Origin of the sequence: Bacillus cereus group sp. MYBK30-2 (assembly GCF_051915945.1) — a bacterium.
Classification (GTDB): Bacteria; Bacillota; Bacilli; order Bacillales; family Bacillaceae_G; genus Bacillus_A; species Bacillus_A paramycoides.
Map to the genome: position 1 here is coordinate 230,687 of NZ_JBQAFR010000001.1, position 55,246 is coordinate 285,932.

Genomic DNA, 55,246 nt, shown 5'->3' on the forward strand with positions numbered 1-55,246 from the left:
GCCAGAAGTTTAATGGGAAATGTTCGTTCTCATTATAGCCTTCTAATTCATATCCTCTTTCTTTCAGTCCTTTAATAATTCCAGGTACTGCTTTTACTGATTGTGGATGAATATCATGCATAAGGATAACTTCTGTTGGATTTGTAGCATGAGCTAGAACGTTTTCTACGATTTTAGCAGATGCAGCGTCTGCTGGCATTTTGTTGTATTTCCAGTCTAATGAATCAATTGTCCAGTCCCAAACTTTTAAACCATTTTCGACAACTTTGTTGCGAAGGGCTTCATTTAATCCTGGCATTGAGCCGTAAGCAGGACGTGTTAATACTGGTGATTTTCCTAGAACACCAGCGATTAAGCCTTGGTCTTCTTTCATTTCATCAACGTAATGACCTTCTGTGTAAAGCTTCTTGTAGTTATGAGTCATACTGTGCATCCCAACATAGTGGCCTTCAGCATCTTCGCGTTTTACAAGGTCAGGGAAGGCTTTAACGTTTGAACCAATTAGGAAGAATGTTGCTTTTGCATTTTCACTCTTTAACATATCTAAAAGCTCAGCTGTGTATTTTCCAGGACCATCATCAAATGTTAAGTAAGCAACTTTTCTAACTTGCCCGTTATAGTGCTTTGGAGCTTCTTTTGGTGCTAGGGATGTTTGAATTTCACTTACAAGTTGAACAGATTTAGCTTCATCCTCTGTACTGGCTAGAGCGGTATGTGTTGATCCGTAAGCAGCCTCGTATGTAAATAATACCCCGACGCATATAAACAGAGCCCTTTTTACTAAAGTTGTCATCCGAATTCCATTGCGCATAATTTTCCTTCTCTCTATAAAAGTTCTACTCTATTATATTAGCAATTTTAGAGGGGGAAATGCAAAAAAACTTTTTACAAGCGCGAAAAAGTTTGTAAAAAAATATGCAAGATTTCAACGTTTTTGCAGGTTTAATAAAATGAAACAAGAATTGAATGTATGGAACTGCATTTATTACGGTTCATACATGTTTTTAGTTTCGGAGAAGGAGGATAAGTATGAAAAAATTAGCTTGTTTACATGCTCATCATTCAAATATTGAATACATTGACCGAGCGTTTCAATCTTTTGAAATAGAAATACTCCATTTTGTAGATCCGATTTTATCACACATACTAAAAAAAGATTGCGATTTTGAAAGAGAACAAGCACGAAATAAATTGAATGATCTTTTAAAGTATATTGCCGAAAGTGATGTGGATACACTTTTAATAACTTGTACAGATTATATTACGCTATTAGATGAAAATTTCAAAATAGATATACCTATATTGAAAATTGATGAGCCATTCTTTGAAATGCTTTGTCATGTTGAAGGGCCACAAACAATAGTTTTTACGAATGCCAGCACTGTTTTAGGAACGATGGAACGTTTAAAACAATACGCTCAGTGGAAAAATAAATCTATCCATGTAAAAGTAGAAGTGATAGGGGGGATATTTGAGTTAATTATGCAAGGTCGTAAAGAAGAGTATGATACTAAATTAGAAAAGTATTTATATGAAATTATGAAAAGTAGAAACGAAATGCTTTCAGTTGCACAATTATCGATGGTAGATGCTGCTACAAGGATAGAAAATATAATAGGAAGGAACATAATAAATCCGTTGAATGCGTTAGAAGAGTATTATATAGAGAGTGTGAATGAACAACCGTGTGAAAAATAAAGAAGAGAATGTATAATTAGAAATTTCACATACCGTATTTGAAAAATAAATATAGGAAAACAAAAAAATAATGTAGAATATATCGTACATACATATGTGAAGTCAACATAATAAATAAAAGAGGTGGACATATGCAACTTGAAGAAGTAATGCAGCAACTAGAGGAATATGGAACAGAACAAAATCGTAAAACGTTTAAAAATCATGGGGCGAAAGAGCCGTTATTCGGAGTTAGTTTTGCGAATTTGAAATTGTTAAAAAAGAAGATAAAAAAAGATCATGATTTAGCAATCTCATTATGGGAAACAAAAAATATGGATGCAATGACTTTAGCAACGATGATTTTAGAGCCAAAGAAACTAACGTCAGAACAGTTAAATAGATGGGTACAGGAAGTTGATTATTATTGTTTAATGGACGTTCTTATGACGGCTATATGTACGTCACCAATCGCTATAGAAAGAATGGAAGAATGGACGAAATCTGACGATGAATGGACTGGAAGAGCAGGTTGGTCTTTATTAGCGAATATCGCTATGAAAAATAAAACATTAGATGATGAATACTTCTTACCGTATATAGAAGAGATTAAAATTCATATACATAATGAGAAAAATCGAAAAAGAGAAGCGATGAATAGAGCTTTAATTGCGATAGGGGTTCGGAATGAAAGTTTGGAACAAAAGGCAATTGAAATTGCACGTGAGATTGGAAAAGTAGAAGTTGATCACGGTGCAACGTCATGCAAAACACCAGATGCAGAAGCCTATATTAAAAAGACACGAGAAAGAGCTGAAAAAAAGAAAGTAAAATAAGAGAGGGGGAAAGGCTATGAAACCAATTGAAGCGGCACAAAGCATAATTACATCACAATTTCCGAATTGTGATGTTGCTTTACTAGGGGGAAGTGTTGCTAGAGGAGAGGCTACGAAAACATCTGACCTTGATGTTGTAATATTTGATCAAAATTTGTCATCTTGTTATAGAGAATCTTTCTATAGTAATGGCTGGCCTGTTGAAGTATTTGTACATAATTTTGAAACGTACAAAACCTTTTTCAAAAGTGATTGTGAACGCGGGAGACCTTCATTACCTCAATTAGTTTCAGAAGCGTTTGTTTTAAAAGGAAAAGAAAAAATTGTAGCAGAGCTAAAAAGAGAAGCAAATGAACTATTAAATAAAGGTCCTGAAAAATGGACCGAAGAAACGATGAAGCAGAAGCGCTATTTTATTACGGATGCTTTGGATGACTTTATTGGTGCAACAAAGAGAGAAGAAGAGTTGTTCATCGCAAATTTATTAGCTGATTTAGTACATGAATATGTTTTGAGGGTAAATGGCCAATGGCTTGGAAATTCAAAATGGTTCATTAGAGTATTGAAAAGGTACGACGAAGTATATGCAGAGAAATTTGTTGCGGTTTTTGATCGCTTTTATAAAACAGGGGAGAAAAAGGAATTAATCGCTTTTATAGAAAAAACGTTAGAAGAGTATGGGGGAAGAATGTTCGAAGGATTTTCTATAGGGAAATGAGAAGGGGTAGCAAAATGAATTTACCAATTGTTCAATTAAGAGAACTATCACTAGATGATGTAGAAGATAGGTACAGGTGGTCATTAGATACAGAAGTAACAAAGCACCTAGTTGTACCAGATCAATATCCACCGTTCACTCGTGAAGATACGAGAAGGTGGATTGAAACGTGTATAAGTCGAAAAAATGGATATGAACAACGAGCTATTCTAACTGATAAGGGTATACACATCGGATGGGTAGATATTAAAAATTTTGATAAAACGAATAAAAATGCTGAACTAGGGATTGCAATTGGAAATAAAGAATTTTGGGGTAAAGGGTATGGAATGGCAGCTCTATACAGTATGTTACAAATTGGCTTTTCTGAATTCGAATTAGAAAAAGTTTGGCTACGAGTAGACGAAGATAATTTACAAGCTAGAAAGAGTTATGAAAAAGCTGGATTTGTTTGTGAAGGAATAATGAGAAATGATCGATTACGTCATGGTGAATTCATTCATCGCTATCGTTATAGTATGTTAAAAGAAGAATATCAATCTATATGTAATAGCCTATAAAAATATTATGTAAACTAAAGGGGGTAAGGAAATGATTCGATTACTTACTAAAGAAGATGCAGAACAATATTGGGATTTACGTTTACAAGCATTACAAGTAAATCCAGAGGCGTTTATAACAACTTATGAAGAGGCAATCCGTCAGGAAAATCCTATTGACCGAGTTGTAAGTAATTTAACATCTGCTACTAGTTGTACATTCGGTGCTTTTAATAAAGAAAATCAATTAATTGGAGTTGTCACTTTACTAACAGAAGAGAAAGAGGCATATAAGCATAAAGGTCATATCGTTGCGATGTATGTAGATGCACAAAACAGACGGAACGGATTGGCGCGTGAGTTAATTGCAAATGCGATTCAAAGAGCGCGAGATATAAAACTAGAGCAATTAACCTTAGGAGTTGTATCCACAAACGAACCAGCAAAAAAATTGTATGGATTAATGGGCTTTAAAACGTATGCAATTGAAAAAAGAGCTATAAAGATGAATGGTGTGTATAGTGATGATGAAAATATGGTATTGTTTCTTTAAAGACTACATGTATAATAAAGTTTTTGAATATTAATTATATTTATTTTGTTATATAGTATAAGAAGAAACTATATAAGGGGTTTTGTGATGAAAGCTATTGCAATAGGGATATTGGCATCATTTTTCTTTGCCTTTACCTTCGTTTTAAACCGGGCGATGGACTTAGAAGGTGGAAGTTGGATTTGGAGTGCATCATTACGGTATTACTTTATGGTTCCAATGCTATTACTTATTGTTCTGTATAGAGGGAACTTAAAACAACTCTTTCAATATATGAAAAATAATCCGAAAGAATGGTTGTTATGGAGTATCGTTGGATTTGGCCTTTTTTATGCACCGCTTAGTTTCGCTGGTGCGTTTGGACCCGGGTGGCTCGTTGCTTCAACTTGGCAAATTACGATAGTTGCAGGGATATTGTTAACACCATTTTTCGCAGTAGATCCATTACATAAAAAACTTCCGATAAAGGAATTAGTAATGTCAGGCATTATTTTATTCGGTGTTGTTCTTATGCAAGTAGAACACGCTTCTTCTTTAGGAATTTGTGAAACCGTTTTATGTGTAGTTCCTGTACTTATTGCAGCGTTTGCATACCCACTTGGAAATAGAAAGATGATGCAAGTATGTAAGGGTGAATTAGATGTTTTCCAACGAGTTCTCGGTATGACTTTAGCAAGTTTACCATTTTGGTTTTTACTATCTGGATATGAAGTATCTACTAACGGATTACCGTCAAGTAGCCAAGTTATCCAATGTTTTATCGTAGCAATTAGTTCAGGTTTAATTGCGACAGTTTTATTCTTCTTTGCGACTGATCTTGTAAAAGATGATCCACAAAAATTAGCAACAGTTGAAGCGACACAGTCTGGTGAAGTTTTATTTGCATTAGTAGGAGAGCTCCTCTGGTTATCTGCTCCAATTCCATCTTCTTTATCGTGGATTGGAATGAGTCTCGTAATTGTCGGAATGATATTGCATAGTTATGTAGCTGTAGTTGTGAAAAAAGAGGAAAAAATAACTGTGTAAAAAGACTAGCTCTTTCCTATAAAGAGCTAGTCTTTTTTCATGGAAAGGGATGACGATATGATGTTACAACGTGTTAAGCATATAGAAAAAGATCCAATTAAGGAAGTATTAAAGCATGCGACCGGTCCGAGTGAAATAAGTTTAATTAAAGCAGTGTCATTGTATGAAAATAATCATGCAGTGCTATATAAATATGGGAATAAGGCTTGCATTGGTACAGCGTTAATTGATACAAATAGAGCGAGAATGTATCACATAGCTGTTGATGAAAAATATCGTAATCAAGGAATTGCACTTCAAATGATTAAAGAAATAATTAGGAAATATGAGCTAACGTATATCGAGGCTGAGACAGACGAAGAGACAGTCGGATTTTATAAAAAATGTAACTTTAATGTTGAAAGTTTAGGAGAAAAATATCCGGGTGTAGAAAGATTTCATTGTCATTTTGAGAACGCATAGTTTTCAAATAGTATGCGAAATATGTAACTTTGCATATGTAGTTTAATTTGAAAATAATGATATATACAGTATATAATAAAGGTAATTGGAAAAATATAGATAAATAGAAATTAGGTGTATAACACATGAGAATGGATAAAAGCAAATTTGTGAAAATTGCAGCTTCAATAGGAGTGTCATCTTTTCTATTAACAGGATGTGCTGATAATGATGAAGAAAGCGCACAAAAAGAAAGTAGTGCTGTAAAAGTGGATGGCACGAAGCAAGAAAGCGAACAAGAAACATTAAATTGTGATGATAAAGCACCAACAACAGAAAATATAGAAAAAGAAGAATTATGTAGAGAGAATCATTCACCTGCTACATTTAATAATGAGGGTTCACACTTGCCAATACTTCCGTTCGTAGCTGGGTATTTATTAGCAAGTAAGACGTCAAATATGTATAATACGGCGAAACCAAATCTTATGAAGAAACCATATACAAATAATATTATCCCATACCGTGAAAAGGATGAGCGCAGAACTGGTGGCAGTGGTGGTGGATATTATGGAGGCACTAGTAGTAATAATGATTCTTCAAAGAAAGTGGATTTAAATAAGCAACAGCCGAATAATGCGAATAAAGTAACGCCAGATTCAAATACACCAAAGTCATCTACTACACAGACGCCGAAAGTGAATTCTGGTTCCAGTGGAATTGGAAACGCAAAAGCACCAGCTGGATCCTAATTTGAAAGGATAATGGAGAAATGTATACAGAACAAGAACAGGAAGAGTATATGAAAATTTGGTTTTCTCTTGCAGAAGAGGCTGGTAGAAATGGATTTACATGGCCGAGTTTGCTAGAGAATGAAGAATGGAATCAATATATGGCAACTGGTATGTATCGTATGCCAGTACGTACATATACTGCAATTTCAAAAGCGACAGAAGAAATTATGTATGTGTTATATAAAACGTATCAATACATTACAAATACCCCAGAGCAATTTCAAAAGCTTGGTTTTCCAGCAGAAACGTGGGAAATTGCAAGGATGAAACATGCTGGCTTATTTTCATATTTTACAAGATTTGATTTCATTGTAAATCATGATGATATTAAATTAATTGAAGTAAATTGCGATACTCCGACCGGTTATTTAGAACCATCTGTCGCGAATGAAGTATTATGTCGTTATCATGATGTAAATCATCCGAATCATATTGAAGAGCATATTGTGCAAGCTTGGGAACAAATTAAACATGATTATAAAATAAGTCCTGATGAAACGATTTATTTTACTAGCTATGATTGGCATGATGAAGATCATCAAACCGTTCAGTTTTTAAGAAGTTATTGCTTACAACAACAAACGGCTTATGTAGGAATACAAGATATTGTTGTTGCAGATGATGGATTATATACACCGAGCGGAGACCGAATTAAATATTTATACCGACTATATCCAATTGAATATTTAGTGTCGGACGTTGATAAGAATGGAAAAAGAATTGGTCTACAATTTTTAAATCATATCGCACAAGAAAGAGTGCAAATTATTAATCCACCTGCCGCCTTTGTAATGCAAAATAAAGGTGCACTCGCATTAATTTGGCAACTTTACGAAGATGAAGTTTTCTTTGAAAAAGAAGAGCGAGAGATCATTAAGAAATACTTCCTTCCAACGTATTTTACAAATAAACGATTCTTAGAAAGAAAAGAATCATATGTTTCAAAACCATTATTTGGCCGCGAAGGTGGCGGAGTGTCTATTTATGAAAATAATGAACTATTAGCTGAAGATCAAACAGAGTATTATTTTGAGCAACGAAAAATATATCAGCAATACGTAGACATGCCTGACTATACAATTGATACGTGGGATGGACCGTATACTGGTAAACTTCTAATCGGTTCTCATTGTATTAGCGGAAGGGCAGCGGGACTGTTTTTACGAGTAGGCGAAAGAATAACAGGGAATTTATCAATGTTTACTGGGGTTACGATTGAAGGGTAATATGCAGAAAAAAAGGGGAGTACGATGTCGAAAGAAGAAACTGTTAAATTTAATAGTATTGAGGTAGAGAATCTAAAAATTGTCGATCAAAATGGGACAGTTCGTTTACGATTATTTAATAATGAAAGTATTCCTCCAGTATTAATGGATGGAGAAGATATATTACCTGGACATAGGCAAAATGATCCGATTGCTGGAATTATGTTTTATAACAAAGAAGGCGATGAATGTGGCGGACTTATTTACGGCAACGAAACAGATGGAAATGGGAATTACAGTGCAGGGGCTTCTTTAACACTTGACCAGTATAAACAAGATCAAATAGTTCAAATGCATTATAGTGATGAGAACGGAAATAGAGAATATGGATTCAGTGTTTATGATCGTCCAAAGACACCGCTTTCGGAACTAATAAAGCAGCAAGAAGAAATAAAGGAATCAGTGGAAGATACAGAATTACAAGTAACTGAAATGGATAAAATATGGGCTGGAAATACAAAAAGGATGTTTATGGGAAAAAATTCTAAAGGAGAAGTCTCTGTAAGTTTAATGGATAGCAAAGGAAAAGACCGTATTCGCATGGTAGTGGACGAAAATGATATTCCACGTATGGAGTTTTTAGATGCTGAAGGAAAGGTTACGTATACACTTCCGCCAGAATAATAATCTCAGAATATATCTAGTAGCATTTAAATGTAATAAATTGCTGAATAATATATTAAGGAGCTTGACCCTCAATGGCAAGAAAACTATTAACACAAAGGTTCCCGATTTTAATTCCTTTCAGAATTAGACAACGCAGGTTGTTTAAAAAAATACATGACCGTCTTGAAGGGTATAAATTTCCAAAAACATTTGAACAAAACCCATTACCTTACAGAATTTATAAACATAAATCTTTACTTATTAGAAAATTAGGTGATACGGACATACAGCTGCAATACAACAAAATTACTAATCTAAGATTAGCTATAAGCAAAATAAACAAGGTTGTAATTAAACCGGGGGAAACATTTTCATTTTGGCATCTTGTTGGTAATTCTGATGAAAAGGCTGGATATAAAGAAGGAATTATTTTAATGAATGGTGAAGCGATAAAGGGAATAGGCGGTGGTCTTTGTCAGTTAGGGAATCTTCTCTACTGGATGTTTCTTCATTCAGAGTTGGAGACAGTAGAAAGGTATCGTCATAGTTTTGATCCATTCCCTGACTATGGACGGGTGATTCCATTTGGAACAGGCGCTACTTTGATGAATGGGATTATTGATTTAAAATTAAAGAACAATTCAAATATTTCCTATCAAATTAATCTACATATTGACGAGGAATACATTTACGGAGAAATTAGGGCATCACAGTATCCCCCATATTCGTATTCTATTGTTGAAGAGGATCATCGTTTTGTAAAAAAGACAGATGATCAAGTATACAGGAAAAATAAAATTTATAAAAAAATTGTTGATCGTGTCACAGGTAACTTAGTTGGTAAAGAACTAATCATAGAAAATGATTGCCTAGTAAAATATGAAGTAGATGATGAGAAAATAGCAGGTTCTTCATAAATCAAAATCTTCACTCGTTTAAAGATATTTGAAATAGCAATGTAAAACATTTCAAATTAAACTCTTCCAAGGAAAATATATGAGGTCGCATGTAATCAATATGTAGTATTTCGCACATTAAAATAGAAAGAGCCCTATGATAGAACTGTAAAGTCAGCTATTCTAGGGCTTCGTTTATTGTGTTTTGATTTAGGAATGAAACAAGTGGTTTTGTTATTGTACTTCGTTCATTCTACAATAGAGTGGATAATTAAGTTAAAAATTAAGAAAAATATGATAATATATTTATGTATTAGTTTAAATCAAAATGGGGGAACAATCGTGAAAATGAATGAATTAGTGACGAGTACACAATTTCCAAATACAATCGAAACAATTACAAATGATTTGAAAGAACTAGGGATAGAAAAAGGAATGACAGTTATTGTACATTCTTCGTTAAGTTCCATTGGCTGGGTATCTGGCGGAGCAGTTGCGGTAGTAGAGGCATTAATGAAAGTTGTTACGGAAGAGGGAACAATTATTATGCCGACGCAATCTTCGGATTTATCTGATCCGAAACATTGGGCAAGACCACCTGTACCAGAAGACTGGTGGCAAATTATCCGTGATAACGTCCCAGCATTTGACCCACGTATAACACCAACAAGGGCAATGGGAAAAGTAGTTGAATGTTTTCGTACATATCCGAATGTATTGCGGAGCAACCATCCGCTCAGTAGTTTTGCAGCATGGGGGAAACATGCGGAGGAAATTACAGCGAATCATTCACTTTCCATAAGTTTTGGAGAAGAATCGCCATTAAGAAAAATATACGATTTAGATGGATACATATTATTACTTGGTGTCGGGTATGACTCCAATACATCTGTTCATTTATCGGAAGTACGTACAGGAGCACGTGAATTAATAAAAGTAGGAGCTCCTATTATAGAGAACGGTGTAAGAGTATGGAAAGAGTTTGATGAAATGGATTATGATTCTGATACGTTTGTAGAGATCGGAGTGGAGTTCGAACGTAAAGGAACTGTAACGCTTGGGAAGATAGGGAATGCAACGTGCCGCTTTATGAAGCAACGTGATGTAGTTGACTTTGGAACAGAGTGGTTTCGTGCGAAAAATCAGTAAGGGATGGTTATGATGAAGGGGAAAAAGGTATTAATTACGAGCGGTGGCTGTCTAGAAAAATGGGATCAAGTACGAGGACATACTAATTTAGCAAAAGGTACGATTGGAAGAATTCTTGTGGAAGAGCTAATGGCAAAAGGAGCACATGTTATATATTTACATGGCTATTTTGCTGAGAAGCCAGGCGATGTAAATAACCAATTAGAATTGCATCCATTTGAGGGGATTATTGATTTACAAGATAAGATGAAAAGTATTATTACACATGAAAAAATTGATGCAGTTATTATGGCTGCTGCGGGCTCAGATTGGATTGTTGAAAAAATCTGTGATCAAGATGGAACTGTTCTTAATATGAACGGAAAGATTTCAAGTGATATCGCACCAATTATTCATTTTCAAAAAGCACCAAAAATATTAAAACAAATAAAGAACTGGGATCCAGAAACGATACTTGTTGGCTTTAAACTTGAAAGTGATGTGAATGAAGAGGAACTAATCGAAAGAGCGAATAAAAGAATGAACGATGCAAAAGCAAGTGTAATGGTAGCAAACTCACCGCATTCTTTATATTCTCGCGGCGCTGTGCATCATGTTATTGGAGAAAATGGTGATGTAAAGCTATGTAATGGAAAAGACGAAACAGCCAAAGAAATTGTAAGTAGATTAGAACACTTATGCAATCGCATTACAGCTTTGTAAATTTACGATTTTAGAAAGAGATGAAGCCGCATACTATGTAATAAATGTGATTGATAATGCCATTGGATATACATAATGAACAATTGTGAGGAGTGGATCCTATGGAACAATTATTAAAGCAAGCTATTAAATTAAAAAATGAAAAGAAATATGCGCAGTCTAGAGAGATACTAATAGGGTTAACAAACTTTACGAGAGATGCAGAAGTACTTTACCAATGTGCTTGGATACATGATGTAATGGGGCTTGAAACGGAAGCTGTTCCGTATTATGAACAAGCGATTGCGAATGGCCTTGAAGGTGAATCACTTTGTGGTGCTTATATAGGTCTTGGCAGTACGTATCGTTGTATAGGAGAATACGATAAAGCAATTGCCGTATTAGAAGCAGGGCGGAATAAATTTCCAGACAATAACGTGATGAAAGTATTTTTATCAATTGCAAAATACAACGTGAAAGATCATGAAGAGGCGATGAAATTACTGTTAGAAACTGTTGTGAAAGTAGATGAGGTAAAAGAATTTGAACGTGCCATTTTATTTTATAAAGACCATTTAAATGAGGTTTTTAAATAGAGGAGTGAACGTATGAATTTATCCATTTCGCGAAGGAGAAAAGGTATTTGGATCGGGCTCACATCCTTAATTGTGTTGTCAAACTATTTATTGTATGCCCTTCCCCTTGTACCAGCTGCTCCAAAAGAAGTAGTGCTCGGTTCATTATTAGATTTTATGTTCGTAATTCCAGTCATCACATATTTCTTTATTATACGAAAAAGATATTCGTTAAAGTATGTGTTTCCTGTAGTTATTGCTGGATATATATTTGCGAGATTTATTATTCCGAGCGATTATTTACAAGCTTTTTCCTATGTATCTTATATAATAGTCGCAGGAGAAGTAGCTTTTGTAGCCTTTGAATTATTCCTTCTATATAAAATTATAAAAGTTCTTCCTAAAATAATAAGACTATATAAAGAATATAAAAAAGAGTATGCATCATTTTCATATGCGATTGATAAAGCATTTAATTCTACTATGAAAAGAAGTACAGCGGTGAATGTCATTCTTTCAGAGTGTAAATTACTTTATTATGCCTTTTTGTCATGGCGTGAAAAAGTACCAGAAGGTGAATTCGCATACTCTTATCATAAAAAGACTGGTGCAATCGGTGTGTATATCATGATTATTCATGCAACAGTAATTGAAAGTATCGGTTTTCATTACTTACTGCATCAATGGAATCCAGTCGTAGCTTGGATTTTACTCATTTTGAACATATATGCGCTGTTCTATTTTTTAGCTGAAATACAAGCGATGCGTAAAAATCCAATTATCGTTGCGGAAGAAAAAGTGATCATTCAAATTGGATTAGGAAAGAAAATCGTTATACCATTTACACAAATTGATAACATTGCGTTTTATAAAGGAGAACCATTAACGAAAGAAGAAGAGAAAGAGGTTCTTGACGCAACTGTTATGGAATTTATAAAAGAACCTGCAATTTTTGAAATAATGTTAAAAGAGCCGATGAAAGCGCAGTTGTTATACGGATTTTCTAAAACGGTAAGTCGTGTCCATTTAAATGTTGATGATGAGCGGAAATTTTATGATGCGGTTATGGAAAAGTTAAAACATGAGTAAATCCCCAAAATATCATCGTGCATTTGGTGTATTCGGCAATTGAATTAAAAATAATAACATATTAGTAATCGATAAAAATAAAGGGTCATATATGAATCGTGGTTAATAAAATAGTAGTGACTCATTAACTCCTTCCATTATAGAAGGAGTTTTTATGATGCGGAATAGTAAAGGAAATTATATCGACAACAAACAGTAGAGTGAATAACTGTATACTTTCTTAATAAGGGGAGTAAGGGATATAATTAAAAACAGACGTATTAACAGATACAATTCATGTCTTCTTACCTCGAATGATTTTAGAAACGGAGACTATATTTAAACAGAAAGAGATTTTTTCCACATGAAAAATAATGAGAAATAAAAAACTCGCAGCTTACTAGCTTGCGGGTTTTCATCGTAAATAATTAAAAAATATGGTAAAATTAAGAGGTAACTTATGGTACGGTTGGTTGTTCAATTATCACTTCTCCGAGTAGGAGGGGGGTGATAATACGTGAGTGAAATTGCGTTGCTACTGCAGGGTGGACTGTTTCTCGTTGCATTGTTAACGTTTATTGTCGTTTTAATTGACAAGCTCAAAAAATAACAACCCACCTATGCCTATAGAATGTGGGTTGTTGTGTTTGTACGAAACAAATAGGATAAATGAACAATCCAATCTGCTTAGTTACGTGGACTAGTGTGTAGCCGCACACTAGTCTTTTTTATTTATATACAGTTTTTAATTGTTTTATGTGATTGTATTGTTCTTTTCATACTTATTATAACACAGTGTCTTTTCAACAAGAAAGGAGACCGTATGTTCTTATATGGATTAAATAGAAGGTGCAGTTTCTTTAAATAGTCCATCCATATACTGTTTTAAACTTTCTACATAAAACTCTTGTTTGTCAACATTATTCACTCCGACAATTGGTGATGGAAGATCATATCTCTTTTCTGATAAATGAACGACAATATCAAAAATATCAAATAGACGAATGAAACAGAATAGGCCATCTTTATCGCTAAGTAAAATAAAGTAATGGTTATCACTCTTTGTATTTAATGTATTCCATAAAGAGCTTTTGCTTAAGTCACGGACAATACTCTTTTCCTTTAACTCCATGAAATCGGCATTCGATAGAATGGTAGAAATATTAATCGCATCTGGATCTTCAAAGTAGCCGTCAATTGTTTGTACAGCGAAAGTATACGCCATTTTTAATACACTCATTTTATACTTACGATTATCTAAAAGTAATTCACGTTGAATAGAACTTGCTACTTTTGTTGCACGCTCTTCTTTCCAAATTTCATTATGCAGAGAAATATCGTGCTTTTTACATAGTTTCATAATTAATGCATTGGAATAAAGTATTTCATCACTTACTTCGACAACATCCGTCTCAGCAGCTGCCAGCTCCTCACCATGTTCATTCGTATAGAGAGGGGAGTCGATTTGCTTTTTCATTTGCTCAATCTTATATTGACTTAATTTATGCCTAATTAAAGGACGATCAACATTTGTTGTCATATGTTCATGACAGGAATCACAAATTGAGTTTGTGAAATAATATCCACATAATATCTCTGGGATGACATATTGTTCACTAAGTTCTTTCGTATCTTTTCTGCAAATGATGCATTGTGTCATTTTTATCACCTTTACCTGCAAATTTGTCTGTAATCTCATTGTAGTGTATTTAATGATATTTTGGAATATTGTAAAGGAAAATATTATGTAAAATTCATGTTTATTTTGGTACAATGGAGAGAAGTGCTAGTTTAAAGGAGGACGTTTTTTTGAAATCGAAAGTGCACTTTTGGACATTAGAAGTGCTGATGGTTGTAGGAATCATATTTATTTGCACGAAAATATCGTTTCTATTTCAACCGATTGGTATCTTCATATCAACATTATTTTTCCCAATTTTAATCGCGCTATTTTTATACTTCATATTTAACCCTGTGTTAGTTTTCTTGGAGAATAAAAAAGTACCTAGAAGTTTAGCGATTTTACTTCTGTACCTTTTTATCATTACATTAACTGGAGTTGCTATTGGAGTAGTCGTTCCAACCATCTCACAACAGTTAATGGATTTAGTAAAAAATATGCCGACATACATAAAAGAGGGAAAGGTATACATACAAGATTTATCCCATCACAGGCTATTTGAATGGTTATCTACTCAAAACTACGTTTCCATTGAAGCGATTGAAAAAAATGCGATTGAATACTTAAAGGAAATACCAAATACTATTACGTCGAGTGCAACGGCTTTATTTGGTATTATCACGAACGTTGCATTAGTCATATTTACAGTACCGTTCATTTTATTTTATATGTTTAAAGATGGACATGCATTTCCAGGGAAAGCTGTTAGTGTATTACCAGAGTCTTACCGAGAAGAAGGACTTCGTATCATAAAGGAAACGAACGAAACATTATCTGCATATATTCAAGGTCAAGCGCTCGTTTGTTTATTTATCGGTGCTTTTACATTTATCGGTTATTTAATTATCGGTTTACCGTATGCTTTCGTTTTAGGGATTATCGCAGCATTTACAAACATTATTCCAAACTTAGGTCCATTTATCGGAGCAGCACCAGCTGTCATTGTAGGTTTGTTCGTATCTCCAATGCAAGCCGTGTACGTAATTATCATTGTAACAATCGTACAACAGTTTGAAAGTAACATCATATCACCGCGTATTATGAGCTCAAAATTAAACATCCATCCTTTGACAATTATTATCCTTATTTTAGGGGTAGGTAACTTTGCGGGAATTATCGGGATGATTTTAGCGGTACCGGTTTATGCAGTAACTAAAACAGTAGTTTCGAACTTAGTGAGATTGTTTAAGACTAAACGGAGTAAACGGAAATAGAATATGTTGATAAAGATACACCACTTTTGAAGTGGTGTATCTTTATTTATAATTTGTTTTTAAAGAGTGTATTAAATCAATATTATTATATATTTTTTACATATCAAATCGAGCAGAAAACTTGCGTAAAATGAGCTCTATAAACTATGTGGAATCCCTCTGAACTATCCAAATCATTTCTTTACAGCGCGTAATTAACATCATAATCGACTCCTTTCGTTCTAAAATAATTTCATACAATTATAGGTGAGTGTAGTACTTGCTTCTACGATCACGAATTTCATCTATAATCTGTTTATACTGTTGCTCTTGTTTTATTTCATTTTCAGATATCGTCTCTTTTTGAATCGTAATGGTTAAAAAGAAAAGGTGAAACTTCATACATGAATTCCTCCTTTCGAATAGGAATTACAGGTGACTACAGTAATGACTTTGTCGTTCTTTTACGTTGTCCATAGCCTGTTTAATTTGTCGGTCATGAAGCATATCAGACTCAGATAGCTTATTTTTTTGAATGGTAATCGTTAAATAAAATACTCGAAATTTCATTGGATTTTTGCCCCTTTATAATTTATTTAGTAAAGACGATTGTAATAAGAAGACTGACGCTCTTTCACTTCGTCCATAATGTTTTTAATATGTTGTTCACGTAAAATTTCATCTTTAGTAAATTTACGTTTTTGAATAGTGATAGTTAAAAAGAATGCTTTAAATTTCATTAAGATATTGCCCCTTTATAATTTATTTAGTAAAGACGATTGTAATAAGAGGACTGACGCTCTTTCACTTCGTCCATAATGTTTTTGATATGTTGTTCATGTAAAATTTCATCTTTAGTAAATTTACGTTTTTGAATGGTGATAGTTAAAAAGAATGCTTTAAATTTCATTAAGTTAATACCCCTTTAAAATATATTTTTAATACATTTGTGTATAATACGAACTTTTAATGTCCGTTATTTTATCCATAGTTTGTTTTAATTGTTGCTTACGAAAGATTTCAGCTTCAGATATAGTTTTTTTCTGAAGTGCCGCCGTAAAAAAGAAAATATGAAAAGTCATAAACGAATTCCTCCTTTCGAAAAGGAATTACAGGTGATCAAAATAAAGCACTTGGCGCTCCTTTACATCGTTCATAGCTTTTTCAATTTGCGCATTATGAAGAATTTCAGCATTTGAAAGAGTATTTCTTTGAATCGTAATACTTAAAAACAATACGCTAATAGTCATCAAATGTTGCTCCTTTCTTTAAAAAATGATATAAGAGATTAAAAAATCGCACAAAAAAGCCACAGGAAGATACCGTTTTCCTATGGCCGGGCGTGAAAAAGCCACAGGAAAGAATACGACCTCCTGTGGCGAATTTATGAATTAAAAGAAATAATGTACGAGTTTCAATTCTCCATTAGGGTGGTCGAACTTCTATTTAATTGTCCAAAAAACAAAGGTGCAACTAACGCTAAAGTTAATGCATGTAATTGTAATTTCATCATTTCATTCGACCTCCTTTTAGAATATTTTTCTTACGTTAGTAAGTATATACAATAAATGGATAATTGTAAACATAAAAAGTGGAAATTTTTAATTTTGATTAAAATGCGTATATTTTGAAGGGTTTTGAATGGATATATTGTATTACTCGAATTATATATAGAAAGTGGGGGTGTCTAATGAACTATATGAATAAAATAGCGAGTGTTATGCTAACAATTTTTTTATTTGTTACTGCTTGTTCTAGCGGAGGGAGAATAAAAGAAATATCTGATATTGGACCAGCGGATTTTAAGAAATATACGTGGACATACGTTGGAAATAATTCCGATGTGTCTGCGATTGTTAAAACCTTACCTGGTGGTGAAACAGTTCAAAGTATAAGCTTGAAAAATGAGAAGATCGCAGTGGAATACGGTGAGAAAAAGAACGATAACTTAACAGAAGATATGATTGAGACGTATTGGTTTGACGGAAAGGATACGATGAAAAAGAACTTTCTCTTTAATGCTATTTATCTTGCAATTTTAGTACCAAATGCGAAAGGATATGAGTTTCAGCTGGAAACTAAGAATTTTACTCTGAAAAGAGAAGAACTCGTACCTATACTTTATAAAGAATTTAATGATTTTCCGAAAGGTGATCAAATATGGAATAAGGGAATCATAATGAACTTCTTTTACGGTAATCTAGAAAAAATAGTAGCGCTTGTTAATAATAAAGATTTTCGGAAACAATTTTTTGATGAACATCCTGTACGAGAAACTAAGTGAGACGGTGGGGGAAAGATGGAGCTTGTTTATAAAATTTCTTATTTCAGAATGTATGATCATTATTTACCAAAGCTAACACAAGTAATAAAGTGTTTAAACGCGGAAGACTTGTGGAAAAGAGACGGAGAGGCTAATTCAATTGGAGGTATAGTATTACACATTTGCGAACATGTAAAAAGAAATACGATGCGTTACTCGAATCCAAATGTAAATTTTGAAAAGGGGATTGAAGAGTACTTTCCAACGAAGTCATTAAGTGCTGAAATGCTGCTGGAAATTGTAGAAGAAGTATTTCGTGAATGGGAAAACAAGTATATAAAAGCGTGTAAAGGAAGAACCGAAATTGATCTGCATAGCATATTACACCTAGTCGAGCACACAAGTTATCATTTAGGGCAAGTAGTAGACCGAACGAAAACTTTAAAGCGAGAGAGGTTTAACTTTTGTCAAAATGGTATCAATGAAAAGGATTTGAGAACGAAAGTTGAAAATACGAAAATTTTCGAAAGAGAGTCATTCATTATCGAATGATTCTCTTTATTTTATGAAAATTATGGTAAAAAATAAAATGATGTGATATGGTTAATCACATAAGTAATGAACCTATGAACCTAAGGTGGTGAAATTGTGAAACCAACCCTGGAGCAAAATAAATTAATATATATACAAATTGCAGAAACAATCGAAGCTGATATTTTAAAGGACATATTGCTGGAGGAAGAACAAGTTCCATCTACAAATCAATTTGCAAAGATGCTACAAATTAACCCAGCAACTGCGGCGAAAGGGGTAAATCTATTAGTGGATGAGGGCATTTTATTTAAAAAGAGAGGGATTGGAATGTTTGTTGCAAGTGGTGCGAAGGAAGTCGTATTAAAGAAGCGGCAAAATGCTTTTATGACAGAGTATTTACCTAAAGTATGGGAAGAAGCGAAAGTATTAGAAATCTCTAAAGAAGAATTAATGGATATGATTCAAAAAATTACAAAGGGGGCGAAAGAGGAATGATTGCACTTGAAACGAAAAAATTGTCCAAAAAATATAAAAAGAAACTAGCTGTAAATGAAGTAACAATTTCATTGGAAGAGCATAAAATATATGGTTTGCTTGGAAGAAACGGAGCAGGGAAAACGACATTATTAAACATACTCGCAGGGCAGATTATTTCAAGTGGTGGCAGTGTATCTGTATTTGGTGAAAATGTTTTTGAAAATAGTAATGCGATGCAAAATATTTGTTTTGTAAAGGTGAAAGAAGAAGCTCATTTAAGTTATAAAGTAAAAGAGATTTTTGAACTATGTAACATATTTTATAAAAATTGGGATCAGAAGTATGCTGAAGAACTTGCGGGAAAATTTCAGCTTAATACGAAAGAGAAATACCATAAATTATCGCACGGTATGCAAACAGTTGTAGGAATTATTCAAGGACTAGCAAGCAGGGCGCCTATTACTATTTTTGATGAACCAACTACCGGTTTGGACGCGGCACATCGGGAATTATTTTATAGTTTACTTTTGGAAGACTACGGAGAGCATCCTCGAACAATTATTTTATCAACACACTTAGTGGAAGAAGTTGTCCATGTTATTGAAGATGTGATCATATTAAAAGACGGAGCATTAATAGTTCAATCATCAGTAGAGAATTTGTTACAACAAGGCCATACGATTTCAGGTCAAAAAGATAGAGTGGATGAGTTTTTAATTGATAAAAAAGTTGTTAATCGAGAAGTTTATGGAAATAAAGGGATTGCAGTTATATGGGAAGAACTTTCTACTGAAGATTGTCATTCTATTGAAAATACAGGCTTAATAGTTGATGAAATCACATTACAAAAACTATTTATTCATATAACGGGTGGTGAAGTGAAATGACGATGTTAATGAAGCAATTAAAGTTACATATCAATTTTCATTATAAAGCGATTTTAATATTTTGGATTGTGTCGTTACTAATAAAAGGAACAACAAATGCAGTAGATTTAAGGGGAATAAAAGAAGGGTTTTTACAACATATTTTAAATAACCCTTCGATTGCAATTATATTTTTTATAGTAGTAAGCACCTTTATTATACAGGATGATGTATTTCGTTTAGCTGTTTCGTTCGGAGTAACGAGATTACAGTTTTTCATTGGATCAGTTTGCTATATTATATTACAAGCAGCATTATTCTCATTCCTTCAAGTGTTTCTTTTACAGAATACATTGTATAGTACAGTAAATTCCAGTTTAGGAGAAAACTCAGTACAACAGTTCATTGTCCAATTGTTATTGTATGTTACAATATCATGTTTCTTTCAAGTAGCAGTAGTTATTAAACAACGATTTAAGTGGATTGGCCTTATGATTGGTGGAACATTTTTTTTATCAGTAAATAGTGCGCTTTATGGAGAAGTAGGAATACAAAGTTTAATTTCTATAACTAATCTATCTTTAATAAACATCCCATATTTTACTGTCATTTCAATTGGATTAATTATCGTTTATATTATGACTAGTGGTATATTCATTCGTAAAGTGTCATTTGAACAAATGGTTTAAAGCATTATTAGATAAATATTTTAGGAGAGAAGGTAAAGAAAATGGGAGATACTTCTTCACTAATAACAGTCTTTTTATGCGTGGCATTGCTAATTTTTTGGCGTCGTTACCGCTCTATGTATAAGCCGATAAAGGGAACAGGAAAACGTATTTTGTGGCCATTACTATTTTTAACACCGGGTATTTTATTGCTTTTTGGTCCAGTACATCCAGCTATACTACAAGTGGGTATAGCGATATTCATTGGTGCTCTTTTCGCTATACCACTTATAGTTCTAACAAATTATGAGCGAAGAGATGATGGGAATATTTATACGAAAAAAAGTGCAGCTTTTTTAATTACTTTTATTGCGCTGGTTGTTTTGAGATATGGTTCAAGACAATATATTGTTGATCTAGATCAACAAACGATTAGTTTATTATTTTACGTCGTTGCAGTATCGTATATCATTCCGTGGAGAATTGCCTGTTATATAAAATTTAGAAAAGTTTGGCGTGGGAATAGTAATCATGCTATATAAAAATAAAAGCTTCTCATTTGAGAAGTTTTTTATTTTTATATCAAGTGAAATAATTTGTTGAAGTGCAAGGTGCCATGCAATATGATAGATATAAAAAAATTGATGGAAAGTGAAGGAGATAAAAATGCGGACAATTTTACTTTTTCTAAATAACATGCCCATTGATGAAATAGAGAGTATGAGAGAAAAGCATGATCCTTTATTCGGATTAATCCGACCACATATAACAATTGTATTTCCATTTGAAAGTTCGATTTCAAATGATGAACTGAAATCGCATATTTTAAATTTATCCAAAGAAATTCAGCCAATTGAAATTGAGTTTGCTAGCCGAATAAGCAGCGAGAGAGAGTATTTGTTTTTGGAAGTGGAAAGAGGGAAAGAACAAATAGAAGAACTTCATGATAGTTTGTATAGAGGCCCTTTACTACAATTTTTAAGAACGGATATTCCATACATACCACATGTAACAGTCGGAAGAAAAAGTAGCACGGAGTTAGCTGCTGAAATAGCGAAGGAGATTCCTATTTTTCATGAGAGGTTGAACTGTGTAATCGATAGAATTAGTGTGGAACGAATTGGAGAGAATGGGGAATCGATTATTGAGTTTGAAGTGTCTCTATAAAAATAGAAAGCTGGCAAAAGCCAGCTTTTTTAATTTGTAACATAGCGTAAAGCACCAATCGCACCGCTATAACCATCATCTTGTAAAAAGACTGGTATTTTGTTTTGATATTCTGTATAGCTACTTATAATGTTTTGAAGGTGTACGTTATTACATAAGGTAGATCCAATGTAAACGATATGGTCAATGTTTTTCGCTTCGGCGAATTGAAGGCTTAATGCTGTGACAACTTCACCGACAAGTCCTTGAACGGTAGCTAGTATATCTGAGTTACTATAATTTGAGTCTGTGATGGCCGCTTTTCCGAAATTGCTAGCAGTTAAGCTATTATCGATAGGAGAGAGAATACCACCATAAATATCTCCAACTGTAATATCTAGACTTTTTCTTGAACCTATTTTCGTAAGCGGAATTACGTCTTCAAAATGATCTATATTTGTTAATAGTTTTGAAAGGCCCATAATTGTACCGCCGCCAACTCCAGTTCCACCGGCGCGAACGTATTGCTTGTCATGAACGTAGTGAATGGAAGTACCTGTCCCGATATTTGTTAAAACAAAATTGTTAATAGAATGATTTTCTTCTTTTAGGATATAGCGCACACCTGTAAGCGTTGCAACGAATTCATTTAATGTTACTATCTCGTATGAATTTGAAAGCAGTTTTTGTAGTTGTTCACTTTTCCCACCTGTAATACATAATTTCGTAATTAATTTATTATTATTGAGCCAATCTATAATTTTATCTTGTTCATGAGAATAAAATTTTTCAAAAGCTAATTTGTTCATTTCGTTAAAGTAAGCAATCTTTGTTAATGTTCCTCCAACATCGATACCGACAGTACTCTCCATTTTCCTACCCCTAACTATGTAGTCTGTTTAATCAGCTTGGTATATTAATAGCTTTTCAATTGTAACGATTGATTGACCATTTACAGATGCAATTCCTTTACCGAGAATAAAACCTCGTCGGTTACGTGTTAGCTCATAATGTAAGTCAAGTTTATCACCTGGATATGCTTTTTCATGAAATTCAACCCCATCTAATGAGGAGAGAAAACCTAATCCATCAGATTCACTTGTGCTTACAAATGCACTAAGTTGGGCAAGTGCTTCTACAATTAACATATGAGGCATGTAGTTTTGATTTTCATTAATAAACCACTCGTTATGTGTAATTAGCTTGTATCCTGTAGCTGATTGAGATTCCTTAACGCTCGTAATTATATCGATCATTAAAAATGGATAGCGATGGGGAAGAGTATCTTTAATATTCATACCGTACCTCCAGTTAATAATAATACCCCTGCAAAAGTTAAGCAGGGGGAGTTGTAATTAATTATTAACTAATTCATCTACCTTTTCAAGAGAGAAAATACCGCTATTTTTAATGTTTTCAACGACTTGCTGTAAGACGGCTTTATCTTGAACAAGTGCAATACGCACAAATCCTTCACCGTGAGGACCGAATGCATGACCTGGTGTGACAACGACATTTGCACGATCCATTAATGCATAAGCGAATTCTAGAGAAGTCCATCCTTTCGGTATTTCAGCCCAAACGAACATACTGCCAGCTGGTTTATCAACATTCCAACCAAACGTTCGGAACCCATCGACTAAAGTATCTCTACGTTCTTGATAAATTCCGCGGTTTTTCTCACAAAACTCCGCGCCATTTCTTAGTGCTGTAGATGCTGCTTTTTGAATTGGTAAAAACACACCGTAATCTGTATTAGATTTAAATTGCGTAAGCGCTCCGACAATTTCTTCATTTCCAATCATATAACCGATACGGCTACCTGCTAAACTATAACTTTTTGATAAAGAGTTTATTTCTACGCCAACTTCCTTCGCACCAGGTACAGATAAGAAGCTAATTGGTTTTTTGCCATCGAAATAAAATTCAGCATAAGCAAAATCATGTACGACTATAATTTGATGTTTTTTTGCAAACGCGATAACTTCTTTAAAGAAATCTTCATGAGCCATTGCTGGAACAGGGTTCCCTGGGAAGTTTAATATCATCATCTTCGCTTTTTCAGCAATCTCTTCAGGAATATCTTGTAGGTTAGGTAAGAAGTCATTTTCTTTTTTTAACGGCATGTAGTAAGATGTTGCACCGGCCATTTGAATTCCAGTTTCATAGGCAGTATAACCAGGGTCTGGAACTAAAATTATATCTCCAGGGTTTGCGTAAACCATAGGTAAATGTACAAGTCCATCTTGCGAGCCCATTAGTAATAAAACTTCTCGATCAGAATTTAATATAACATTATGAGCATTATTATAATATTCAGTTACAGCTTCGTGGAATTCTTGAATACCTGATAACGTATATCCGTAACTTTCTTTTGCACTTGCTGTATGTACCATTGCTTCTCTTACGAAATCAGCAGGAGGCATGTCAGGATTCCCGATACTTAAATCGATCATTTTATGACCTGCTGCAATTTTCTCTTTTTTATAAGCTCCTAATTCACTAAATATAGAAGATTGGAATGCTTTCATTCTAGTTGCTAATGTGTAAGTCATCAAAACCCCTCCTAAAAACTGTGCTTTCTTTCTACGTTTTTAACTATTCTGAAAACACATGTTTATATTTTATCATTTTTTTAAGAAAATTAAAACGATTGACAAATTAAGAGGAGGGATGTTTGGAATACATGTCATACTTCACAAGTCATTTATTCTTTCAATTTTTTTGAAAGGGATGGCTAAATGATAGACAGGCTAACTCGATAATCTATCACATTTTTTATTCCATATTATTTGGGAAGTTTTGTAATTCTTGTTAATAAAATCTCGCAAGTTTTGAATAAAAAAGAACACGAATACGATGCCTAATATACCGCTAATCCAATAGTATGAGTTACCTGTAGTGTATTTTTCATAAAATGAAAGAGCGTTCCATATGATAAGGGTTACTGAACAAATTGTTGATATAATTAAAGAACTTAAGCTTCTCAAAACAAGCACCTCACAGTGATTTAATTTATTGTATAATTTTACATTCAAATTAAAGAATTTAAAAGAGAAATATATTTCTAGAGGAAGTCGTCTAAAGTGAAATAACGCAGAAAATACATTCTGCGCTTTTGTAGTATTTGGAAGTTGCTGAATTCTAATAGTTAATCATTTAATTTTTTATATGTACACATTTTCTCAGCATTCATAAAGTATACATTTAATTTACTATCGACAACTTTTATAGATTGATCCGATGTAAACGAGTTACCATAATCAATGTGATACACGTTAGAGTTTTTTACAAACGATCCTTTATATAAATCCTCTTTTTTATTCGTTGTATGCATTTCTACTAAGTTTTGAACAATTTTTTCTTTCTTTTCTTCTTTTACAACTGTTTCAAATTTATAATACGTAGGGCATTCACCATTCTTATTATCAACGACTTCCCAAGAACCAAATATGTCATTATTACTACATCCACTTAGTAAAACGACTAGTATAGGGTAAATAAGTAGATACTTTTTCATTTTGTTCTCCTTTCTTATTAGTATTTATAAACGTGCGAATACGATAGGAATATTGTAATGAATAAAGTTTAAATTTTTATAAAGAATTAATAAATTTTACTTGAAAATATTGGTTCTGTTTGAAAAGGCCATGTTATTAAATTAGAGAGAAGATTATGAAAGGGAAGGCATAAAAAAAGACATGGGCCCAGTAAAATGCCAGATCCATGCCCAAGATGTTTATGTTATAAATTCGCAGATTGTGATGATTGTTTTTCAAATTGTTTCTGCTTAGATAGGGAAATAAAAATTATTAACAATGAAATGGCTCCAAAAATTAGAACCATATACTGTAATCCAATCGTATCTAAGAAGAAGCCTGTGCCGAGTAAGACAATTTGGAACATAACTCTTTCAAACATATTACGGAATGAAAAGAGACGCCCATGATAGCTTTTTTCCACTTTCGTTTGGAAAATTGTCGACATAATAGGGAAGAAGCAGCCAACACTAAATCCAAACAAACCAAATGAGGCAAGAGCCATCCATTTTATATCGCTAAAGAACAAGGACAGATGTGCAAAAGCGGTACAAAATGCGAAGAAATATAGTAATTTTTCAGGCTTGAAATGATCAGATATACGTTTAATTACGAATGCACCTAACATAAACGCTACACCTTCAATTGTATATATGAATCCTTTAATTGTTGGATCATGTTGCATTTCGCTAATGTTAATAACCATTAAATTGAATCCAGCTATAAATAAAAGAGGGATAATACTTAATATAAGTGCTTTAAAAGCAATAGGGATTCCTTTTAAAATACGAAATACTTCCATAAAACTATTATCTTTAGCAGATTGTTTGCTTAATGTAGCTGTTTTTTTATCTTCAAATTGTAGGAAGAAAGTTGAGAGGAATAATAAAGCGTATGCTGCCATTGAGAAGGCATACATATACTGTAAACTCATTACAACTAAAAGAATTCCACCTAGTGAAGTACCTGCAATACGAGCGATTGTACCGATATTCATATGTACACCGTTCATTTGTAATAGCTCATGCTCACTAACGATGAGTGGGATTACAGATTGTAATGCAGGGAAATAAAATGCTGCTGAAATTTGAAGTGCAATCATAAAAGCAATCATAAAGGCGATACTTTCATATTGAATAGCGAAAAACATGAAAATAACACTAATAACACGACCAAATCCAGCGTAAAGAAGAACTTTCTTTTTTTCATACTGATCAATTACTCGGCCAGCCATTGGACCAACTAGAACGCCAGCTAACAGTCCGATAAATAATATAATTGATTTCATGAAATCAGAAGGGACATATTTTTGCATAAATTCAAGGTTACCAAGAATACCAAGCCATAAACCGAGACCAGCAATGAACTCCCCAATTAATACGATCCAAACATTTTTATTACGCCACATAATTAAAAACCTCGCAGTCTTTTATAATTTAAAAATCGTATATAAAACCTCCTTATGTATTCGTTATTTTTTAACGTGTTTTTTAGAGTCAGAGTCTATATTACGTGTTTCATTAGTGGATTTCAATCTTTTTGATTTGTAAAAAATTTGCTTTATTAAGTACTGAAATAAGCAATTCACAATGTAAAAAAACTTATGATTAAATACCAATTGATAGTAAAGATAAACATAGAAAAAATAAAAAAAGCAAGAACGTATATACTACGTCTCGCTTTTTTTAAATGCAAAATTAAACAATAAATTCACTTAGCGACACTTATGATCTTGTCCAATAGCTAAACCGCTAAAAGATAAAGGGCCAACAACGTCTGCGCTTGCAGCACTTGTTAGATTTTCTACAGTTAATGAATATTTGTGAGTCCCGCGGCTAACATCTTGATCTATAGCTTGAAATGTTTCAACGTAGAATTGCTCAGAATCTGTAGATTCAATCCCAACTTGTGTGTTGAAAATCTCAGTGTTGTCACGGAAAATTCTAAATAATATTTGTGATATACCCGTTATACCTTCAACTCCAACTGTAGCAATTAATTCTACTCGATTATTACGAGAATCTCTTTTTGAAATTTTTAATTTAATTTTTGCTAGAATTGCTTTTTTTGGAGAATGGGGAATTGTAAAAGTTGTTTCACCAGTTTTATTTATAGGCTGAGTTGCTTGGTAATCAATAATATGAGTCATTTTCGTCACCTCCTCATATACTAAAATGTGAAGGTAACAATGAATTAGCTTGGATATATACAATAAGATTTTAAGAGAATTGAGAAATAATGTTGAATGTAGGTAGATAATATAAAAGCATCAAAAATGAATCACAATTATGTGAGTTATTTCTTGATGCTTTTCATACTTTAGGCAGAATATTCTTCTTTACGTACTTCGAAGAATTCATTACGGCGTAAGTAATTAAAAATTTTCTCCGAAACCTTTTCTTCTTGAGAGACTAAGAAACGATGATCAAAAGCATAGAAAGATTGACCTTTAATTAATTTTACGTAGTATATTTTACACGCCTCCTCTAAGTTAGGATTTTTAATTGCTTTATATTATGATGACCTATCTGGTTGTTAATAATACTTAAAGTTTCAAAGGGTAGAAGTATAAATTTAAAAATACATTGAAATAGCTTACAAACTTGTAATATTCATGTCACCTTTTCCGATAGTTAAAATAAACCAATATCTTCTATACTACAAATAGGTTACAAAAAACAAGGGGGTAGTAAGATGGATGAAGTAATTGGAGAAGTTGTAGCAGGGATTTGTGAATTTGTAGTTGAAGTTACCGCAGATGCTATAGGGAACTTAATGTCGGGAAATGAAGAAGAAAAAGAAACACTATAAAAAGATTTGTCAAAAATTTAAATACTACTAGTGTGTAAAAGCTGATTTCTAATGGGAAATCGGCTTTTATATTTTTACATTACATTAACTTAATTTAAATATTAAACTGTTATGATGTTTGTGAAACCAATAAAGGAGCTGATCAATATGTGTATGCCAAATTCTGGATTTGATGTATCTGTTTCCCGTTTGATTGTAGCGACTAAAGATGAAAAGGAGTATCATTTTATTGTTCGAGAACATCCAATCGCTGGGAAGTTTATCTCGTTATTAGAAAATGGGAAAGAGTATGGTTTATTAGATAAACAAACAGTTAATAAGGATAAATTTCTTAGATTGGAACTTGTTAAGTTAGGACATATAAAGAAAGCAGTGTTTGAAGGTTCAGCAGAATGGATATGGGTTGGTATGAATCAATTTGGAATGTATGCAAGATTGGCAACTAATAATGAAGTTGAAATCTTTGTGGATTTGCAAGAGAATATTCATCATTTAGAAGAATGTGAATGGGCCCTTTTGTAAAGGCGTTTTATGAGGTTGTGGGATAATTTCTCACAGCCTTTTTTATTTTCTCTTAAAAATCTAAGTCATCAATCACTCTAATACTACGATTTGTATACAAGAATTACGTTATGAGTATGTAACAAATATATCTAAAAGAGGATTTGAAAATATGTAAAGAGAACTTATTAATTAAATGAATCGTATATGTAAATAACAATAGAAAGAAGATGATAAAAATGAGTAAAGAAGAGCTTGTGAAACAACAATTTGGTAGTAATGCAGAAAAGTATGTGAAAAGTAAAATTCATGCAAATGGACCGGATTTACAATATGTAGTTCAGCAAGTTGAAACTCGTCATAATACTCGTCTTCTTGATATTGCTACTGGTGGGGGACATGTTGCAAATTTGCTAGCCCCTATGTTTAAAGAGGTAGTCGCTCTTGATTTAACAGAAAAAATGTTAGAAAAAGCAAAAGATTTTATAGAGGGGAACGGGCATGAAAATGTGTCTTTTGTAGCAGGAAATGCAGAGAGTTTACCATTTGCAAATGAATCCTTTGATACAATTACATGTCGAATTGCAGCACATCACTTTGTTGACCCTTTGCAATTTATTTTTGAAGTAAATCGAACATTGGAAGATAATGGGTTATTTATATTAATTGATAATGTTTCACCAGAAAATAATGAATTTGATACATTTTATAACTTTATCGAAAAGAAGCGAGATCCGAGCCATGAACGAGCTTTGAAAAAGACGGAATGGATTACTTTATTAGAAAAACATGGTTTACAAATGCAGTCATGTCTTACTTTTGACAAAAAGTTCGATTTTGACTGGTGGTGCGATATGATGGATGTGCCAGTGCAAAAGCGCGTAAAGTTAACAGAGTGTATGATGAAAACATCAAATGAAATGCAGGAATTCTTTAAAATCCAATTTGAAAATAATAAAATAGAATCGTTTTATACTGAAATGGCACTGTTCGTATGTAAAAAAAGTTCAACATTAAAAAGATAAATTTCTTGCAGTCCTTCCGAAGTACGATATACTTAGTACAGAGAAAATGAGAATTGAGGAATAGTAACAATGATTCGTGTACGTATTGAGGGAACTGAGGAAGAGATGCTTGAATTTTTGGAGAAAATGCCTGACATTCCTGGATTTGAAAAAACACATATGAGAGAACCGAGAAAAGGAAATAATCCAAAATATGATTCAAGCAAAAGTGTACTAGCATATTTATCTTATAAGAAGATTGAAGTCGCCAATAAATAGGCGGCTTTTTTAATTATCTCCGTTTCACCCCCTTGTCTTTTTCGCATAATAATGATAGTAGATTATGCTGGAGAGGGGGGAGGAAATTTAATAAAAAAAATAATTTTTTTCGGAGATTTTGGTATTGATGATGCGGTAGCGTTAATTTATGCGAATTAGACATTATAGGTATCGTTGCAGAGTATGGTAATGTGTCACGGGAAATTGTTACGGAAAATGTTTATTTTTTAGAAAGATACTATGCTACAGAAGTGAAGATAATTGAAGGTGCTAGTAGACCGATGTGACAGCAGAAGAACCTTTATTTTTCACTGAAATTCATGGTGATCACGGTTTAGGTCCAATTATTCCACTGAAAATGAGAATTTGTGACAGAGAAAATTTTTGTGAATTGATTAAATTAATTGAGCCTTGTCCAGAAGATAGTATTATTGTGGCGACGGGACGATTAACAACACTTGCAACATTATTTTTATTGTACCCCAATTTAATGAATCGAGTATGTTCTTATTCTATAATGGGCGGTGCTTTTCTATTTCCGGGTAATGTTACAGCAGTATCGGAAGCTAATTTTTATGGAGATCCCATTGCGGCGAATATCGTTATGAAATATACAAAGAATGCTACTATATACCCTTTAAATGTAACGCAACGAGCTCTTATTACCCCTGAAATGATTGATATTATTAATAAAGAAGGTACAGGGCAGGCGAAACTTATTAAACCAAAGATTGATTTTTATTACGAGAACTTTTACAAAAAAGAATATCCAGGCATTAGAGGGAGTCCGATTCACGATTTACTTCCGTTCATTTCATTTATAACTGATGATATTTTTGAATAAAAAAAATCATCAGTTTGGATTAGTACGACAAATGATGTAACAAGAGGTCAAAGTGTTGCGGTTGATTTTAATTATCAAGCTTTTAAAGACGAATTTATAAGAACAATATTGAAGCCAGATTGTCCTTAGTAAGTTGAGCATACATGTATGATTTTTAACTCACGAATAACTTACGAAAAATGTAACATAACTAATGGTAAGCAATTGTTTCTGATTATAATTTTATTGGTCAAAAATAAAGGAGGTAATTATATGATTTGGTCTTTAATTGTCGGTGGTATTTTAGGATGGTTTGCAAGTTTAATTACAGGAAAAGATGTACCGGGCGGTGTTATTGGAAATATTATTGCGGGTATTGTCGGTTCTTGGCTTGGTACGTTATTACTTGGTAAATTTGGACCTGTTATAGGCGGGTATGCGATTGTTCCGGCCTTAATAGGTGCGATTATTTTAATTTTTATCGTAAGCTTTATATTCCGTGCAATGCGGAAATGAATTCAGGGGGCTGTTTACATTTGTAAGCAGTCCTTTTTATATGTTATGCTACTGTTATACAATCAGGAGGTGTCAGCATTGAAAACATTTACAGTAAATTTTCATCAAGAGGATAATGCAAAGGCAACAACAGTACATAAATTAAGTGAAGAGGACTTCGATAAAGCAACAGAAAAAGGTACTCGTCATCTATTTGATTTAGATACAAACGTTGGTTTCTTCGTATTCTTTGATGCAGAAGATGCAGAAGGAAACGACCAATACTTAATGTTACAATATGAAGGAGATCATGAAGAACCAAGTGCTTGCTACGGATTTGATTTGAAATTGTTCTATCAATTTTTAGCATTATACTTAAATGATCTTGAATTCCAAGGTGAAACAAATGAAGAAGAGGAAGAGTATGGTCCAATTCATCATTTAGCGCACTTACTTTACCATATTGTTGAAGACGGTAAATCTATCGAAGTGTAAAAATACATATTTACAATATAAAACCAGCAGGGAATGATTATACACTTCCTGTTGGTTTTTTGCATTTACAGAATCCTTTTTGGCTACTCATTAAAGCTATAGAAGGAGGATTGTAACAAGTAAGGAGAGAAGGTGTATGCATACAAGGAGATGAATAAGATGATTAACAATACAATTCCAAGTTTTTTTCAGCTTTTTGACAACAATCATATAGGATTGGACGACTTAAACAATTATTATGATAAACACCCAGAAGCATTCGAAGAGTATTTTAAGTTTCACTGTCCGAAAACGGAAGAACGTCTTTCTAATGCGATTGAAAAGTATCCAGTAAAACTAGAAGACATTCTTATCATTTCGGAAACTTTACCATCTATTATTCAAGAAGTAATTGAGCGCTATCGTACTCAATTTGGCTTTGAAGTAAATGTAACATTTCATTTATTTGTTGGTGGATTTGGTTCCAATGCATTTGTGGAAAGGGAAATTATTGGAGATATATTTTTTGCGGCAGAGAAATTATCTTCTGAAAGGGAGCATCTCCGTGTTATCGTTGCTCATGAGATCGGACATATATATCATAATGTGGTGTTACAAGAGAATGGGATGGATTGGACAAAGGCTGAATGGACTGATCCGGCGGTAAGTTTATATCGTGAAGGGGTCGCGACCTATTTATCACAACAAATAGTTAAAGGTTTACGTGAGTCCGTTTACTATTCATATAGTAGTGATGGTGATCCATCGTTACAATGTTATAAAGAAAATGAAGAGCACATTAAGAAACGTTTTTTACAAGATTATGTTAAAGGATGGACAGATGAAAAAGAGAAAGAATGGTTCCGTCTATCAGGAGGGGACCATTTCGGATACAATCGCTTAGGTTATTTTTTAGGCACATCGTATATGGAGTATATCGTGCATACTCTCGGGGAAGGCGAAGCACTTACTTTTTGGAGCAAAAATAATTTGAAGGGTAGTGTAATGGAATGGTTGCAAAAGTGAATATGCTGAAGAGGGGTGCTGAAAATGATGAAAGTATATATGAAAGTGCTTATATTGTTCCTAACCTTAACGTGTGTAGCGGCTTTAACCGCGTGTAATAAGGCTGAGGAAAAGAAACAAACTAATTCAACATCAGAAAATAGTACAGAAAAAAAGAGCGATACGTCAGATACGAGTAAAAAGAATGAGGACACTGCTTCGGAAAAAGAGAAAGAACCTGTGGAAAAACCCAAAGGCCAAGATTCAGCAAAACCGTCAACAAATTCTAATTCGAAAAATACAGCGCTTAATCAAAAATCAATTAACCATATTAAAGATTTATTTGAACAAGCGAAAGAAGGTAAAGTGCCTAATGTTCCTTATGCAGCACATACAGGTGATATTGAAGAAATTGAGAAGGCATGGGGGAAAGCGGATAAGACTGAGACAGCAGGAAACGGGATGTATGCGACTTTTACAAATAAAAATGTTGCGTTTGGATTTAATAAAGGATCACAAGTCTTTGACGTTCGCTCTTATCATTCAGAACTCAAATCGATTACGTTACAGGAAATTGAAAAGGCTTTAGGAAAACCAGCATCTGTTAAAGTAAACGGTAATGACAAAATAAACGTCTATAAAGTAAATAATCAGTTCGAGTTGAAATTTGTTATTCCGAAATCGACTGGTAAAGTAGATCATATTTCTGTATTTTCACCGGAAGATAGTATTAATAAAATGGCAGGTTAAATGAAAGAGCTGTTCCTATAGGGACAGCTCTTTTACTTTGTTCCTTTCTAACGATTGAACAAAAAATGCTTGAATGATGCCGCCGATTATTAATAAGAAGGCGCAAATATAAAATAGTGTACTGCCGTTTAAGTTACTTAATAACAATGCTCCTATTAGAGGGCCACAAGTTCTTGAAATATCCCAATGTATACCGTATATAGAAAAGTACAATCCACGTCTATGACTTGGAGCCATTTGTGCAACGAATCGTAGTAAATGATTTAAAGCAATACTTTCCCCAATTACTAAGAAGAGTAATGTAAAGAATAATGACCATATTGTTGTGGAATAACCGTAGCCAATCGCAGCGATAGTAAAGCAAGTATAAGAAATAACAATGATTTTAGGCATAGAAAATCTTTCAGACCATTTCACAAGGGAAATTTGGAGAAACACTTCCATGACAGCTTTACAAGTTGAGATAAATACGAGTACGAATAGAAAATTTGGAAATACACTTTCGGCGAATATACGATAATTTGATTCTGTTTGAGCGTAGAAAAAACTAATAGGTAGAGTAGAAACCATAAGTCCAAACACAGCGTAATGTTTCGAAATGAAATGTTTTGGTGAGTATACTTCTTTAGTTTTATTAACGTTTTTTATGAATGGAGCTGTTTCAGGAAGTTGTGTCCATACGACCACGGCATAAAGAGTAAGAGTCACACCTTGTGCAATAAATAAGTACGCAGGATGACTATTATAGAAAAATGCGCCGATTAATGGGCCAATTACAGAGCCGATTGCTCCCATCGTTTGCAAAACAGCAAATATTTCTGCCTGTTGTTTTTCCTTTGTTAAGTCAGCGATTTGAGCGCGTTGTGCCGGAATATACAAAGAGCGGCCAATACCATTTAAGACGTACAATAAGGCGAAAAATGCGACTGATTCAGCAAAAACGAATCCGCTTACGGCGAAAGCTTGTAAAAGTAATCCGAGTAACATGATTTTCTTTCGTCCGAATTTATCTGTTACACCTCCAGCGATTAATGTAAACACAATGTCAGCGAGTGGCTGTAATCCGAAAAGAAGCATCGTAACTATGACATTACCATTTAAAGCTTTATTAACATGAACAATAAAAATGATAGCTAGCATTGATTCAGTCGTCCGAATTAATAATTCACCTAACAATCGAATGAGAATGGGCTTATTATAACGTTTTATAAGTTGATGCATTTCTATTTCCTCCTTTCTATATTGAAATGATAAGATGGAATATAGAAATGAAAAAGGGTAGAATGAAAGAGGAAGATTTTTCATCTTTTAGGGGGCGTTTTATGACTATTTTGGAGCAATATATGAACCTATGGCTCCAGTATGGAAAAGGGAGATCAGAGGGCGAGAAATTAGAAATAACAATACAAACTGTATCTGAAACATTATTTTGTACAGAGAGAAATAGTAAACTAATTATAAAAAAATTAGAAGAATTAAATTGGATTTTATGGTTTCCAGGCCGCGGAAGAGGGAATCGTTCGAAGTTATCCTTTCAAAAGCATCCACTTTCTTTAATTTTGGAAAGAGGAAAAGAAATAACGAAACAAGGAGACGTAAAAAGTGGGATCGCATTTATTGAGCGATATAGCTCGTATTTCCCATCACTTCTAACGCAATTTCAAACTTGGATTGATTCGATATTTGGTTATCAAGTTGAAAGGACATCACAGGGGAGAAGAGATGTACTACGTTTGCAAGTTCAAATGAATCTAGACATTGCATTAGATCCTGTATACGCCACGATGCGTTCGGAATGTCATATGGTAAAACATATATACGACACGTTAGTGTATGTAGACGGAAATACAAACAGTGTAGAACCAAGACTTGCGTTTTATTGGGAATATGATGATCAGAAACATATTTGGACCTTTTACTTACGAAAAGGCGTTCAATTTCATAATAGAAAAGAACTAACCGCTTATGATGTTGAACATACATTTAAGCGATTTATGAAAGCGAAAAACAACCCGCATGCTTGGATGTTACAGCACGTTGAAAGTTTACATATTCTAGATGACTCCATTGTGCAGGTTCGTTTATCTACTGATAACAAGTTGTTTTTACATGCTTTAAGTGCAGAACAATGTTCTATTGTAAGTGAAGATGAAGATGGAAAGTTACTCGGTACTGGACCGTTTCGGTTATGTGAAAATAATGAGGATGTATTCGTATTAGAAGCAAATGATTTTTATTTTCGCGAGCGGCCATTTCTCGATCGAATTGAATTATGGAATGTAGAGAGCAGAGTGAATACGTACGATATATTAGCGAAAGCACGTTATAAAAATATAGAAAAGCATTATAAAGAACTATCTAGACTTGAGTCGAATGTAACATACGTTACGTTAAATACTGCAAAAGAGGGACCTATGCGAGATATGCAGTTCCGGAAAGCTTTATATAATATTATCCATGGCAAGGCGATTATTGAAGAATTACAGGGAGCGCGCGGCGAAATAGCAGAAGAATTAGTACTAACAAAGAGCGGTACAATACATACAAATGAGGATATACATACACTTATTAAAGATAGTTCATACCGTAATGAAACGCTACGTCTATATACATTTACAGGACAAGATCATGTTGAAGACTCAAATTGGATACAAAAAGAATGTACGAAATACGGAATTAAAATTGATATTGAGTTTCTTGAAACAGAAGAGTTGTTGAAAATAAGTACGATACAAAAGGCTGATATTATGCATGATAGCGCGACAATTAGCGAGCGTATTGAAGAGAGTTTACTATATATGTTTCTTACAAAAAATAGCTTTATTCATCAGCATAGCAATATAAACTTTAACGAAGTATTGCAGCCTTATTTTATAGAGAATCAATTAGATAAACGGGTGACACTGTTACGTGATATTGAGGACACATTGTTACGTCAAATTCATATCATTCTTTTATATCGTAACAAACAGCAAGTAAGTTCACATGAAAAAATACAAAATATAATAATTAATTCACAAGGTTGGATTGATTTTTATGAAATATGGTTTAAACCTTGATGTATAAAGGTTCTTACGCATGTTTTATGAGGTGTGTAAGAGCCTTTTTTGTATGTAAGACAGGTTTGTTTTACACATGGTTACGCTACTTGTGATAAAAGTCTATTTACGGCGTAACAGTGTTATGTTACATTGTTATAAGGAAGGAGTGACATACAGTTGAGTACAGATTTAATTTCAAAAAAAGATTTATTAGAACTAACTGGTATTTCATACGGACAGTTATATAGGTGGAAGAGAAAAAATTTAATACCGGAAGATTGGTTTGTAAGGAAATCAACGTTCACAGGTCAGGAAACATTTTTTCCAAAAGAAAAGATATTAGAACGTATTGATAAAATCCAAACGATGAAAGAGGATTTATCACTTGATGAATTGGCAAATATGTTCTCACCGAGCGTAACAGAGGTTCTTTTAACGAAGGATGATGTCGTACGTAAGGGCATTGCTTCAGAGCCAGTTTTACAATTTTTCATTGAGCAAACGAACAAAGCTGCAGATTTTCAATTTGTAGATATTCTTTATGTATATATGTTAGAAGAACTTCTTCAATCAGGAGATATTAGCTTAGAAGAAGGGAAAATGGTCTTACAAGTTTTACGTGAAAATTATGAAACGATTAAGCATAAAAATTGTGATTTAGTTATCATTCGGAAGTTAGGGATTTCTACATGCTTCTTAGTATCAAACGTGGAAGACTTAATTTTTGAAAAAGGAACAAAGATTGTTTTACGTGTTGCAATTATGAATTATACAGAAGCATTAAAAACAAAACTGTTGTAGTGGAGGAGAAATAATGCGTACAGAAAATTTAATTATAAACGGTTACGGTTCATCGAATGGCGGCGAGTTTCATAAAGTACAACTAAATGGAAAAGGAACTGTTAATGGAAACGTTGAATGTGACCAATTCGAATGTAATGGTTATGGTACTGTTACTGGTGATTTGAAAAGTAGTAATGCAAGAATTAGTGGATCAGGTAAAGTTGAGGGTACAGTTAGTGCAGATATGATGCGAATCGATGGGAAAGCGACAATTACACAAGATGTAAAGGCGAACACTTTGAAAATTGCAGGAAAAGGAACAATAGGTGGAAATGTAACCGGTGAAGAATTTAAAATCAATGGCCAAGCGACGATTGATGGTAATTGTGAAGTAGATACTTTTTCTTCAGAGGGACAATTTACAGTTGGTGGATTATTAAGCGCAGATGAAATTAATATAAATATTCACGGCACATGTAGAGCGAAAGAAATTGGTGGTCAAACCATTAAAGTAAAACATAGATTGAGTGCTTTTAGTCGACTATTTAAAACAGTATTTGGCTTACAGTTAGAAGCTGAACTGCTTGAAGGTGACAATATCGATATTGATTATGCTCACATAAAAACGGTAAGAGGAAACAATGTTACAGTAGGACCGAACTGTGAGATTGAACTGATTGAATATACTGGGGTTCTTAATGTTGATCAAAGCGCAAATGTAAAAGAAATTAAGCAGGTTTAAAGGAAGGGAGAAATCAGTATGGAACATCAACATAGCCTTACAGTAAATGGTTCTGGCAATTCAGCGGGGGGAGAATATAACAAAGTAAAGATACGTGGCGAAGGAACAATCTCTAACAATATGAGTTGTAATGAGTTTAAGACATACGGGACGAGTGATGTACGTGGAAATATGAAAGCTAAACATTATGTCGTGTATGGAGATAGTGAAGTGCAAGGCAATGTAGAAGCGGAATATGTAAAAATATATGGTAATACACAAATACATGGTGATGGTCATATTCAAAAAACAAAAGTTAGAGGTATGATTGAAGTTAAAGGGAAGTTTTCAGGTGATTTCGTAGATGTGAAAGGCGCTTTAAATGTGAAGGGAGATATAGAGGTAGAAAAATTATTACTAACTGGTGGTCTTGAAAGTGATGGTTTGCTTAATGCTGAAAATATTGAAATCTCACTACGTTATGAAGGAAGTAAAGTGAGAGAAATCGGTGGGAAAAAGATTACAGTACGTAAAAAAGCGAGATTTATTCCTTTTACAAGTCATGCCGGAAACCTTCAAACATCAATTATTGAAGGAGATGATATTTATTTAGAACATACAATAGCAGACGTAGTAAGAGGAAATCATGTTATAATTGGTCCTGGCTGTGAAATTAGTGTTGTAGAATATCATACTAGTTTTAACCAGAAAGGGAAATCAGTCGTAAAAGAACATAAACAAATATAAGTAGTATGAGGGAGAGCAAGAGATATGGTTGAGAAGAATAATAAACTCGGCTTCGTTGTTGCCGGTTTATTGCTGGGCATCTTAATGGCATCAATGGATAATACCATTGTCGTAACAGCAATGGGAACGATTGTTGGTGACTTAGGAGGTCTTGAAAACTTTGTATGGGTTGTTTCTGCCTATATGGTTGCAGAAATGGCAGGTATGCCGATTTTCGGTAAGCTATCAGATATGTATGGCAGAAAGAGATTCTTTATTTTCGGTTTAATCGTCTTTATGATTGGCTCGGCACTTTGTGGAACTGCTGAAAATATTACACAGTTAGGTATTTATCGTGCCATTCAAGGTATTGGCGGCGGGGCACTAGTGCCGATCGCATTTACTATCGTTTTTGATATTTTCCCACCTGAAAAGCGCGGGAAAATGGGTGGATTATTCGGAGCAGTATTTGGTTTGTCAAGTATCTTTGGGCCATTACTTGGTGCATATATTACGGATTACATTAGTTGGCACTGGGTGTTCTATATTAACTTACCACTTGGAATTTTAGCACTTATTTTTATTACATTATTCTATAAAGAGTCACGAGTTCATAGAAAGCAAAAGATTGATTGGTTCGGCGCAATTACTTTAGTTGGTGCAGTAGTTTGTTTAATGTTTGCGCTAGAATTAGGCGGGCAAAAGTATGATTGGGATTCTAGCTTTATTTTAAGTTTATTTGCTGGGTTTGCTATTTTAATAATTGGATTTATTTTTATTGAACGAACAGTAGAAGAGCCAATCATTTCATTTGAAATGTTTAAACAACGTCTGTTTGGAATGAGTACAATTATTGCATTATTTTATGGAGCGGCATTTATGTCAGCAACTGTGTACATTCCGTTATTTATTCAAGGTGTATACGGTGGCACCGCAACAAACTCAGGATTATTATTATTACCAATGATGTTAGGTTCAGTCGTAACAGCGCAGCTAGGTGGATTTTTAACATCGAAACTTAGCTACCGTAATATCATGATTATTTCTGCTGTAATTATGCTAATCGGATTATTCTTATTAAGCACGTTAACACCAGAAACAAGTCGTGTACTATTAACTGTGTATATGATTATTATCGGTTTCGGAGTAGGTTTCTCATTCTCTGTACTAAGTATGGCTGCTATCCACAACTTCGGTATGGAGCAGCGCGGGTCTGCGACTTCAACGAGTAACTTCATTCGTTCATTAGGTATGACACTTGGTATTACAATCTTTGGAATGATTCAAAGAACTGGTTTCCAGGATCAATTAGAAGAGGCATTTAAAGGTATGAGCGGGGGAATGAATACAAATGCTTTGGGAGATTCAAGAGCTATTCTATCAGAATCTGCAAGATCTCAAATTCCACCGCAAATATTAGATAAAATTATTGAAGCTCTTTCTAGTTCAGTCGTTCATACATTTATGTGGGCGTTAGTCCCAGCAGGTTTAGCGTTCGTATTCATTTTCTTTATGGGAAATGAGCGCATGGTATATAAGAAAGAGCAAAACAAGATAAACAGTGAAACATCAAAAGCATAAAGAAAAAGCTCCTTTCAATTTGGAAAGGAGCTTTTTCGTATGTACGAATTAACCTTCAATAATTTCGTATTCTTCGTCTGCTAATAATAAAATTTGTGTTTTCTTACCTTTATTTTGAACTTCGATTACATCATATGTACCTAAGTCTCTTAGCTTGCTTTGAGAAGCGTTAACCATAACTTCCATAGAATCAATTAAGATATCTTCTTCAATGTATGATTCAGGCAATGCCATATCTTCAGTAGCTAATACACATTCATATAGATTTTGTAAGTTTTCAGCCGTTGGGTTTTGTTCCTCAACATCAATAATGTTTTTTACTGCTTCCATATTTTCTTCTTTTGCTTGGTATACTTTAATTTTAGCCATTGTTTTAATCTCCTTTATAACGTAATCGTAGAGGCTACAATTGATTCAACTAATCATAAGAGCGAGATAAAGTCCCTCTCTAATAGAAGTTTCACTTTATTATAACGCTTTTTTATAAAAAGATGAAATTGTTATGTGTACTTATATAGAAAAATATATATTCTTCACATATTTCGTTCATTATTTGCGAATAATCATGTATTCACTTTAAAAATGAAGCGGAAGTATTGAATGTAGGATGAATTAAAAGCAGTTATTAACTAGGTATAGCATCATTTCAATGTAAGTAGATGTTATAATGAGTTTGTATTTGCGTATGATTTATAATTACTTGATTTTTTAATGAAGTACAAAACTTCTGTTAAAAAGGAATCATTCTTTTCAAATTTGGATGATTAACGTGTATTCAAGCGGAAAATTGATTTTCAAAGAAAGAAGGAAAGTAAATGATATATGAATCAAATATACATACAAGAAAAAAATTAGTTTCTATGTTCGAGGATTTTAATAATGTTGTTCTACTTTCTTATTTACAAGGACATATGGGCACCGCTTGGGTGAACAATCTCGAAAATCCGACAGTAGCGCAAATTACAGTGGGGATTTTCACATTTTATGGCGGAGATCCAACCGCGGTAGAAACAGAAGAGTTATTACGTAACATTCCTGAAAGAATTTTAGTAATTGTAAATAGTGATGAGTGGAAAAATCGTTTAGAAGCATTTCATGAAAGAAAAATAGATAAGTTTTTACGGTATAAATTCAAACGAAATATAGAATTGTTAAATCGTACAAAATTAAAATCATTTATAACGGTACTTCCAAATGGATATGAATTAAGAAAAATAGATAAGTATATTGCAAATAACCCTACATTACACAAAGTTTCTGAAGATTTTACAAGTCAATTTAGTTCAATAGATGATTATGTAAATCGAGGTGTAGGTTATAGTATTTTGTATAATGGGGAAGTCGTATGCGGTGCATCATCATATAGTATTTATGATGATGGTATCGAAATCGAAGTTGCTACTGACCCGAATCATAGAAGAAAGGGATTGGCGACTGTAGTTAGTGCGGCATTAATATTGGATTGTTTAGAAAATGGAAAATATCCAAACTGGGACGCAGCGAATAATACGTCTGCCAAACTAGCAGAAAAGCTAGGATATGTTTTTGATAAGGCGTATGATACTTATTTTGTGAATACTAGGTGAATGAAGGCGAAGTTGTACGAATTGTACAACTTAAAAAATTTAAAGGGAACGAATGAAAATGAAAATGTTTGCCATAGAATGGTTAATAACTCCTATTGAAAAATTGGAGAATAATATAACTAGTTAAATGATGAGGAGATTTCACAATCTATTGACTAAAAAACCGGCTTTTTAAGTCGGTTTTTATTTTTAACAGATTTGGCGTATATGTTGTTTGAATAAAGAAGCTAATTAAATAGCATAGATAATTACTTGTTATAATGTGAGGTGTAATACAAAGTACATTAACTCCTTTTTTACAAAACTCACAACTTAAATAGTAATACATGTTTATCATAAGTTTCTAAACACCAATTATATTTTTTTAGAATAATTGGATGGACAACTTCTTGAGTATTATCAACTTCAGTAAAGCCGTATTTTTTATAAAAGCTTTCTAGTTCCTTAAAAGGAAGACAATACACATTTTGTATTTGTAATTTTTTTGCAGTTTGTACTAAAAATGAAACAAGTTCCCCAGCTAATTGTAGACCTCTAAATTCAGGGAGAATAAAAATCCCTCCCATTTCAATAGTATCTTCATCTATTCGGACTAATCGACCGACACCTGCATACTCATCGTTGTATGTAATAATTGCAACTTTATCTCGCTTTAAATCACTCGGTACAAATCCTATTGATTCGTATTGGATATTAATCCATTCTAAATCATTAGATGTAGCTAGTTGAATCCCCATAATCGTTCCTCCTTTAGACAAAAACTAATATTCTCATTATATATATTACGAGGCAAATTGTAATTCATATATGGCATAATAATTAGTGGGAATAAGTGAAAACGAAATCATTTTTATAAATAGTTAAAGTTTTGAAGAAGAGTGCATACAATATAAAGTACTTTCCCTTTCTTCATTCTTGTTTTACGTATATAATTTAAAAGTAATATTTTTATTTTATTTTTTTATATATTTATAACAGAATAGAGGTTTAAAAATGGGCGTTAAAATCATTACGGATAGTGCGGCGGATTTACCGGAAGAATTGCTGCAAGCATATGATATAGATTTAATTCCACTCCGTGTATATGATGAAGCAGAAACAGAGTATTTAGATGGGGTTACATTAAAGTCAGTTACATTATTGCAAAAAATGAGAGAAGGCGCTGCTTACAGAACATCATTGCCTTCACTTGAAACATTCCAAGAAAAGTTTGTTTCCTATGCAAAAGAAGGTAACCCTTGTATATATTTAGCCTTTTCATCTGAATTGTCTGGTACATATCAATCGTCAGTTGTTATTAAAGAAGAAGTGAAAGAAACATATGCTGATTTAGATTTAGATTTAGAAATTATCGATACAAAATGTGCTTCACTCGGTCAAGGTCTTGTCGTATTAGAAGCTGCTAAAATGGCAAAAGAAGGCGCATCAAAAGAAGAAATCTTAAACCGTGTCGCTTTTCTAATGGAGCATATGGAGCACATCTTCACTGTAGCTGACTTGCAGTACCTTGTTAGAGGTGGACGTTTAAGTAAAGTAGCCGGTTTCATCGGTGGTTTATTAAACATTAAGCCGATTTTAAATGTGGAAGAAGGAAAACTTGTACCACTTGAAAAGGTAAGAGGAAAAAAGAAAGTATTAAGCCGAATTGTTGATATTATGGAAGAGCGTGGAAAAGACCTTAAAGGTCAAACAATTGGTATGACACACGGTGATGATCTAGAAACAGCTGAATCATTAAAAACGTTAATTACAGAAAGATTTGGCTGTGAAGTATTTATCGTTAATACAATTGGTGCAGCAATTGGTGCGCATACAGGACCTGGTGTTATAACATTATTTTTCTTAAATAAAGTAGAGTAAAGGATTGATCTTTTGATCAATCCTTTTTTCTTTAAATAAAATATAGAATAGATAGAATCGTTTTAATACCGAACTCGTTAGGGATTGTTACATATATAGTCGGTACTGCGGCCGGAATTAAGTTAATAAAGAATAGGTTAGGTAAAATTTTTTCTATAATAGCTTTTATATGTTGTGTAGCGGTTTATCCCTTTATTGGAGGGGTCATACTTATTCCAATACTTGTAGCTTTAGCGTCTTTATGCTATTTACATTTCATAAAAGGTAGACTTGTAAATGGGAGGGAGCAGAATAAGGAATGTTAAAATGCATTCGTTTAAGTTTCAATATTTAGATATATCTAAATATTGAAGATTCATATATAATTATGGAGGGATTAAATTGTTGTAACTATTTGTAAAAATAGGAGGCTATTAAAATGAATATGCTTATACAAGCTCCAACTAACTGGGATTTATGCAGGCTATATTCTAATGAACAAGATATTATGTTTTCTATAGAACAGTTAAAAATAGAATATAAGACAACAAAAGACTCAGTAATCCTTTCACAACTTATACAGGCTATCGAAAAAGCAGAGTATTACTTATATTGCCGTGCTGCTGAAGATGAGAAGCATCCTGAAGACACTTTACTAAGTGTAAAAGTAAATCAATTAAAGAAAGAAGTTCAACTATTAATAGAATCTAGTAAGGGACAAAGTGTTAATGCAAATCATTCGAGTATTAAGCTAATAGAAAATGAATTAAAAGCTTGGGAAGATATGTATGTACAATTAAGAAATAAGATAGAAGTAATACACGATAAAGAGACTTTATCATTTGGACAAGCAAATTACGTTGCGATGAATAGTGATGATCATAATGAAAGAGTAATAGTATTTAATTCTCTTACAAATGCTTTGAATAAGGAAAAAGATATCTTTGCTACTGTATTGAATCAAATAGGAAGATTACGTCATGCTAAATGTGATGAAATGGAAGGGACAGAGATTTTAAAACAATCACTACAAGCAAATTGCATCTCTGAAACTACATTATCCCAAATGTGGAATGCAACGGAACAAAATCTTACGAAGCTAGTAATTGCGTTAAACGGTTATAAAAAAGGAAAGGATTCAATTACATGGCACGGGCTAATGACATGGAAAGAAAGTAATGAGACTGCTATTCCTTTTTCAGTAGCAGTAAAAAACATATATGATGCACTAAAAAATATAGATGAAGAATTGGCACAGTTCGCACAGAATGCAATAGCGAATGGTTGGATCGATGCTGAACCGAGAGATAATAAACCGCCGGGTGGATTTTGTGCTCCTTTTTTCAGTGAAAAAGAATCTCGCATTTCACTTCGTTATGATGGAACAATTGATAGTGTAAGAGTACTTGCTCACGAACTAGGTCACGCTTGGCATTTTTATAATATGAGTTTTGAACAGTCTACTTCATTTTTAGATGATTATTTGCCAATGAGTACAGCTGAATCAGCGTCTACTTTCTTTGAAACAGTAGTATTAAATTATTTAATTCAAACAACAGAGTGTATAGATGTGAAAAAATCATTACTTAGCTGGAAAATAAGAAATAGTTTTAATTATGTTATGGCAATTCGAGCATCATTTCAGTTTGAGAAGAAGTTTTATGAAGAATGCAAGGAAGGTCCTTTAAGTGCTGATGAAATTGAGAAATTATCTATATTGGTACAAAAAGAAGCATACGGAAATGCATTAAGCGAATATCAGCCGTTTGTTTGGATGAAATACATTCATTTTTATATAGCAGACGTTCCTTTTTACAATTATCCATACACATTTGGGTATTTAGCGAGTTTTAGTTTAATTGAAATAGCATTGGAAAATAAAAATGCATTTCATTTGAGGTATAAAGAGTTTTTACGAGAAACAGGAAAGGCCCCAGTTGAAGAACTGATGAAAAAATATTTTGATATTGATCTAACAGATTATGAATTTTGGAATAAAGCTTTTATGCAAATTCATAAAGATATTGATGAATATTTGGAGCTTGTATAATGAGTGTTTTTTTGAAAGGCTATTTTCTCGAAAGTGATAAAGGGACAAGGTGAATTATCCATCGCAAATCACGAAAATACGGCATTAACAATGAACAAATCAGCGTTATCGTCGCCCATGACAGAAATGGTAACATCCTCTCCAAAGTAGCTGGCAGAGGGCGGATTACTGCTGAGGAAATTGACCAGGCTTTAAGTGTATGCTTAGATTCTGACATTGTTCTCTGCACAGACGCAGCTTCTAATTACAAGCTGTTCGCCAAGGAGAAAGACATTCCGTATGAAATTCTTAACTGGAATAAAGGCGTACTGGTCAAAAAAGGCATCTACCACATTCAAATAGTCCTTGAATCTTGCAAAAAAGCAGTATTCTCACAAGTACGTTCATTTAAGTCAGCATGATAGGCTTGCAAAAAAAACATTTACTTACTAAACTGACGAGCAATAATACGCTAGTCCCAAGCATTACATGGTATTAATTGGTCGGAATTAGATCATAGGAAAGGCAGGGATAGGTATGATATTATGGTTTCGAAATTTACCACAGTTAAGTCTGGATTTGTCGGAATGGGAACCTTTCATTCAAAATACTTGGTTTCGAAAGCATTATATGAAGTTTGTTTACCTATTAACGGTTACTTTTTTTCTAGCACCAAATTGGTTTGGGGTAAGTTTCAATCATATGACAAAACTCCCCCTTATTTTAATCATTTTTTTTGTTTTTTTAATACACGAAGCCCTTCATATTCTTGTAATAAACAATAAAGGTGATATTAGCTTAACGTTCAGAGGACTATATTTTTGGCTCAATACAAGTGCAATTCTTTCTAAAAAGAGATTTTGGGTCTTTATGAGCTTACCTTTTATCGTATTATCGGTAATCCCAGCTATTATTTCGTTCTTTGTATCTGGTGATATCAAATCGCTCATTTTACTTATTAGCTGGATAAATTTGATAATCTCCGCCTCCGATATTGTTAATTCATTTTTAATCCTAATTAAACCAAATAAATCTGTATTTTGCAGAGGCTACTGCCGAGTAAAATCATAATCCAGCAGATTAACAAGTTCGACCTCACCAATTAATGACAGGATTGTTCAGGCCATTCAAATGTTTGGTATATGGAGAGTACTTGGTGAATTCATACCGATATGGATGAACATAGTATACCACCGATGCGTTTTGCAGAAGAAATGATTTGGTTAGCTGAAAATTATGGGGAACTACATAATATGCTAGCATACTTATGAATAAAAAAAGGGGACTACATACATGAACAGAATCGGTATTATCGGAGCAATGCAAATTGAAATAGACTTACTTTTAGAAAAACTACATTTAAAAGAGGAACATACTATTGCCGGAATGCCTTTTTATAAAGGAAAGTTCATGGATACAGAAGTTATTATTACTCGATGTGGCGTAGGAAAGGTAAATGCAGCGGCATGTACACAAATATTAATTAATAAATTTGATGTGGATTCTATCATTAATATAGGTGTTGCGGGTGGATTGCATCCTGATGTGAAAGTTGGCGATTTAGTTATTTCTACAAATGTTACGCATCATGATGTTAGTAAAAATCAAATGAAGAATTTATTTCCATTTCAAGAATCGTTTACTGCAAGTAAAGAATTAAGAGAGTTAGCACGAGAAGCTTGTAATAGTAGTAGTTTAAACATTTCTGCACATGAAGGAAGAATTGTCAGCGGAGAATGCTTCGTTGAGGATTCAATATTAAAGATTAAACTTATCAAAGAGTATGCACCACATTGTACTGAAATGGAAGGGGCAGCAATTGGGCATGTCGCTCATATAAATAACATACCATTTCTCGTTATGAGAAGTATTTCTGATAGTGCAGATGATGAGGCGCAAGTTTCATATGATGATTTCGCGAAAACGGCCGCGAATTATTGTTCAGAAATTATTGTTGAGATGCTTAAAAATAAATCGAGTAAAACTATTTTGTAGTTCAAAAGTAAAGAATGGGAGAGATTGAAATGTTACAAGCACTAATTTTTGATATGGATGGAACTTTATTTCAAACAGATAAAATTTTAGAATTATCACTAGATGATACATTTAATCATTTACGTTCGCTACAATTATGGGATGCGGAAACGCCTATTGATAAATACCGTGAAATTATGGGTGTTCCTTTACCTAAAGTTTGGGAAGCGTTACTACCCCATCATACTAATGAAGTAAGAAAACAAACGGATGCTTATTTTTTAGAAAGGCTAATTGAAAACATAAAGAGTGGGAAAGGCGCTTTATATCCGAATGTAAAGGAAGTTTTTAGTTTTATAAAAGAAAATAACTGTTCCATTTACATTGCTAGTAACGGTTTAACAGAATATTTACAAGCAATTGTATCTTATTATGATTTAGACCAATGGGTTACGGAAACGTTTAGTATTGAACAAATACAGTCGCTTAATAAAGGTGACTTAGTTAAAAACATTTTGAAAAAATATGATATAAAAGAGGCAGCGGTAGTTGGAGATCGTTTATCTGATATTAACGCTGCAAAAGATAATGGTTTAATTGCGATTGGATGTAAGTTTGATTTTGCACAAGAAGATGAGCTTGCTCATGCGGATTTAGTAATAGATGATTTAATGGAGTTGAAGGGGATAGTACTAGAGATAGAGAATGTCTAAGAAAATAATTAAATAATAGAACCAGCAAATCAATGCTCAGAATAATACATTTTTGAGCATTTTTATTTGTTATAAGAAATGTATATTTATTTTTTAAAACTATTATATAGAAAAGTAGGTGCGAATATGGAAGGTATAAAATATCACTTAGAATTTGAAAGTATATGCAAAAATTCTTTTCTTGGGGAGATGTTAAATGTTCCTAAATCTATATGTGGTGGGCTTTTGCATCGAATGTACGCCATTGAAACAACAAAAGGAAAGTATGCACTAAAACTATTAAACCCTCAAATAATGCTTAGACCCACGGCGATACAAAACTATATTAATTCAGAAAAGATAGCTAATCTCGTATCTAAAAGGGTACCAGCTCTCCCGGCTAAAATAATCAAAGGTAATTCTTTACAAAAAATAAACAATCAGTCTTATCTTATATTTAATTGGATGGAAGGCGAAAGGCTAAAAGACGATGAAATAAATAATGTCCACTGTGAAAAGATAGGTGAAATTCTTGCGGAAATACATAAAACGGATTTTTCGGAGTTAGATATAGCTAATGATGTGTTCGATAATGACCAATTAATTGATTGGAATTATTATTTGCTAAGGGGTAAAGAAGAACATTTAGAATGGGTTGAGTTACTCGTAAAAAACTTTGAAAGCCTTAAAAAGTGGAATGAATCAGCAATTGAAGCATTCGAAATACTTTCAACATCAAAGGTAATAAGTCATAGAGACTTAGATCCTAAAAATGTAATGTGGAATAAAAATAAACCAGTGCTTATTGATTGGGAATCAGCTGGTTATATAAATCCGATGCAAGATTTAATCGAAACCGCAATCTACTGGTCAAAAAATAAAAAAGGTGAACTTGATAAACAAAGGTTCTCCTCTTTTATAAGTGGTTATAAAAAGAAATATGGTGCAGTACACGCAAACTGGAAAATAGTATTAGCAACTGGCTTTTTAGGAAGGTTAGGGTGGCTTGAATATAATTTAAGGCGTTCACTAAGGATCGAATGTACAGATGAAGAAGAACAAAGATTAGGAACGATCCAAGTAACAGAAACAATATATGAAATTAATTTCTATGCAGATACAATTGCTAAAGTAGTGACTTGGTCAAATAATGAGAAAGGGAACTCTAAGACAATTTCGATAGAAAGAGTAGGTGATTAAGCTGGAAGATCCACAAATTAAGAAAATTGAAGATTTGCTAAAATATAAGATCAATCACCTTGTCCAAGAAAGTAAGGAAGAAGGATTTAATTTCCTAATAAAATTAATAAATGAATATGAAAGTGAAAGAAATACGTTTAGCAAAACGGGTGAATGTTTATATGGCATTTTTCGAGGTGATACGTTAATTGGAATCGGGGGATTAAATCAAGATCCATATACGAAAGATAATAAGATTGGTCGATTAAGGAGGTTTTATATTTTAAAAGATTATCGGCGGAAAGGATTAGGAAAAATACTGTTAGAGAGAATCATAAGCAATGCAAAAATTTATTTTAATATTGTTGTCTTACGTACAGATACAGAACAGGGGGACCGGTTTTATACTTTGAATGGATTTGTAAAAGGAGCAATGTATGTAGGAACGAGCCATTATCTAAACTTAGATAAAAAGATGTAGTGAATTATTATTTGCCCTTCTAGGGAACGTTCGTTCTGTTCTGTGCGGATTTATGGTATGATTTATTTAAATCTATTATTAGAATGGGGAATTAGATGATGGGAGAAAATAAAATTATTAATGATTTCAAAGAATATTCAATTTGGATAAATACATTGAAAGATATGAAAGAAGAATTGTGGATGACACCAATATCTGAGGGGAAATGGACTGTTGGTGAGATCGTATCTCATATTAAGAGCTGGGATGAATACCTTTTACGCGAGACATTATCATCAGTGAGAGATGAGCAGGGAATGGAGTTCCCTGACTTTGATACATATAATAAAATAGCATCTCATTATGCAAAATCGGGCATATCTATGATAAAACTTATTGAAGAAGCACAAGCTAAAAGAGAGTTACTCGTAAAAGAACTTAGCTTACTGCCTACTGGAAAGTTAAAGAAACCTCTAACTGCCAATGGAGTATCTTATTGTCCACATACCGGAATATCGTATTCTCTTATATATATTATTAAAGAATTTGTAGATCACGATAACCATCACAAAAGGCAGATTATTAATTTTTTAAATGAAAATCATATTAACAAATCAACTTGTTAACTGATAAAAAAAGATCCCACGAATGATACTTGTGGGATCTTTCTTTAATTACTTATAGTTTAACACTCATTTGTTTTAATAAAACTTTCGGATCACCTTTTACATAATAAAAATGCGGATTATTCTCATCATCGTAAAGCATAATGTAAGGTTTTTCGTTAAGTGGGAGAAGGATGAGTACTTCATCGATTGTTGTATGTAGCCATTGATTTGTAATAGGAACAGGTTTCGATAACGGGATTTTTATCATATGACCATCTTTCGGAACGACATTTAAGTTTTTAAATGGACCAGTAATTGATTTTGCAAATTGAATTGCTTCTTTTTGGATAGCCACATCTAAAGATTGTTTTTGAACTACCATTTCTTTTTTGCAATCAAATACTTCAATTTGTTTATTTGTATTTGCGAACGCATTTGTTGATAATAAAAAGAAGAGAAGAGTAATGACTCCTATTTTTTTGAACATAAAACAACACCTCACACTTACTATACCCTCAATTGTTGTAAATATTTTTCTGTCACATTGATGTAACAAAGAAATTGTATGATAGGAGATCATATAGTAACTATTGGTTTCAAGGTAACGGAGGAAAGAGAATGAAAGTATTGATCGCAGATGATGAACAAGATATGCTGAAGATTTTAAAAGCGTATTTTGAAAAAGAAGGCTTCGAAGTTTTATTAGCGAAGGATGGAGAGGAAGCACTTCAAATATTTTATGATGAGAAAATTGACTTAGCTATTTTAGACTGGATGATGCCGAAAAGTAGCGGTATTACTGTCTGTCAGGAAATAAAAAAGAATTCGAGTGTAAAAGTATTAATGCTTACTGCGAAAAGTGAAAGTGAAGATGAATTAGCAGCACTTCAAAGTGGGGCAGATGAGTATGTAAAAAAACCATTTCATCCAGGAGTGCTAATAACGCGAGCGAAAAAGCTTGTACAACATGATGATGTGATTCAAGTTCAAGATTTAAAAATTGATTTCACCAAAAATAAAGTATATAAAAATGAGAAAGAATTAGACATTACAAAGACAGAATTACAATTAATAAAATGCTTTTTAAATCATAAAGGAACGATTTTAACGCGGAAAAAGTTGTTAGATATCGTCTGGGGATTTGATTATTTTGGAGAAGAGCGAACAGTTGATACGCATGTAAGAAGATTGCGTAAAAAAATTGGAGAAAATATAATAAAGACCCATCGTGGTTTAGGATATAGTTTGGAGGAAGAGTGTGAATAAGCTTGGAAAAAAGTTATTTTTCAGTATTTCTTTAACAGTCATCCTTATTTTTTCGATTTCTTTATTATTGATTAACTATTTTTTGCCAAAATATAATATATACAAAACACGTGAAAGTTTAGATGGAATTGCAGCACAAATACAGTCGATACCGAGGGAACAACTTGATGACGCTATTCATAGTATTGAAAGCGAAGATAATGTTACGATTGCGTACACATCAATAAATAATTCGGAAGATGATATTAATGATGAATTACGTCTGCAACTCACAAGAAAGAGAGTTGTACTAAATAAACTTTGGATTACAAAAGAAGAAATTACGAAAGTGAAGAACGTTGGGCAATCAAATAAGATTTATGATCAAGAGAAGATAAAATCTAGTTTTTTTGCGAAATACATTGCGAAAGATGATATGTTGATTTTAGTAGGAGTTTCTATCGCACATTCCAATGAAGTGATAAAAACACTTAACTCATTTTATCTATACATTTTAGGCTTTTCGATCTTACTTATTATTGTACTCGTTTGGATTCTTTCAAAAACAATCACTACACCACTGAAAGAATTGAGTGATGTCGCAGGAGATATTTCACGTTTGAAATTTAAACGGACGAAAGTTAAAACGAATGATGAAATAGGTGATTTAGCAAATAGTATTAACATTATGAGTGATAAATTACATGAAGCACATAAAGATTTAACAGATCGAAATGACCACTTAAAACGATTTATGGGCGATGTAACTCATGAATTAAAAACACCAATCGCATTAGTAAAAGCATATTCTATGGGAATAAAAGACGGTTTAGATGATGGCACATATGTTGATACAATTATTAAACAAACAGATCAAATTTCAAATTTAATTGAAGAACTGTTACGATTTTCCAAACTAGAAAGAGATGTTTTGCAAAAAGAAGAATTCCCTATTGAATCATTAGTTCAAAGCATAGTAGATAAGCATAAGATTGAACTGGAATCGAAAGGAATCCATATGCAGGTGGACTTTAACACTGATAATTCGATTGTTTATGCTGATATAAATAAAATGAGAATGGTCTTTCAAAATTTAATTTCTAATGCTATAAAATATTCAACGAATCAAAATATTAAAATTATATTAGAAGAGAAAAATGACGTTGTGTATTTTCAAGTTCAAAATGGAATTGATACTGAGGGAATTAAAGATATAGATAAAATTTGGGAGCCTTTTTACGTATTAGAATCTTCTCGTAGTAAAGAAAAATCAGGGACAGGATTAGGGCTAGCGATTGTAAAAAGTATATTAGAAAGACATGGTTTTGAATACGGAGTTTCGGTAGAAGATGGGGAAATACAATTTTATATGTATATAGATAGGAACTAATTGTTGTTAGTTTCTTTTCTATTATCTAAAAAGATTCGAATGTTCTACAAATTTCTCAACTGTTTATATAAAATGTAAGCTGAATTTTCTGTAATTTTAACGTGTAGTAAGAGAAGGATTATAAGGGGAGGGAAGGACATGAAGAAAAAGAATTTAGCAATTACGCTGTCGACTATATTATCTTTAACAAGTACTATATGTTCTTTCGGGATTTCTCCTATTCGGCCTTACATATATAACTTCCGCAATTTACGCGGGTTCATTAGAAATTTTGGATAGAACAAGCGGGAAATTCTTTACTGCATTTTATGAAATTCATGATACAACTTTATCGATAATTTCAATTTGTTTTATACTAGTGGGAATGTACTATATATATATATAAAAGTGTAGTGAAAAACAGTCAGCCTTTCATGTACTATACATGAAAGGCTGACTGTTTTTATGTATTTAAGGAGTCTTTTAGAAGAATTGCAGTTTTCAGATTGATAGTTAAAAATGTAAAGACTTATGTATAATTAAAATCATTTCGTCAAATGAATGTCACATTAAAGTTTTATAGTGGATGTAGAAAGTGAAACATACACAAATCAGGAGATGGAATGATGAAAAAAGCGTTACAATATACTTTCATATTATTTACGTTTGTTACTTTATGTTATGTAGTATATACGAACTATGAAAAGCAAAAAGAAATTAAAAACAATAAACAAGTAATTAGTGAAGTTGCAAACAGGCATGGTATTCCAGATTGGATACCACTATCAATTGCTGATCATGAAACAAAGTTTAATCGAAAAGCGATAGGGGACAATGGAACATCTTTCGGATTATTCCAATTACATCGTGGTGGTTTAGCACCAGCACAATTATCAGAAGAGAGCTTAATGGACTCGCAAATAAATGCAACAATAGCAATCTCTAACATGGTTAATTCATATGAACGCGGTGTGAAAAAAGGATTGAAGGATTGGGATTTACTTAAATATGTTGCTAATACATCAGGATGGCCAGGAAATCTAGGAGGAGAATGGACAGATAATAATACGAAATATAATAAAGGGCTAGAACAATCTTATCAATTATATAAAAAAGAGAAATAGATATAAAAAGGCATTTCCAATTTGGGGAAATGTCTTTTTTATGTTATAGTATAATAGTGTTTGAATGATATGTTATTTTAATATATCATCGAATTTGTTGTGTAGTATTTTTATATTAAATAATTACTAAAATCATTTTTTTATATAAGGAGTAAGATGTAGGGAATATGAAAAATATAGATTTTATACTAGAAAGTGATGAAACATTAAAACCGTCAGAACGATTAGTACTATTATTATTAGAGAAGCATAGAATGTTATATACGAACGATCTATTAGCTCTTTCGAATTTATCATATAAAACATTAACGGATTCGCTAACAGCGCTCGTTATGAAGTCTTATGTATTAAAAGATACCGGTAAGGGAAGAAGACAGAATTGTTATAGATTAGTATAATAAGAGTACTGTTATAGAAGTTGGCTACATATGTGTTTTTCAAACGTAAGGATAAATTGTATTTTTGTTTTCAAATGATAAAAAACTTTTGATTTAAGTGAAAATTGGTTTCGATATGCAAAGAGTTCATGACTGCTAAATGTATAATTTTATTTCATTTTTATTAATGCTAATTTGTTATAAGTAAAAATGATGAAATTTTCAAGTGATTATAAAAATGAAATTCAAAAACAATCCAGTCGTTTGAGGGGTTGTTTTTTTATTGGTATAACAAATTACAAAAATAATATTATTATGTAAACTTATATATTTTGAAAGGAACATGTGATTATTAATAGAAATTATATAAAGAATACTTAATATCTTTATAAGTGGAGGCTCATTATGGAACAAATCATATTAATATCACAAGCTGTTATAAGCGGGGAAAAAGAAAAAGTAGTGGAGATAATAAACTCGGATCAAAGTATTGTAAATTCATATAGTGAAGATGGATGGACACCGCTTCATTTAGCTGCTTATTTTGGACAAAAAGAAATTGCAAGTTTCCTTTTAGAA

At 33.0% G+C, this 55,246-nt stretch carries 70 protein-coding genes and 4 pseudogenes (2 of these 74 cut by a window edge); 54 read left to right on the plus strand and 20 right to left on the minus strand.

The window, feature by feature from the left end; all coding sequences use genetic code 11:
* Positions 1–811 carry the 5' portion of a peptidoglycan-N-acetylglucosamine deacetylase gene (locus tag ACTFQM_RS01120; protein ID WP_440033158.1) on the minus strand. Its footprint begins 17 nt before the window's first position, so 811 of the gene's 828 nt are visible here — the first part of the coding sequence; its start codon is at positions 809–811; its stop codon lies off the left edge, out of view.
* A gap of 218 nt (positions 812–1,029) precedes the next feature.
* Here ACTFQM_RS01120 and ACTFQM_RS01125 point away from each other — a divergent pair, with 218 nt between their 5' ends.
* The 16 genes from ACTFQM_RS01125 (at position 1,030) to ACTFQM_RS01200 (ending at position 13,434) form a co-directional block, all read left to right on the plus strand.
* Complete coding sequence (locus ACTFQM_RS01125; protein ID WP_440033159.1) at positions 1,030–1,698, plus strand: hypothetical protein; 669 nt, start codon at positions 1,030–1,032, stop codon at positions 1,696–1,698.
* 131 nt (positions 1,699–1,829) lie between these two features.
* Positions 1,830–2,513: a DNA alkylation repair protein gene (locus ACTFQM_RS01130; RefSeq protein ID WP_440033160.1), complete on the plus strand. Its 684-nt coding sequence runs from the start codon at positions 1,830–1,832 to the stop codon at positions 2,511–2,513.
* Positions 2,514–2,529: 16 nt separating this feature from the next.
* Entirely contained in the window at positions 2,530–3,231 is a 702-nt protein-coding gene (locus ACTFQM_RS01135) for a nucleotidyltransferase domain-containing protein (protein WP_440033161.1), read from the plus strand.
* A gap of 14 nt (positions 3,232–3,245) precedes the next feature.
* Positions 3,246–3,791 (plus strand): GNAT family N-acetyltransferase, encoded by a 546-nt coding sequence (locus tag ACTFQM_RS01140; RefSeq protein WP_440033162.1) that lies wholly within the window; start codon positions 3,246–3,248, stop codon positions 3,789–3,791.
* Positions 3,792–3,822: 31 nt separating this feature from the next.
* A complete protein-coding gene (locus ACTFQM_RS01145) occupies positions 3,823–4,323 on the plus strand; it encodes an N-acetyltransferase family protein (RefSeq protein WP_440033163.1) in 501 nt (166 codons plus the stop codon).
* A gap of 87 nt (positions 4,324–4,410) precedes the next feature.
* Positions 4,411–5,349 (plus strand): DMT family transporter, encoded by a 939-nt coding sequence (locus ACTFQM_RS01150; protein ID WP_440033164.1) that lies wholly within the window; start codon positions 4,411–4,413, stop codon positions 5,347–5,349.
* 60 nt (positions 5,350–5,409) lie between these two features.
* Positions 5,410–5,811: a GNAT family N-acetyltransferase gene (locus ACTFQM_RS01155; RefSeq protein WP_440034361.1), complete on the plus strand. Its 402-nt coding sequence runs from the start codon at positions 5,410–5,412 to the stop codon at positions 5,809–5,811.
* Positions 5,812–5,936: 125 nt separating this feature from the next.
* Positions 5,937–6,542, plus strand: coding sequence for a hypothetical protein (locus tag ACTFQM_RS01160; protein WP_440033165.1), 606 nt, complete (start codon positions 5,937–5,939; stop codon positions 6,540–6,542).
* A gap of 20 nt (positions 6,543–6,562) precedes the next feature.
* Positions 6,563–7,810, plus strand: coding sequence for a glutathionylspermidine synthase family protein (locus ACTFQM_RS01165; protein WP_440033166.1), 1,248 nt, complete (start codon positions 6,563–6,565; stop codon positions 7,808–7,810).
* Between the two features lie 24 nt (positions 7,811–7,834).
* Complete coding sequence (locus tag ACTFQM_RS01170) at positions 7,835–8,473, plus strand: hypothetical protein (RefSeq protein WP_440033167.1); 639 nt, start codon at positions 7,835–7,837, stop codon at positions 8,471–8,473.
* A gap of 74 nt (positions 8,474–8,547) precedes the next feature.
* Positions 8,548–9,372 (plus strand): VanW family protein, encoded by an 825-nt coding sequence (locus ACTFQM_RS01175; RefSeq protein WP_440033168.1) that lies wholly within the window; start codon positions 8,548–8,550, stop codon positions 9,370–9,372.
* 327 nt (positions 9,373–9,699) lie between these two features.
* The gene (locus ACTFQM_RS01180) at positions 9,700–10,500 is read left to right on the plus strand and encodes an aminoglycoside N(3)-acetyltransferase (protein WP_440034362.1); all 801 of its coding nucleotides are present in this window, start codon (positions 9,700–9,702) and stop codon (positions 10,498–10,500) included.
* 12 nt (positions 10,501–10,512) lie between these two features.
* Positions 10,513–11,202, plus strand: coding sequence for a phosphopantothenoylcysteine decarboxylase domain-containing protein (locus ACTFQM_RS01185; protein ID WP_440034363.1), 690 nt, complete (start codon positions 10,513–10,515; stop codon positions 11,200–11,202).
* 101 nt (positions 11,203–11,303) lie between these two features.
* Positions 11,304–11,777: a tetratricopeptide repeat protein gene (locus tag ACTFQM_RS01190; RefSeq protein WP_440033169.1), complete on the plus strand. Its 474-nt coding sequence runs from the start codon at positions 11,304–11,306 to the stop codon at positions 11,775–11,777.
* A gap of 12 nt (positions 11,778–11,789) precedes the next feature.
* Complete coding sequence (locus ACTFQM_RS01195) at positions 11,790–12,845, plus strand: hypothetical protein (protein WP_440033170.1); 1,056 nt, start codon at positions 11,790–11,792, stop codon at positions 12,843–12,845.
* A 496-nt stretch (positions 12,846–13,341) separates the two neighbouring features.
* Positions 13,342–13,434, plus strand: coding sequence for a putative holin-like toxin (locus ACTFQM_RS01200; RefSeq protein WP_001289319.1), 93 nt, complete (start codon positions 13,342–13,344; stop codon positions 13,432–13,434).
* 228 nt (positions 13,435–13,662) lie between these two features.
* Here ACTFQM_RS01200 and ACTFQM_RS01205 read toward each other — a convergent pair whose 3' ends face one another.
* Complete coding sequence (locus tag ACTFQM_RS01205; protein ID WP_002172386.1) at positions 13,663–14,484, minus strand: HNH endonuclease; 822 nt, start codon at positions 14,482–14,484, stop codon at positions 13,663–13,665.
* A gap of 149 nt (positions 14,485–14,633) precedes the next feature.
* Between ACTFQM_RS01205 and ACTFQM_RS01210 the strand changes: the two genes are divergently transcribed.
* Positions 14,634–15,719: an AI-2E family transporter gene (locus tag ACTFQM_RS01210; RefSeq protein ID WP_400529335.1), complete on the plus strand. Its 1,086-nt coding sequence runs from the start codon at positions 14,634–14,636 to the stop codon at positions 15,717–15,719.
* A gap of 240 nt (positions 15,720–15,959) precedes the next feature.
* On the opposite strand, the gene ACTFQM_RS01215 is transcribed toward ACTFQM_RS01210, so the two are convergent.
* Genes ACTFQM_RS01215 through ACTFQM_RS01240 form a run of 6 tightly spaced genes read right to left on the minus strand, consistent with a single transcriptional unit; the run spans position 15,960 to position 16,948 of the window.
* Complete coding sequence (locus ACTFQM_RS01215; RefSeq protein ID WP_002172384.1) at positions 15,960–16,100, minus strand: YrzI family small protein; 141 nt, start codon at positions 16,098–16,100, stop codon at positions 15,960–15,962.
* Between the two features lie 27 nt (positions 16,101–16,127).
* Positions 16,128–16,268 carry a YrzI family small protein gene (locus ACTFQM_RS01220; RefSeq protein ID WP_002172383.1) on the minus strand — a complete coding sequence of 47 codons (141 nt, stop codon included), beginning with the start codon at positions 16,266–16,268 and terminating at the stop codon, positions 16,128–16,130.
* A gap of 26 nt (positions 16,269–16,294) precedes the next feature.
* The gene (locus ACTFQM_RS01225; RefSeq protein WP_440033171.1) at positions 16,295–16,438 is read right to left on the minus strand and encodes a YrzI family small protein; all 144 of its coding nucleotides are present in this window, start codon (positions 16,436–16,438) and stop codon (positions 16,295–16,297) included.
* Between the two features lie 26 nt (positions 16,439–16,464).
* The gene (locus ACTFQM_RS01230; RefSeq protein ID WP_440033172.1) at positions 16,465–16,608 is read right to left on the minus strand and encodes a YrzI family small protein; all 144 of its coding nucleotides are present in this window, start codon (positions 16,606–16,608) and stop codon (positions 16,465–16,467) included.
* Between the two features lie 28 nt (positions 16,609–16,636).
* Complete coding sequence (locus ACTFQM_RS01235) at positions 16,637–16,780, minus strand: YrzI family small protein (RefSeq protein ID WP_025150865.1); 144 nt, start codon at positions 16,778–16,780, stop codon at positions 16,637–16,639.
* 27 nt (positions 16,781–16,807) lie between these two features.
* Positions 16,808–16,948, minus strand: coding sequence for a YrzI family small protein (locus ACTFQM_RS01240; RefSeq protein WP_440033173.1), 141 nt, complete (start codon positions 16,946–16,948; stop codon positions 16,808–16,810).
* Positions 16,949–17,388: 440 nt separating this feature from the next.
* Here ACTFQM_RS01240 and ACTFQM_RS01245 point away from each other — a divergent pair, with 440 nt between their 5' ends.
* From ACTFQM_RS01245 to ACTFQM_RS01275, 7 genes are all read left to right on the plus strand, one after another.
* The gene (locus ACTFQM_RS01245) at positions 17,389–17,982 is read left to right on the plus strand and encodes a DUF4825 domain-containing protein (protein WP_440033174.1); all 594 of its coding nucleotides are present in this window, start codon (positions 17,389–17,391) and stop codon (positions 17,980–17,982) included.
* A 15-nt stretch (positions 17,983–17,997) separates the two neighbouring features.
* Positions 17,998–18,513, plus strand: a complete 516-nt coding sequence (locus ACTFQM_RS01250) for a DinB family protein (RefSeq protein WP_440033175.1) — start codon at positions 17,998–18,000, stop codon at positions 18,511–18,513.
* A 96-nt stretch (positions 18,514–18,609) separates the two neighbouring features.
* Positions 18,610–18,990, plus strand: a complete 381-nt coding sequence (locus ACTFQM_RS01255; protein WP_440033176.1) for a GntR family transcriptional regulator — start codon at positions 18,610–18,612, stop codon at positions 18,988–18,990.
* Positions 18,987–19,859 (plus strand): ATP-binding cassette domain-containing protein, encoded by an 873-nt coding sequence (locus tag ACTFQM_RS01260; RefSeq protein ID WP_440033177.1) that lies wholly within the window; start codon positions 18,987–18,989, stop codon positions 19,857–19,859. The genes ACTFQM_RS01255 and ACTFQM_RS01260 overlap by 4 nt, the downstream gene beginning before the upstream one ends.
* Positions 19,856–20,527: a DUF4052 family protein gene (locus ACTFQM_RS01265; RefSeq protein ID WP_440033178.1), complete on the plus strand. Its 672-nt coding sequence runs from the start codon at positions 19,856–19,858 to the stop codon at positions 20,525–20,527. The genes ACTFQM_RS01260 and ACTFQM_RS01265 overlap by 4 nt, the downstream gene beginning before the upstream one ends.
* 41 nt (positions 20,528–20,568) lie before the next feature.
* On the plus strand, positions 20,569–21,048 hold the full coding sequence (locus ACTFQM_RS01270; protein WP_440033179.1) for a CcdC family protein: 480 nt from the start codon (positions 20,569–20,571) through the stop codon (positions 21,046–21,048).
* 124 nt (positions 21,049–21,172) lie between these two features.
* The gene (locus tag ACTFQM_RS01275; RefSeq protein ID WP_440033180.1) at positions 21,173–21,673 is read left to right on the plus strand and encodes a 2'-5' RNA ligase family protein; all 501 of its coding nucleotides are present in this window, start codon (positions 21,173–21,175) and stop codon (positions 21,671–21,673) included.
* A 29-nt stretch (positions 21,674–21,702) separates the two neighbouring features.
* Here the strand turns inward: ACTFQM_RS01275 and coaW are convergent, their stop codons facing one another.
* From coaW to ACTFQM_RS01315, 8 genes are all read right to left on the minus strand, one after another.
* Entirely contained in the window at positions 21,703–22,524 is an 822-nt protein-coding gene (gene coaW, locus ACTFQM_RS01280) for a type II pantothenate kinase (RefSeq protein WP_440033181.1), read from the minus strand.
* 27 nt (positions 22,525–22,551) lie between these two features.
* A complete protein-coding gene (locus ACTFQM_RS01285; protein WP_440033182.1) occupies positions 22,552–22,950 on the minus strand; it encodes a 3-hydroxyacyl-ACP dehydratase FabZ family protein in 399 nt (132 codons plus the stop codon).
* Between the two features lie 57 nt (positions 22,951–23,007).
* Positions 23,008–24,207, minus strand: coding sequence for an LL-diaminopimelate aminotransferase (locus ACTFQM_RS01290; protein ID WP_440033183.1), 1,200 nt, complete (start codon positions 24,205–24,207; stop codon positions 23,008–23,010).
* Positions 24,208–24,405: 198 nt separating this feature from the next.
* Positions 24,406–24,642 (minus strand): hypothetical protein, encoded by a 237-nt coding sequence (locus ACTFQM_RS01295; protein WP_440033184.1) that lies wholly within the window; start codon positions 24,640–24,642, stop codon positions 24,406–24,408.
* A 161-nt stretch (positions 24,643–24,803) separates the two neighbouring features.
* Complete coding sequence (locus ACTFQM_RS01300; RefSeq protein WP_440033185.1) at positions 24,804–25,172, minus strand: hypothetical protein; 369 nt, start codon at positions 25,170–25,172, stop codon at positions 24,804–24,806.
* Between the two features lie 224 nt (positions 25,173–25,396).
* The gene (locus ACTFQM_RS01305; protein WP_440033186.1) at positions 25,397–26,599 is read right to left on the minus strand and encodes an MFS transporter; all 1,203 of its coding nucleotides are present in this window, start codon (positions 26,597–26,599) and stop codon (positions 25,397–25,399) included.
* A gap of 306 nt (positions 26,600–26,905) precedes the next feature.
* Positions 26,906–27,340, minus strand: a complete 435-nt coding sequence (gene exsC, locus ACTFQM_RS01310) for an exosporium protein ExsC (protein WP_440033187.1) — start codon at positions 27,338–27,340, stop codon at positions 26,906–26,908.
* Between the two features lie 170 nt (positions 27,341–27,510).
* Complete coding sequence (locus ACTFQM_RS01315; protein ID WP_071719564.1) at positions 27,511–27,663, minus strand: YqbF domain-containing protein; 153 nt, start codon at positions 27,661–27,663, stop codon at positions 27,511–27,513.
* 492 nt (positions 27,664–28,155) lie between these two features.
* Between ACTFQM_RS01315 and ACTFQM_RS01320 the strand changes: the two genes are divergently transcribed.
* The 8 genes and pseudogenes from ACTFQM_RS01320 to ACTFQM_RS01355 all read left to right on the plus strand — a co-directional run bounded on the left by ACTFQM_RS01320 (position 28,156) and on the right by ACTFQM_RS01355 (position 33,333).
* A complete protein-coding gene (locus ACTFQM_RS01320) occupies positions 28,156–28,524 on the plus strand; it encodes a hypothetical protein (protein WP_025150879.1) in 369 nt (122 codons plus the stop codon).
* A 218-nt stretch (positions 28,525–28,742) separates the two neighbouring features.
* A complete protein-coding gene (locus ACTFQM_RS01325) occupies positions 28,743–29,528 on the plus strand; it encodes a class I SAM-dependent methyltransferase (protein WP_440033188.1) in 786 nt (261 codons plus the stop codon).
* Between the two features lie 69 nt (positions 29,529–29,597).
* Positions 29,598–29,786, plus strand: a complete 189-nt coding sequence (locus tag ACTFQM_RS01330; RefSeq protein ID WP_002013371.1) for a DUF3970 family protein — start codon at positions 29,598–29,600, stop codon at positions 29,784–29,786.
* A gap of 51 nt (positions 29,787–29,837) precedes the next feature.
* Positions 29,838–30,759: pseudogene (locus tag ACTFQM_RS01335) on the plus strand (nucleoside hydrolase).
* A gap of 123 nt (positions 30,760–30,882) precedes the next feature.
* A complete protein-coding gene (locus ACTFQM_RS01340; protein ID WP_002172362.1) occupies positions 30,883–31,125 on the plus strand; it encodes a GlsB/YeaQ/YmgE family stress response membrane protein in 243 nt (80 codons plus the stop codon).
* A gap of 78 nt (positions 31,126–31,203) precedes the next feature.
* On the plus strand, positions 31,204–31,599 hold the full coding sequence (locus tag ACTFQM_RS01345) for a hypothetical protein (RefSeq protein WP_002172361.1): 396 nt from the start codon (positions 31,204–31,206) through the stop codon (positions 31,597–31,599).
* A 159-nt stretch (positions 31,600–31,758) separates the two neighbouring features.
* On the plus strand, positions 31,759–32,604 hold the full coding sequence (locus ACTFQM_RS01350; RefSeq protein ID WP_440033189.1) for an aminopeptidase: 846 nt from the start codon (positions 31,759–31,761) through the stop codon (positions 32,602–32,604).
* Positions 32,605–32,628: 24 nt separating this feature from the next.
* Positions 32,629–33,333: a YjgB family protein gene (locus ACTFQM_RS01355; protein WP_440033190.1), complete on the plus strand. Its 705-nt coding sequence runs from the start codon at positions 32,629–32,631 to the stop codon at positions 33,331–33,333.
* Positions 33,334–33,348: 15 nt separating this feature from the next.
* Here ACTFQM_RS01355 and ACTFQM_RS01360 read toward each other — a convergent pair whose 3' ends face one another.
* A complete protein-coding gene (locus tag ACTFQM_RS01360; RefSeq protein WP_440033191.1) occupies positions 33,349–34,554 on the minus strand; it encodes an MDR family MFS transporter in 1,206 nt (401 codons plus the stop codon).
* A 62-nt stretch (positions 34,555–34,616) separates the two neighbouring features.
* Here ACTFQM_RS01360 and ACTFQM_RS01365 point away from each other — a divergent pair, with 62 nt between their 5' ends.
* From ACTFQM_RS01365 to ACTFQM_RS01385, 5 genes are all read left to right on the plus strand, one after another.
* Positions 34,617–36,392: an ABC transporter substrate-binding protein gene (locus ACTFQM_RS01365; RefSeq protein WP_440034364.1), complete on the plus strand. Its 1,776-nt coding sequence runs from the start codon at positions 34,617–34,619 to the stop codon at positions 36,390–36,392.
* Positions 36,393–36,551: 159 nt separating this feature from the next.
* Positions 36,552–37,175 (plus strand): YhbD family protein, encoded by a 624-nt coding sequence (locus ACTFQM_RS01370; protein ID WP_440033192.1) that lies wholly within the window; start codon positions 36,552–36,554, stop codon positions 37,173–37,175.
* A 13-nt stretch (positions 37,176–37,188) separates the two neighbouring features.
* Positions 37,189–37,899 carry a bactofilin family protein gene (locus tag ACTFQM_RS01375; protein ID WP_002172355.1) on the plus strand — a complete coding sequence of 237 codons (711 nt, stop codon included), beginning with the start codon at positions 37,189–37,191 and terminating at the stop codon, positions 37,897–37,899.
* Between the two features lie 18 nt (positions 37,900–37,917).
* Complete coding sequence (locus tag ACTFQM_RS01380) at positions 37,918–38,625, plus strand: hypothetical protein (RefSeq protein WP_002172354.1); 708 nt, start codon at positions 37,918–37,920, stop codon at positions 38,623–38,625.
* A gap of 24 nt (positions 38,626–38,649) precedes the next feature.
* On the plus strand, positions 38,650–40,185 hold the full coding sequence (locus ACTFQM_RS01385; protein ID WP_440033193.1) for an MDR family MFS transporter: 1,536 nt from the start codon (positions 38,650–38,652) through the stop codon (positions 40,183–40,185).
* Positions 40,186–40,233: 48 nt separating this feature from the next.
* Here ACTFQM_RS01385 and ACTFQM_RS01390 read toward each other — a convergent pair whose 3' ends face one another.
* Complete coding sequence (locus ACTFQM_RS01390; protein ID WP_001062736.1) at positions 40,234–40,554, minus strand: hypothetical protein; 321 nt, start codon at positions 40,552–40,554, stop codon at positions 40,234–40,236.
* 446 nt (positions 40,555–41,000) lie between these two features.
* Here ACTFQM_RS01390 and ACTFQM_RS01395 point away from each other — a divergent pair, with 446 nt between their 5' ends.
* Entirely contained in the window at positions 41,001–41,771 is a 771-nt protein-coding gene (locus tag ACTFQM_RS01395) for a GNAT family N-acetyltransferase (RefSeq protein ID WP_440033194.1), read from the plus strand.
* A 305-nt stretch (positions 41,772–42,076) separates the two neighbouring features.
* On the opposite strand, the gene ACTFQM_RS01400 is transcribed toward ACTFQM_RS01395, so the two are convergent.
* Positions 42,077–42,508 (minus strand): GNAT family N-acetyltransferase, encoded by a 432-nt coding sequence (locus tag ACTFQM_RS01400; protein ID WP_002172351.1) that lies wholly within the window; start codon positions 42,506–42,508, stop codon positions 42,077–42,079.
* Positions 42,509–42,764: 256 nt separating this feature from the next.
* Between ACTFQM_RS01400 and ACTFQM_RS01405 the strand changes: the two genes are divergently transcribed.
* The 10 genes and pseudogenes from ACTFQM_RS01405 to ACTFQM_RS01450 all read left to right on the plus strand — a co-directional run bounded on the left by ACTFQM_RS01405 (position 42,765) and on the right by ACTFQM_RS01450 (position 50,570).
* A complete protein-coding gene (locus ACTFQM_RS01405; RefSeq protein WP_440033195.1) occupies positions 42,765–43,631 on the plus strand; it encodes a DegV family protein in 867 nt (288 codons plus the stop codon).
* Between the two features lie 47 nt (positions 43,632–43,678).
* A pseudogene (locus tag ACTFQM_RS01410) lies at positions 43,679–43,936 on the plus strand (APC family permease); the annotation flags it as partial.
* Positions 43,937–44,049: 113 nt separating this feature from the next.
* Positions 44,050–45,660, plus strand: a complete 1,611-nt coding sequence (locus ACTFQM_RS01415) for a M3 family metallopeptidase (RefSeq protein ID WP_440033196.1) — start codon at positions 44,050–44,052, stop codon at positions 45,658–45,660.
* A 510-nt stretch (positions 45,661–46,170) separates the two neighbouring features.
* Entirely contained in the window at positions 46,171–46,710 is a 540-nt protein-coding gene (locus ACTFQM_RS01420; RefSeq protein ID WP_440034365.1) for a DUF3267 domain-containing protein, read from the plus strand.
* A 42-nt stretch (positions 46,711–46,752) separates the two neighbouring features.
* Positions 46,753–46,910, plus strand: a pseudogene (locus ACTFQM_RS01425) (homoserine kinase); the annotation flags it as partial.
* A gap of 22 nt (positions 46,911–46,932) precedes the next feature.
* Positions 46,933–47,634, plus strand: a complete 702-nt coding sequence (locus tag ACTFQM_RS01430) for a 5'-methylthioadenosine/adenosylhomocysteine nucleosidase (RefSeq protein ID WP_440033197.1) — start codon at positions 46,933–46,935, stop codon at positions 47,632–47,634.
* A 29-nt stretch (positions 47,635–47,663) separates the two neighbouring features.
* Positions 47,664–48,326, plus strand: coding sequence for an HAD family hydrolase (locus tag ACTFQM_RS01435; protein ID WP_440033198.1), 663 nt, complete (start codon positions 47,664–47,666; stop codon positions 48,324–48,326).
* 126 nt (positions 48,327–48,452) lie between these two features.
* On the plus strand, positions 48,453–49,505 hold the full coding sequence (locus tag ACTFQM_RS01440; protein WP_440033199.1) for a phosphotransferase: 1,053 nt from the start codon (positions 48,453–48,455) through the stop codon (positions 49,503–49,505).
* A 34-nt stretch (positions 49,506–49,539) separates the two neighbouring features.
* Positions 49,540–49,965 (plus strand): GNAT family N-acetyltransferase, encoded by a 426-nt coding sequence (locus tag ACTFQM_RS01445; RefSeq protein WP_440034366.1) that lies wholly within the window; start codon positions 49,540–49,542, stop codon positions 49,963–49,965.
* A gap of 98 nt (positions 49,966–50,063) precedes the next feature.
* Positions 50,064–50,570, plus strand: coding sequence for a DinB family protein (locus tag ACTFQM_RS01450; RefSeq protein ID WP_440034367.1), 507 nt, complete (start codon positions 50,064–50,066; stop codon positions 50,568–50,570).
* 52 nt (positions 50,571–50,622) lie between these two features.
* Here the strand turns inward: ACTFQM_RS01450 and ACTFQM_RS01455 are convergent, their stop codons facing one another.
* A complete protein-coding gene (locus ACTFQM_RS01455; RefSeq protein ID WP_440033200.1) occupies positions 50,623–51,039 on the minus strand; it encodes a hypothetical protein in 417 nt (138 codons plus the stop codon).
* A gap of 131 nt (positions 51,040–51,170) precedes the next feature.
* On the opposite strand from ACTFQM_RS01455, the gene ACTFQM_RS01460 reads away from it, so the two are divergent.
* The 6 genes and pseudogenes from ACTFQM_RS01460 to ACTFQM_RS01485 form a co-directional block, all read left to right on the plus strand.
* A complete protein-coding gene (locus ACTFQM_RS01460) occupies positions 51,171–51,818 on the plus strand; it encodes a response regulator transcription factor (RefSeq protein ID WP_025150900.1) in 648 nt (215 codons plus the stop codon).
* Positions 51,811–53,187 carry a sensor histidine kinase gene (locus tag ACTFQM_RS01465; RefSeq protein ID WP_440033201.1) on the plus strand — a complete coding sequence of 459 codons (1,377 nt, stop codon included), beginning with the start codon at positions 51,811–51,813 and terminating at the stop codon, positions 53,185–53,187. The genes ACTFQM_RS01460 and ACTFQM_RS01465 overlap by 8 nt, the downstream gene beginning before the upstream one ends.
* Positions 53,188–53,377: 190 nt before the next feature.
* Positions 53,378–53,572: pseudogene (locus ACTFQM_RS01470) on the plus strand (hypothetical protein); the annotation flags it as partial.
* 217 nt (positions 53,573–53,789) lie between these two features.
* Positions 53,790–54,290: an invasion protein gene (locus ACTFQM_RS01475; RefSeq protein ID WP_440033202.1), complete on the plus strand. Its 501-nt coding sequence runs from the start codon at positions 53,790–53,792 to the stop codon at positions 54,288–54,290.
* A 167-nt stretch (positions 54,291–54,457) separates the two neighbouring features.
* Positions 54,458–54,688, plus strand: a complete 231-nt coding sequence (locus ACTFQM_RS01480; RefSeq protein WP_002172334.1) for a hypothetical protein — start codon at positions 54,458–54,460, stop codon at positions 54,686–54,688.
* 384 nt (positions 54,689–55,072) lie between these two features.
* Positions 55,073–55,246, plus strand: partial view of an ankyrin repeat domain-containing protein gene (locus ACTFQM_RS01485; protein ID WP_048371064.1) — the start only. It continues 318 nt past the right edge of the window; 174 of the gene's 492 nt are visible here — the first part of the coding sequence; the start codon lies at positions 55,073–55,075; its stop codon lies off the right edge, out of view.

What these genes read in the sequence shown, in the direction of transcription:
- ACTFQM_RS01125 (WP_440033159.1), top strand. Translation starts at nt 1,030, where the DNA reads ATGAAAAAATTAGCTTGTTTACATGCTCATCATTCAAATATTGAATAC.
- ACTFQM_RS01130 (WP_440033160.1), top strand. Translation starts at nt 1,830, where the DNA reads ATGCAACTTGAAGAAGTAATGCAGCAACTAGAGGAATATGGAACAGAA.
- ACTFQM_RS01135 (WP_440033161.1), top strand. Translation starts at nt 2,530, where the DNA reads ATGAAACCAATTGAAGCGGCACAAAGCATAATTACATCACAATTTCCG.
- ACTFQM_RS01140 (WP_440033162.1), top strand. Translation starts at nt 3,246, where the DNA reads ATGAATTTACCAATTGTTCAATTAAGAGAACTATCACTAGATGATGTA.
- ACTFQM_RS01145 (WP_440033163.1), top strand. Translation starts at nt 3,823, where the DNA reads ATGATTCGATTACTTACTAAAGAAGATGCAGAACAATATTGGGATTTA.
- ACTFQM_RS01150 (WP_440033164.1), top strand. Translation starts at nt 4,411, where the DNA reads ATGAAAGCTATTGCAATAGGGATATTGGCATCATTTTTCTTTGCCTTT.
- ACTFQM_RS01155 (WP_440034361.1), top strand. Translation starts at nt 5,410, where the DNA reads ATGTTACAACGTGTTAAGCATATAGAAAAAGATCCAATTAAGGAAGTA.
- ACTFQM_RS01160 (WP_440033165.1), top strand. Translation starts at nt 5,937, where the DNA reads ATGAGAATGGATAAAAGCAAATTTGTGAAAATTGCAGCTTCAATAGGA.
- ACTFQM_RS01165 (WP_440033166.1), top strand. Translation starts at nt 6,563, where the DNA reads ATGTATACAGAACAAGAACAGGAAGAGTATATGAAAATTTGGTTTTCT.
- ACTFQM_RS01170 (WP_440033167.1), top strand. Translation starts at nt 7,835, where the DNA reads ATGTCGAAAGAAGAAACTGTTAAATTTAATAGTATTGAGGTAGAGAAT.
- ACTFQM_RS01175 (WP_440033168.1), top strand. Translation starts at nt 8,548, where the DNA reads ATGGCAAGAAAACTATTAACACAAAGGTTCCCGATTTTAATTCCTTTC.
- ACTFQM_RS01180 (WP_440034362.1), top strand. Translation starts at nt 9,700, where the DNA reads ATGAATGAATTAGTGACGAGTACACAATTTCCAAATACAATCGAAACA.
- ACTFQM_RS01185 (WP_440034363.1), top strand. Translation starts at nt 10,513, where the DNA reads ATGAAGGGGAAAAAGGTATTAATTACGAGCGGTGGCTGTCTAGAAAAA.
- ACTFQM_RS01190 (WP_440033169.1), top strand. Translation starts at nt 11,304, where the DNA reads ATGGAACAATTATTAAAGCAAGCTATTAAATTAAAAAATGAAAAGAAA.
- ACTFQM_RS01195 (WP_440033170.1), top strand. Translation starts at nt 11,790, where the DNA reads ATGAATTTATCCATTTCGCGAAGGAGAAAAGGTATTTGGATCGGGCTC.
- ACTFQM_RS01205 (WP_002172386.1), bottom strand. Translation starts at nt 14,484, where the DNA reads ATGACACAATGCATCATTTGCAGAAAAGATACGAAAGAACTTAGTGAA.
- ACTFQM_RS01215 (WP_002172384.1), bottom strand. Translation starts at nt 16,100, where the DNA reads ATGAAGTTTCACCTTTTCTTTTTAACCATTACGATTCAAAAAGAGACG.
- ACTFQM_RS01220 (WP_002172383.1), bottom strand. Translation starts at nt 16,268, where the DNA reads ATGAAATTTCGAGTATTTTATTTAACGATTACCATTCAAAAAAATAAG.
- ACTFQM_RS01225 (WP_440033171.1), bottom strand. Translation starts at nt 16,438, where the DNA reads ATGAAATTTAAAGCATTCTTTTTAACTATCACTATTCAAAAACGTAAA.
- ACTFQM_RS01230 (WP_440033172.1), bottom strand. Translation starts at nt 16,608, where the DNA reads ATGAAATTTAAAGCATTCTTTTTAACTATCACCATTCAAAAACGTAAA.
- ACTFQM_RS01235 (WP_025150865.1), bottom strand. Translation starts at nt 16,780, where the DNA reads ATGACTTTTCATATTTTCTTTTTTACGGCGGCACTTCAGAAAAAAACT.
- ACTFQM_RS01240 (WP_440033173.1), bottom strand. Translation starts at nt 16,948, where the DNA reads ATGACTATTAGCGTATTGTTTTTAAGTATTACGATTCAAAGAAATACT.
- ACTFQM_RS01245 (WP_440033174.1), top strand. Translation starts at nt 17,389, where the DNA reads ATGAACTATATGAATAAAATAGCGAGTGTTATGCTAACAATTTTTTTA.
- ACTFQM_RS01250 (WP_440033175.1), top strand. Translation starts at nt 17,998, where the DNA reads ATGGAGCTTGTTTATAAAATTTCTTATTTCAGAATGTATGATCATTAT.
- ACTFQM_RS01260 (WP_440033177.1), top strand. Translation starts at nt 18,987, where the DNA reads ATGATTGCACTTGAAACGAAAAAATTGTCCAAAAAATATAAAAAGAAA.
- ACTFQM_RS01265 (WP_440033178.1), top strand. Translation starts at nt 19,856, where the DNA reads ATGACGATGTTAATGAAGCAATTAAAGTTACATATCAATTTTCATTAT.
- ACTFQM_RS01270 (WP_440033179.1), top strand. Translation starts at nt 20,569, where the DNA reads ATGGGAGATACTTCTTCACTAATAACAGTCTTTTTATGCGTGGCATTG.
- ACTFQM_RS01275 (WP_440033180.1), top strand. Translation starts at nt 21,173, where the DNA reads ATGCGGACAATTTTACTTTTTCTAAATAACATGCCCATTGATGAAATA.
- coaW (WP_440033181.1), bottom strand. Translation starts at nt 22,524, where the DNA reads ATGGAGAGTACTGTCGGTATCGATGTTGGAGGAACATTAACAAAGATT.
- ACTFQM_RS01285 (WP_440033182.1), bottom strand. Translation starts at nt 22,950, where the DNA reads ATGAATATTAAAGATACTCTTCCCCATCGCTATCCATTTTTAATGATC.
- ACTFQM_RS01290 (WP_440033183.1), bottom strand. Translation starts at nt 24,207, where the DNA reads ATGACTTACACATTAGCAACTAGAATGAAAGCATTCCAATCTTCTATA.
- ACTFQM_RS01300 (WP_440033185.1), bottom strand. Translation starts at nt 25,172, where the DNA reads ATGAAAAAGTATCTACTTATTTACCCTATACTAGTCGTTTTACTAAGT.
- ACTFQM_RS01305 (WP_440033186.1), bottom strand. Translation starts at nt 26,599, where the DNA reads ATGTGGCGTAATAAAAATGTTTGGATCGTATTAATTGGGGAGTTCATT.
- exsC (WP_440033187.1), bottom strand. Translation starts at nt 27,340, where the DNA reads ATGACTCATATTATTGATTACCAAGCAACTCAGCCTATAAATAAAACT.
- ACTFQM_RS01320 (WP_025150879.1), top strand. Translation starts at nt 28,156, where the DNA reads ATGCCAAATTCTGGATTTGATGTATCTGTTTCCCGTTTGATTGTAGCG.
- ACTFQM_RS01325 (WP_440033188.1), top strand. Translation starts at nt 28,743, where the DNA reads ATGAGTAAAGAAGAGCTTGTGAAACAACAATTTGGTAGTAATGCAGAA.
- ACTFQM_RS01330 (WP_002013371.1), top strand. Translation starts at nt 29,598, where the DNA reads ATGATTCGTGTACGTATTGAGGGAACTGAGGAAGAGATGCTTGAATTT.
- ACTFQM_RS01340 (WP_002172362.1), top strand. Translation starts at nt 30,883, where the DNA reads ATGATTTGGTCTTTAATTGTCGGTGGTATTTTAGGATGGTTTGCAAGT.
- ACTFQM_RS01350 (WP_440033189.1), top strand. Translation starts at nt 31,759, where the DNA reads ATGATTAACAATACAATTCCAAGTTTTTTTCAGCTTTTTGACAACAAT.
- ACTFQM_RS01355 (WP_440033190.1), top strand. Translation starts at nt 32,629, where the DNA reads ATGATGAAAGTATATATGAAAGTGCTTATATTGTTCCTAACCTTAACG.
- ACTFQM_RS01360 (WP_440033191.1), bottom strand. Translation starts at nt 34,554, where the DNA reads ATGCATCAACTTATAAAACGTTATAATAAGCCCATTCTCATTCGATTG.
- ACTFQM_RS01365 (WP_440034364.1), top strand. Translation starts at nt 34,617, where the DNA reads ATGAAAGAGGAAGATTTTTCATCTTTTAGGGGGCGTTTTATGACTATT.
- ACTFQM_RS01375 (WP_002172355.1), top strand. Translation starts at nt 37,189, where the DNA reads ATGCGTACAGAAAATTTAATTATAAACGGTTACGGTTCATCGAATGGC.
- ACTFQM_RS01380 (WP_002172354.1), top strand. Translation starts at nt 37,918, where the DNA reads ATGGAACATCAACATAGCCTTACAGTAAATGGTTCTGGCAATTCAGCG.
- ACTFQM_RS01385 (WP_440033193.1), top strand. Translation starts at nt 38,650, where the DNA reads ATGGTTGAGAAGAATAATAAACTCGGCTTCGTTGTTGCCGGTTTATTG.
- ACTFQM_RS01390 (WP_001062736.1), bottom strand. Translation starts at nt 40,554, where the DNA reads ATGGCTAAAATTAAAGTATACCAAGCAAAAGAAGAAAATATGGAAGCA.
- ACTFQM_RS01395 (WP_440033194.1), top strand. Translation starts at nt 41,001, where the DNA reads ATGATATATGAATCAAATATACATACAAGAAAAAAATTAGTTTCTATG.
- ACTFQM_RS01400 (WP_002172351.1), bottom strand. Translation starts at nt 42,508, where the DNA reads ATGGGGATTCAACTAGCTACATCTAATGATTTAGAATGGATTAATATC.
- ACTFQM_RS01405 (WP_440033195.1), top strand. Translation starts at nt 42,765, where the DNA reads ATGGGCGTTAAAATCATTACGGATAGTGCGGCGGATTTACCGGAAGAA.
- ACTFQM_RS01415 (WP_440033196.1), top strand. Translation starts at nt 44,050, where the DNA reads ATGAATATGCTTATACAAGCTCCAACTAACTGGGATTTATGCAGGCTA.
- ACTFQM_RS01430 (WP_440033197.1), top strand. Translation starts at nt 46,933, where the DNA reads ATGAACAGAATCGGTATTATCGGAGCAATGCAAATTGAAATAGACTTA.
- ACTFQM_RS01435 (WP_440033198.1), top strand. Translation starts at nt 47,664, where the DNA reads ATGTTACAAGCACTAATTTTTGATATGGATGGAACTTTATTTCAAACA.
- ACTFQM_RS01440 (WP_440033199.1), top strand. Translation starts at nt 48,453, where the DNA reads ATGGAAGGTATAAAATATCACTTAGAATTTGAAAGTATATGCAAAAAT.
- ACTFQM_RS01450 (WP_440034367.1), top strand. Translation starts at nt 50,064, where the DNA reads ATGGGAGAAAATAAAATTATTAATGATTTCAAAGAATATTCAATTTGG.
- ACTFQM_RS01455 (WP_440033200.1), bottom strand. Translation starts at nt 51,039, where the DNA reads ATGTTCAAAAAAATAGGAGTCATTACTCTTCTCTTCTTTTTATTATCA.
- ACTFQM_RS01460 (WP_025150900.1), top strand. Translation starts at nt 51,171, where the DNA reads ATGAAAGTATTGATCGCAGATGATGAACAAGATATGCTGAAGATTTTA.
- ACTFQM_RS01475 (WP_440033202.1), top strand. Translation starts at nt 53,790, where the DNA reads ATGATGAAAAAAGCGTTACAATATACTTTCATATTATTTACGTTTGTT.
- ACTFQM_RS01480 (WP_002172334.1), top strand. Translation starts at nt 54,458, where the DNA reads ATGAAAAATATAGATTTTATACTAGAAAGTGATGAAACATTAAAACCG.